Raw genomic sequence first — 46642 nt, forward strand, 5'->3', positions numbered from 1 at the left:
GGCTCGGGATCCCCGAGGACACCGAGCCGACCGCCGTCGTACGTCTGTGCGAGGACCTCGCGCTGCACGACTGGCTGCTCACCACGCTCGTACGGATGCTCGACGGCAGCCGTTTCGGCTCGGCGGACGGGCCCCTCGCCGTCCTGGCGCTGCGCCCCGCCGTCGACCATCTGCTGCATCTGTGGATGCCCCGGGCACGGGTGGACCGGACGCTGTCCGCGCTGTGGGAGGCGCTGGACGAACAGCCGGGATTCAGCCGCCAGTGGCACACGCTGGTACAGCGCATCCGGGACCAGATGGCCCTGCAGGCCATCCCCTTGCTCAGGGAGGCACTGACCGCACGCTGAACGCGACGCGCGAGCCGCTTTGGCGCGCGCTCCCGAAAGATCCGACGGGGGAGGAAAGGAATGACCGCTACGCAAGGAACGAGGAACACGCCGCGGACCGAGGGCCTGCGCGTACCACCGCTCCTGCTGAAGACGCTCGTCACCGTCGTGGTGTCGAGCATCGCCTACGTCTTCACCGACGCGCTCAACCAGAAGCAGGGCGAGGTGTGGAAGCTGACGGTCTCCATCGTGATCGGCGGGTCCGCGCTGATCATCCAGTACATGGTCGACTTCGAGCGGCGGCTGGAGGCGATGGAGCACGGGCAGCGCACCCGCATCCGGGAGATGAAGGACAGCCTGACGGAGCATCACCACGAGGTGCGGAGCCATCTCACCGACCACCGCCGGGAGATGACGGACCTGGTCGACGACCGCTTCGCCCGCATCAGCGAGGCCACCGAACTCTTCAGCCAGGTCGACCGCTCGGTGCTGCGCTCCGACGGGGTGACCAAGCTCGCCCGCAGCGCCACGAAGGCGGGACTGATGAACAACGAGCTGGTGAAGACCTTCGCCAGCGAGGAGATCGACCGGCTCGCCCAGCTCCTGGAGAACCTGAGCAACAACATCGCCGACTGCCTGGGGGAGAACCAGGACTGGCTCATCGACCTCACCCGGTGCATCAGGAGCACCCTCGACGCCACCAGCACCTCTGTCGACCGGGACTTCTGGAACAGCGAGCCCGCGAGCCGCTATCTGGAGGCGCAGAGCGACGCGATCCAGCGCGGGGTGAAGATCAGGCGGCTGTTCATCGTCGACACCGAGAACGCGATCGACGACAAGCTGAAGGAGCTGTGCGAGAGCCAGCGCGCGCTGGGCATCGACGCCCGTGTGGTGGCCCTGCCCCAACTGCCGCACCGGGTGCAGCTCGGCACCCACAGCGACTTCATCATCTTCGACAACGAACTCACCTATGAGATCGACCAGGACACGAAGAAGGTGAACGCCAAGACCACCCTCAACGCCCGGGCCGCCCTCGTCGAACACCGGATGAAGCGCTTCAACCGGCTGTGGGAGGCCACTCAGGACCTCTCCGGCTGACGGCCCGGCGTACTCCCGGCAGGCCGTCGCCCGACCTGTCCTCGCCTCACTGCCGGCCCTGATCCGCCGACCGTGGCCGGGATCGGGATCGGGATCGGGATCGGGATCGGGATCGGGATCGGGTTCAGGCCGGTACCGGTACCGGTACCGGTACCGCTGTGCCCCGTGACGCATCACCCGGACATCTCAGACAAGTTGCGCGGCCGGGTGCGCGGCGGGCAGCATGGCACAGTCAGCACGAAGCTGCTGCTCACGGCATGTGCGTACGTGCTCGCGGCTCCCTGAACGCGTTTTCGGGCAGACCCGTGGGCGGCACGAGCACCCGTGTGAACCGCGCTGCGGCACGAAGAGTCGCGTGGCCGTCAGGAGCGACCACTTCCGCCGGAACGGCGTGACCGAATTCCTTCAGCAGCCGCATGGAGAGCCGGCCGGGGACCGACCTGAGACAGCAGCAGGAGCGGCGCGACAAGCGTCCATCAGGAGGTGTTTGATGAGCACCATCGCCGAGTGGCTCGAAGAGAACGTCACGACCGACAAACGCGCGCTCGACTGGTACCGGGAGCCGGAATGCGAACCCCGTATCGTCCGTGCCTACCGCGAACTGCTGAGCGGCTATGAGATCGACACATCGACGATCCTCAAGACCACGGTCGAGGTCGAGGGCGAACACGCCGGTGTGGTCCGCGTACACGACATCAACTACTACTCCATCTGCGCGCACCACTTCCTGCCCTTCTACGGGAAGGTGGCGATCTCCTACGTGCCCGGCGGCCGAATCCTGGGCCTGGGCAAGTTCCCCCGGCTGGTGCAGGCGTTCAGCCGCAGGTTCCAGATCCAGGAGCACCTCGTGAAGGACATCGCCGAGGAGATCATGTCCTCGGGCGGTGCCCGTGCGGCGCGCGTGGTCTCCACCGGCCGGCACCTGTGCATGTGCAGCCGGGGCCCCTCCGACCACACGGCGATCACCGACACCTCCTACGTCACCGGCGACAAGGAACTCTTCGCGCGGTTCGGCCTGGACACCTGAGGTTCCGCCAGGTCCGGCGCACCCGGCCCGTGCGGCGGACACCTCGCTGTCCGCCGCGCGGACCGTGCGGTCCCGCGCGATCGGGACGTGGGGGACGGGAGCCGGGGATCCGGGGATCCGGAGTGAGGCATGAAACTGGACTTCCTTCCGCCGCACGCGCTGCGGGACGACGCCGTACGCCACTACTGCCTGCGCTGCCGCGGCGCGTCGGTTCAGTGGCGCACCACGGGCCCCCGCCGCCACTGTGTGTGCCGCGCGTGCGGCCACGTCGCCGACCGGGCGCTGGTGCTGGATCCCGCGCTGCGGTGGTGGACGGACGCCGAGAACGAGTACTGGCACGAGACGGCGGGCGTGTTCGTCCGGGACGTCCGCGGCCGCCTCCTCTTCTTCGACCGCACGGCGTTCCCCTTCGGCCTGACGATCCCCGCCGGGCACGTCGAGCGCCACGAGCACCCCGACGAGGCGGCGGTGCGCGAACTCCGGGAAGAGACGGGTATCGCCGGCGAACGGCTCGAACCCCTCGCCCGGACCCTGATACCCGGTGACGGCTGCCGCCGCGGTGCCGACGCCCATCTGTGGCACGTCTACCGGACAGCCGACGCGGTGGACGCGGACCTCGCGGTGGAACTCGGCCCGGAGGGCACCTCGGCTCTGTGGCTCACCCCCGACGAAGCGCTGCGTCACCCGGTGACCTATGCCGTACGCCGGTTGCTCGGGGAGTGCCGGAGCGCGTTGGATCCCTCCCGCCCCGCTGGATGATCCCGATGGTTCCGGGCGCTGACGTACCGATACGGGCCGGACGAAGGGAATGGACGGGGCTCGCGGTCCTCGCGCTGCCGACCATGCTCATCGGTCTGGACATGAGCGTGCTGCATCTCGCCGCGCCCGCGCTCGGCGAACAACTGCACCCGAGCGCAACGGAACTGCTCTGGATCGTCGACATCTACGGATTCATGGTGGCCGGTTTCCTCGCCACGATGGGGACCCTCGGCGACCGGATCGGCCGCCGCAGACTCCTGTTGACAGGGGCCGCGGCCTTCGCCGCGGCCTCGTTGCTCGCCTCCTGCGCGACCAGCGTCGGGACGCTCATCGCGTCGCGCGCGTTGCTCGGTGTCGCGGGGGCGACGCTGATGCCGTCGACCCTCTCCCTGATCAGCACGATGTTCCGTGACCCGGGGCAGCGGCGGCGGGCGGTCGCGGTGTGGATGACCAACTTCAGCATCGGCGCCATGGCCGGCCCGCTGATCGGCGGGGTGCTCCTGGAGCACTTCTGGTACGGCTCGGTGTTCCTGCTCGGCGTGCCGGTGGGCACCGTCCTGCTGATCGCCGGTCCGGCGCTGCTGCCCGAACACCGCGATCCGGGGGCCGGCCGGCTGGATCCGGTCAGCGTCGCGCTGTCCGTCGCGACGGTGTTGCCGGTGGTCTACGGGTTCAAGGAGATCGCCCAGCACGGCGTCCGTACGCTGCCGCTGCTGAGCCTCGCCGCCGGGCTCTGCCTCGGCGCCGTCTTCGTCCGCAGACAGGTGCGGCTCCCCGACCCCATGCTCGACCTCCGGCTTTTCGCCCGCCCCGCGTTCGGGGTGTCGCTGGGCGGGCTGACCCTGGGGCTCTTCGCGGTGACAGGGACACAGTTCCTGCTCCTGCAGTACTTCCAGCTCGTACTGGGGCTGTCCCCGCCGGTGGCCGGGCTGTGGGCGCTGCCCGCGGTGGCGGCGGGCGTGGCGGGCGCGCTGCTGGCTCCCGCCGTGGCCGGCCGCACCGGTCAGCTCCGGGTCATGGCGGGCGGCTACCTGCTGTCCGTACCGGGGCTGGTGCTGCTCACCCGGGTGGGTGCCGGGTCCGGGCCGTACCTCGCCGTCGTCGGCTTCGCCGTCATGTCCTTCGGCATCCAGGCGGCCCTCGCCCTCACCAACGACGTGATCATCAGCAGTGCCCCACCCGAACGCGCCGGCAACGCCTCGGGCATCGGGGAGACCGGCGCGAATCTGGGCGAAGCGCTCGGCGTGGCCGTCGCCGGATCCGTCGCCGCCGCCGTGTACCGCGCGAAGTTGCACGGCAACTCCCTACCGGACGGCATCGGGCCCGATCGCGCCGAGGCCGCCCGTGCGACGCTCGGCGGGGCCACCGAGGTCGCCGGCCGGCTGCCCGATCGGCTCTGCGGTGACCTCCTCGCACTCGCCCGGACGGCGTTCACGGACGGACTTCACGTGGCGGCGCTGCTCGACATCGGCGTCCTGATGACGCTCGCCGCGGCGCACCTGACGCTCCTGCGCCACGACACGGGAGGCCGGGATTGCATGGGGCGGGATGCGCGACTCCAGGAGATGGAGATGGAGACGGAGATGGGGCCGGAAGCGGAGATGGAGACGGAGATGGGGCCGGAAGCGGTTCCGGGACGCACGGCCGGGCCGCGCTAGGCGAACGGGCTTTAAGCGTGGCCGTGGTGGCCGTGGTGGCCGTGGTGGCCGTGGTGGTGACGTTGGTCGCTTTCGCGCCCGCGTAGGCGGTGGACGAGGTCGATGGCGGCTTCCGGCCAGAGCGGGTGGTCGAAGGTGAAGCCCGCTGTCAGCAGACGGCCTGGAACGACCCGGCGGCTCTTGAGCAGCAGTTCGGTGTCCGAGCGCAGCACGAACGCACCGAGTTCGGCCATCCACTTCGTCGCGGGCAGGCCCACCGGGACACCCCACGCAGCGCGCAGCGCGCGCATGAGCATGCGCTGCGGCACCGGCTCGGGCGCGGCGAGATTCACCGGTCCGGCGATGTCGTCCCGGTCGACCAGGAACTCCACCGCGCGGACGAAGTCATGGTCATGGATCCACGACACGTACTGGGCATCGCCCGCCACCGGTCCGCCGAGCCCGAGCCGCGCCAGCCGCAACAGGACGTCGAAGACGCCCCCTCGATCGGGGCTCATCACCATCGCGGAGCGCAGGGCGACCTTGCGGGTGGCCGGAGTGCCGGCCTTCTCCTGTTCCCGCTCCCAGGCTTTGGCGATGTCGACGCTGAAGGCCCAGTAGCCCGGGACGGCGGCTTCGGTCCCTCCGAGGACACCGGTCTCCTCGTCGTTGGGTGCGTCGAAGCGGTGGGCGTAGATCGTGGCCGTGCTCATCTGCAGCCAGACGCGGGGAGGCCGGGCGGCCGCCGCGATCGCCTCGCCCACGACCCGGGCGGAGTCCACGCGCGAGCCCATCATGGCCTGCAAGTTGTCGGCGGTGTAGCGGCAGCTGACGCTGCGACCGGCCAGGTTCACCACGACGTCGCTGCCGTCGAGCGCCTCGGCCCACGGGCCCAGGGTCTTTCCGTCCCACCGGACTTCACCCTGGTGCGCCGGCCGCCTGCTCAGCACCACGACCTCGTGCCCGGCGGCGGTCAGCGCGCGGTTCAGGATCGTACCCACCTGCCCGGTTCCCCCGGGTATCACGATCTTCATCCGACCTCTCCCCCTCAGTGGTGGAGTCGAGCCTAGCTCAGATTTGAACATGTTCAAAAGAGGGGGCTGGCGTAGGTGGGGCGGGGGTTGGCTGGGGTGGGGGCTTGGCGGTGATGTGGCGGTGAGGGCCGCCCGCTTCTTTGCCAGTGTCGTGCTTGCGCGGGCCGAGTAAAGGGCGCTGCGTTGCGCTGCGCTCCACTTCGCGTCGGCTGCGCCGATCGGCCTGCGGCCGACCCTTGACTCGGCCCTCACCGTACGGATGAACTCCGTCCGCGCCGCCGAGCCGGAGAACTCCCGCGCCGCCCGGCGTGAACCGTTGGCTCCGGCCCGACGAATCCCTGGTGCCCCGCACTTGTAGCGCACAGACACCTGTCAAGTGTAGATGCAGAGCGTCACCATGGGGATGCGAAGGGTAAAAGTCGAAGGGAGCGGGGAGCACGGTGGCTGCAGTACACGTATCACTCGGGGGACGACACTCGGCGCGCAGCGTCGAAGAGCGGAGGACACGGTGAAGGAAGTACCGGCGGCCCTACGCGCACAGCGGGCTCCGGAGGTGGGATGAAGCCGCCGATCGGTTCGTACGCCGTCGACGTCCGCAGTGGAAGGGTGGGCGTCGTGATGGGGCACGAGGGGCCGTACGTCCAGCTGAGACCGTACGGCGGAGGCAAGGAGTGGGACGTGGAGCCGGAGGCCGTGCGCCCCGCGACCCCGGCGGAGCGCCTGCGCGCCGCGACCGCGTACGCCAACGCCCGCAGCCGTGGCGAGGTGCCGTGACCGACGGGTGCCCGTGTCCGGAAGTGGCCCGGCGGGCCTGGAGAGCGCCCGCCGTAGGCGAGAATGGGGGCCATGAGTCTGTTCCGCGACGACGGCATCGTGCTGCGCACCCAGAAACTGGGTGAGGCGGACCGGATCATCACGTTGCTCACGCGGGGGCACGGACGGGTACGGGCGGTGGCCCGTGGGGTGCGCCGCACCAAGTCGAAGTTCGGGGCCCGGCTGGAACCCTTCTCGCATGTGGACGTGCAGTTCTTCGCGCGCGGCGGTGAACTGGTGGGGCGCGGACTGCCGCTGTGCACGCAGAGCGAGACCATCGCTCCGTACGGGAGCGGGATCGTCGCGGACTACGCGCGCTACACCGCCGGGACCGCCATGCTGGAGACCGCCGAGCGGTTCACCGATCACGAGGGGGAGCCGGCGGTCCAGCAGTATCTGCTGCTCGTCGGCGGCCTGCGCACCCTGGCCCGGGGTGAGCACGCGCCGCATCTGGTCCTGGACGCCTTCCTGCTGCGCTCCCTCGCCGTCAACGGCTACGCGCCCAGCTTCAGCGACTGCGCGAAGTGCGGCATGCCCGGACCGAACCGGTTCTTCTCGGTGGCCTCGGGCGGCGTCGTGTGCGGTGACTGCCGGGTGCCCGGCAGCGTCGTACCCTCGCCGCGCGCCCTGGAACTGCTCGGCGCGCTGCTGACGGGAGACTGGGAGACCGCGGACGCGTGCGAGCCGCGGTACGCCCGGGAGGGCAGCGGACTGGTGTCGGCGTATCTGCACTGGCACCTGGAGCGCGGACTGCGCTCGCTTCGGTACGTGGAACAGTAGACAGTCACAGCGACAACAGGTCAGACAGTCACAGCGACAGCAGATCGAGGAGCGAGAAGCACATGGCCGTACGCGGGTTCCTGGGCCGTCAGCGCCGCGAGTACAGGACGCCGGAGCCGCACCCGTCCGGGGCTCGTCCGCCGAAGCTTCCGGGCGAGCTGGTCCCGACCCATGTGGCGATCGTGATGGACGGGAACGGCCGGTGGGCCAAGGAGCGCGGGCAGCCGCGCACCGAGGGGCACAAGGTCGGCGCCGAGCGCGTGCTGGACGTGCTGCAGGGCGCGATCGAGATGGGCGTCGGGAACATCTCGCTGTACGCGTTCTCCACCGAGAACTGGAAGCGCTCACCGGACGAGGTGCGCTTCCTCATGAACTTCAACCGTGACTTCATCCGCAAGACCCGCGACCAGCTCGACGAGCTCGGCATCCGGGTGCGCTGGGTGGGCCGGATGCCCAAGCTGTGGAAGTCGGTGGCCAAGGAACTCCAGGTCGCCCAGGAGCAGACCAGGGACAACGACCGGCTCACGCTGTACTTCTGCATGAACTACGGCGGCCGCGCCGAGATCGCGGACGCGGCGCAGGCCATGGCCGAGGACGTGAAGGCCGGCCGGCTCGACCCCGCGAAGATCACGGAGAAGACCCTCACGAAGTACCTCTACTACCCGGACATGCCGGATGTGGACCTGTTCCTGCGGCCGAGCGGCGAGCAGCGCACCTCCAACTACCTGATCTGGCAGAGCGCGTACGCCGAGATGGTCTTCCAGAACGTGCTGTGGCCGGACTTCGACCGCCGCGACCTGTGGCGGGCGTGCGTGGAGTTCGCCTCCCGCGACCGCCGCTTCGGCGGGGCGATCCCGAACGAGGAACTGCTGGCCATGGAACGGGACATGCGGGGCCGGCCGGCCACCTCGTAGCCACCGCGCCGCCGAGACGGCGGTGCCGCTTCGGGCGGCAACAGGGCGTGCGCGTGTGCGATTAAGATCATGGGCGACTGCTCGCTTCTACGGGAGTTCGGCTTGTTCGCTTTCGTGATTCCTGCGCACAACGAAGAGGCCACGGTGGCCACGATCGTCAGCCAGGCCCTCGCGGCCGCGCGGCCCGGCGACCGTGTGCTGGTCGTGGACAGCGGGTCGACCGACGACACGGCGCGGCGGGCACGCCGGGCCGGTGCGGAGGTGCTCAGCGGTCCGCTCGGCAAGGGCGCGGCCATGCAGCTGGCGGTGTCGGCGGTGGACAGCGAGTGGACGTGCTTCCTCGACGCCGACCTTGTCACGTCGGAACGGAATGTGGCCGCGCTGCTCCGCGAGACCGCGGCCGGCGGCACGGCGGACCATGTGGTCGGCGACTACGAGTACGACTATCCGGGCACCATCCTGGCGTCCACGTTCACCATCTACGAGCCGCTCACCGCCCGGTTCTTCCCGGAGGTCGGCTTCCACGGGGCCAACGCCCTCACGGGGTACCGTGCCGTCCGCACCCGTCTGCTGCGCGCTGCCCCGCTCCCGCCGGACTTCGGTGTCGAGACCTTTCTCAACATCTCCCTCGCCCTGTCCGGCGGGCAGGTGAACGTGTGTCATCTCGGTGTCATCGGCAGCCGTTTCCGCTTCCACGGGGGCTCGATGGCGACGGAGATAGGCACCAGGATCCTGGACATGGCCGAGGCCTACGGGCGCCTGGACTCGGCGGACCGGCCGGACTGGGACCAGTGGCTCCAGGCGGGGGTGGCCGCTCTCGCGCCGAACACGGCGGACGAGGGCCGCTCGGCCCTCCTGGCCCGGCTGTTCAGCACGGTCCGCAGGCCGATGCCGTCGGGCGGCCCGCCGGCGCCGGCACACTTCACCAGCCGCCTGGGGGTCTGAGCGCGAAGCGGCCGGGAGCCGGGGTCCCGCAGCGGCGGCCCGGCACCGGCACCTCGGCTCAGGTCCCGGCCGCCGCGCAGTCCGCGCAGGTGCCGAAGATCTCCACCGTGTGGGCGACGTTGACGTAGCCGTGCTCCGCGGCGATCGCCTCCGCCCACTTCTCCACCGCCGGGCCCTCGACCTCGACGGCCTTGCCGCAGACGCGGCACACGAGGTGGTGGTGGTGCTCGCCCGTCGAGCAGCGGCGGTAGACCGACTCGCCCTCGGAGGTGCGCAGGACGTCGACCTCGCCGGCCTCGGCGAGGGACTGCAGGGTGCGGTAGACGGTGGTGAGCCCGACCGAGTCACCCTTGTGCTTGAGCATGTCGTGGAGTTCCTGCGCGCTGCGGAACTCGTCGACCTCGTCGAGTGCCGCAGCCACGGCGGCACGCTGGCGCGTGGATCGTCCCCGTACGGGCTGGCCGGCGGTCGTCACCGTTGCCTCCTTCTAGATGGCCTCGCTCGCCTGCGGGACGCTTCGAGCCGGTACCGGCGCGCCCCTTCGGTTCTCACGGCTCACGTCTGCGCCTTGCCGGGCCCATTGTGCCAGTTCGGGCCGGGCGCGGTCAGACTCCGACCTCGTCGGTCGCCTTCCGGTTGGCCGGAATCGAGCACTCCAGCGGGTCCGGGGCGGACCGCGCGGCGGCCCGTGCCCGCGCGCGTCGCCGGGCCAGCGGAGTCGCCAGCGCGGTGAGCGCGATGAACGCGGCGATCGTCAGCAGCACGATCGTCGCGCCGGGCGGCACGTCCTGGTAGTACGAGGTGATCGTGCCGCCGAGGGCCACGGTCACCCCGATGGCGACCGCGATCGCGAAGGTCGCCGCGAAGCTGCGGCCGAGTTGCTGTGCCGCCGCCACCGGGACCACCATCAGGGCGGACACCAGCAGCAGACCGACCACGCGCATCGCGACCGTCACTGTCACCGCCGCCGTGACCGCCGTCAGCAGGTTCAGCGCCCGCACCGGCAGGCCCGTCACCCGGGCGAACTCCTCGTCCTGGCTGACCGCGAAGAGCTGGCGGCGCAGACCGAGGGTGACCAGGACGACGAAGGCGGCGAGCAGGCAGATCGCGACGACGTCCGACGACGAGACCGTGGACAGCGATCCGAACAGGTACGACGTCAGGTTGGCGTTGGAGCCGCCCGGAGCGAGGTTGATGAACATCACGCCGCCGGCCATGCCGCCGTAGAACAGCATCGCGAGGGCGATGTCGCCGCGCGTCCTGCCGTACCAGCGGATCAGCTCCATCAGGACGGAGCCGACGACCGAGACGGCCGTCGCCATCCACACGGGGGAGGTGGACAGCAGGAAGCCGAGGCCGACGCCCGTCATGGCCACGTGGCCGATGCCGTCGCCCATCAGGGCCTGGCGGCGCTGCACGAGGTAGATCCCGACGGCCGGCGCGGTGATGCCGACCAGGACGGCCGCGAGCAGGGCCCGCTGCATGAAGGCGAAGTTCAGGAAGTCCATCAGCTCAGCAGTCCCGTACGGATCGATTCGGCGCCCACGTCGTGCGGGTGCACATGGTCGTGGCCTGGCAGGGCGTGCTGGCCCACGGCCCTCGGGGGCGGCCCGTCGTGCAGGACGCAGCCGTCGCGCAGGACCACCGCCCGGTCGATCAGCGGTTCCAGGGGCCCGAGTTCGTGCAGCACCAGCAGCACGGTCGTGCCGGAGGCGACCTGTCCCTCCAGCGTCCGCGCGAGCACCTCCTGGCTCGCCAGGTCGACGCCCGCCATCGGCTCGTCCATGATCAGCAGTTCGGGCTCGGAGGCGAGGGCGCGGGCGATCAGCACACGCTGGTGCTGGCCGCCGGAGAGCGCGTCGACGGAGTCCTTGGCCCGGTCCGCCATGCCGACCAGCTCCAGGGCGCGTCGCACGGCCTCGTGGTCGGCCCTGCGCAGGATGCCGAAGCGGGTCCGGGAGAGCCGGCCGGAGGAGACCACCTCGGTCACCGTGGCGGGCACACCGCCCGCGGCCGTGGTGCGCTGCGGCACGTACCCGATGCGCCGCCAGTCGCGGAAGCCGCGGCGCGGGGTGCCGAACAGCTCGATCTCGCCGGCGTTCGTCGGCACCTGGCCGATGATGGTGCGTACGGCCGTCGACTTGCCCGATCCGTTGGCACCGAGCAGCGCGACGACCTCACCGCGGTGCACGGTCAGGTCGATGCCGCGCAGGACGGGGCGCGAGCCCAGGTCGGCGCGTACGCCGCGCAGGCGTATGACGGGCTCGCTCATGGCAGCACCCTCCGGTGTCACTTGGCCCCCAGAGCTGTCTGCAGGGCCTTGAGGTTGGACTCCATGACCTGGAAGTAGTCGCTGCCGCGGGACTTGGCGGTGATGCCCTCGATCGGGTCGAGGACGTCCGTCCGCAGGTGCGCGTCCTGGGCGACGGTCTTCGCGGTCTTGTCGCTGACGAGTGTCTCGTAGAAGACCGTGGAGACGCCGTCGGCCTTCGCCAAGGTCTCGAGTTCCCGTACCCGCGCCGCGCTGGGCTCGGACTCCGGGTCCAGGCCGTTGATCGCCTCCTCGGTGAGGCCGTAGCGCTCGGCGAGGTAGCCGAAGGCGGCGTGGGTGGTGATGAAGACCTTGCTCTTGGTGCTGCGCAGCCCGCTCGCGTACTGCGCGTCGAGGTCGTGGAGCTTCTTGACCAGGGCCGCGGTGTTCTTCGCGTAGTCGGCCGCGTGCTTCGGGTCCGCCTTCTCGAAGGCCTTGCCGACGCCCTGGGCGACCTGGGCGTAGCGCACCGGGTCGAGCCAGATGTGGGGGTCCTTGCCGCCGGACTCCTCGCCCTGGTGGGTGTCGTGCTGGGCCGCGTGGCCGCCGACCTCGTTGCCGTGCTCCTCCAGCGTGGTCAGGGAGGCCGCGTCGATCTTCGTCTTGATCTCGGACTGGGCGACCGCGTCGTCGACGGAGGGCTGGAGGTTCTTCAGATAGAGCACCGCGTCGGACTCCTGGAGCTGCGCGGTCTGCCGGGCGCTGATCTCCAGGTCGTGCGGCTCCTGGCCGGGCTGGGTGAGACTGGTGACATGGACGTGGCTCCCGCCGATCTGCTCGGCGAGGAAGGCCATCGGATAGAACGACGCGACGACGTCGAACTTCCCGGTGTTGCCGGCGGCGGCACCGGTGGCGGAGCAGGCGGAGAGGGCTCCGAGGCCCAGCGCGGTGACTGCGGCGAGCGCGGTGCCGGGTATGAGGCGTCGTCGTACGTTCATGACAGTCATTTTCAACAAACATGGAAACCGTTGTCAACAATCCCCCGGTAACGGCTCGACAGACCCGGGGACCCGCGTCAGGTGCCCCACCGATTTGATTGGAGGGGAGTCCCCGCCGGTAACCTGAAGCATTCGCTCTGAAGCAATGCTCTGAAGCAGTCGCTTCGTCGCCCGTCGTCGTAATGAAGAGAGCACCGTGGCCGCCGACAAGATCGACACCATCGTCAGCCTGAGCAAGCGCCGTGGCTTCGTATTCCCCTCCAGCGAGATCTACGGCGGTCAGCGCGCCGCCTGGGACTACGGACCGCTGGGTGTCGAGCTCAAGGAGAACATCAAGCGCCAGTGGTGGCGCTACATGGTCACGTCCCGCGAGGACGTCGTCGGTATCGACTCGTCGGTGATCCTGGCGACCGAGGTCTGGGTGGCCTCCGGTCACGTCGCCACCTTCACCGACCCGCTCACCGAGTGCACCTCCTGCCACAAGCGCTTCCGCGCCGACCACCTGGAGGAGGCCTACGAGGCCAAGCACGGCCGTCTGCCGGAGAACGGTCTCGCGGACATCAACTGCCCGAACTGCGGCAACAAGGGCATGTTCACCGAGCCCAAGCAGTTCTCGGGCCTGCTCTCCACCCACCTCGGCCCGACACAGGACAGCGGCTCCATCGCCTACCTGCGCCCGGAGACCGCGCAGGGCATCTTCACCAACTTCGCCCAGGTCCAGCAGACCTCGCGCCGCAAGCCGCCGTTCGGCATCGCGCAGATGGGCAAGTCGTTCCGCAACGAGATCACGCCGGGCAACTTCATCTTCCGCACCCGCGAGTTCGAGCAGATGGAGATGGAGTTCTTCGTCAAGCCGGGCGAGGACGAGAAGTGGCAGGAGTACTGGATGCAGGAGCGCTGGAACTGGTACACGGGTCTCGGTCTGCGCGAGGAGAACATGCGCTGGTACGAGCACCCGAAGGAGAAGCTCTCCCACTACTCCAAGCGCACCGCCGACATCGAGTACCGCTTCCAGTTCGGCGGCAACGAGTGGGGTGAGCTGGAGGGCGTCGCCAACCGCACGGACTACGACCTGAACGCGCACTCCAAGGCGTCGGGCCAGGACCTGTCGTACTTCGACCAGGAGGCCGGCGAGCGCTGGACCCCGTACGTCATCGAGCCCGCGGCGGGTGTCGGCCGCGCGATGCTGGCGTTCCTGCTGGACGCCTACGTCGAGGACGAGGCCCCGAACGCCAAGGGCAAGATGGAGAAGCGCACGGTGCTGCGCCTGGACCACCGCCTGGCGCCGGTGAAGGTCGCGGTCCTGCCGCTGTCCCGCAACCCGGAGCTGTCCCCGAAGGCCAAGGGGCTGGCCCAGGCGCTGCGCAAGAACTGGACCATCGAGTTCGACGACGCGGGTGCCATCGGCCGCCGCTACCGCCGCCAGGACGAGATCGGCACGCCGTACTGCGTGACGGTCGACTTCGACACGCTCGAGGACAACGCGGTGACGGTGCGTGAGCGCGACTCGATGAAGCAGGAGCGCGTGTCGCTGGACCAGATCGAGGGCTACCTCGCGGGCCGACTGATCGGCAGCTGAGCGCCGCGTACGCGCAGCCGGCCACCGATCCGCGCCGAGGCGCGGAAGCCGTCCGGGAAGCCCCCGGTTCCCCCCGCACGGGGGAACCGGGGGCTTCGTCGTCCCGTCTCTCGTCGACGCCTCACCGGCGTGGCGGCGGCTGCTCGCGCCGGTGGCGCGGCAGAGCGCTCACCGGCGGCCTCAGCGGCCCTGGAGCGCCCTGACGTTGTCGCCGAAGGTCCAGTTCTTCGAGCCGTCCCAGTTGACGGACCAGGTCATCAGGCCCTTCAGACTCGTGCCGTAGTGCCGCCACGCCTGGGAGACCAGGGACGGTGACATGTAGCCGCCGCCCGCTCCGGACTGGGCGGGCAGGCCCGGGACCTGCTTGTCGTAGGGCACCTTGACCGTCGTGCCCTGGACGGTCAGCCCCTGGTTCAGGCAGTCCGTCTGTGCCACGAAGCCCGCCACCGTGCCCGCCGCGTAGGAGTCGCCGGAGCAGCCGTACATGCTGCCGTTGTAGTACTGCATGTTGAGCCACCACAGCCGGCCGTTGTCCGCGTACTTCTTGATGACCGGCAGATACGCGCCCCAGATCGAGCCGTAGGTGACGCTGCCGCCGGTGACGTACGCCGTCTCCGGGGCCATCGTCAGGCCGAAGTTCGACGGCATCCGGGCCAGCACCCCGTCGATGATGCGGATCAGGTTGGCCTGGGACGTGGACAGTTGGCCGATGTTCCCGCTGCCGACCAGGCCCGTCTCGATGTCGATGTCGATGCCGTCGAAGTTGTACGTCTTCAGGATCGGGACGATCGTCGAGACGAACCTGTCCGCGACGGCCGTCGAGCTGAGGTCGATGCCCGCGGTGGCCCCGCCGATGGACAGCAGGATCGTCTGCCCCGCCGCCTTCGCCGCGCACATCTCCGCGGGGGTCGCCACCTTCACCCCCGCGTCCATGCCGTCCTCCCACAGCGCGGTGCCGTCGGAGCGGATGACCGGGAACGCCGCGTTGATCACGTTGTAGCCGTGCGCGGCGATACGGGAGTCGGTGATCGGGGTCCAGCCGAAGGGCGGGTGGACCCCGTTCGAGGAGCCGTCCCAGTTCTCCCAGTAGCCCTGGAGGACCTTGCCGGACGGGCGGGACTTCACGGCGCAGGTGTCGGCCGCGGACGCGGTGGGGGCGGTCGCGACCGAGAGCGGGGCGAGGACCGCCGCCGTCAGGGCGACGGCGAGCAGGCGGAGCCTGTGGCGGATCATACGGGCCTCCCGGTGGGGGTGCGGTGAGGTGTCGTAGGCATGGCAGTGCGCTGGTCCAGACCTCTCGTCAATAGGTCTGGACCAAATCGCCGATGCGGTGCGGGGGATGACGGCAGCGGGCGGTGGGTGACGGGTATCAAGTGACAGATATTGAAATCTGTCACTTGTCATGCCATGCTGGGCGCACGCTCAAAGCGAAACCAGGGAGTTTTCATGCGCACCCTTCAGCTCGGGACCACCGGCCCCCAGGTCTCCGCCCTCGGCCTCGGCTGCATGGGCATGTCCGCCCTCTACGGCGACGCCGACCGGACCGAGTCCATCGCCACCATCCACGCCGCCCTGGAAGCGGGCGTGACCCTGCTCGACACCGGCGACTTCTACGCCATGGGTCACAACGAGATGCTGGTCGGCGAGGCCCTGCGCGCCGCTCCCGCCGCCCGCCGCGAACAGGCGCTGGTCAGCGTCAAGTTCGGCGCCCTCCGCGACCCCGACGGAGGCTGGAGCGGATACGACGGCCGCCCCGCCGCCGTCAAGAACTTCGCCGCGTACTCGCTCCAGCGCCTCGGTGTCGACCACATCGACGTCTACCGCATCGCCCGCCTCGACCCCGACGTCCCGATCGAGGACACGGTCGGCGCGATCGCCGAACTCGTCGAGAAGGGGCACGTCCGCCATATCGGCCTCAGCGAGGTCGGCGCCGACACCATCCGCCGGGCCGCGGCCACCGCCCCCATCGCGGACCTCCAGATCGAGTACTCGCTGATCTCGCGTGGCATCGAGGACCGCATCCTGCCCACCGTCAGCGAGCTGGGCATCGCCGTCACCGCGTACGGAGTGCTCTCCCGCGGTCTGATCTCCGGCCACTTCAGCCGCGACCGGCAGCTCGGCGCGAACGACTTCCGCGCCTTCTCGCCCCGCTTCCAGGGCGCCAACCTCGACCACAACCTCGCCCTGGTCGATGCGCTGCGCACGATCGCCGAGCAGAAGGGCGTGAGCGTCGCACAACTCGCGATCGCCTGGGTGCTCTCGCGGGGCCCTCGGTACCGCGCGGACATCGTGCCGCTGATCGGCGCCCGCACCCGGGACCGGCTGTCCGAGGCGCTCGGCGCCCTCGACGTGACCCTGGACGAGGCGGACCTGGCAGCCATCGAGGCGGCCGTACCGGCGGACGCGGCGGCCGGCGCCCGCTACCCCGAGACGCAGATGTCCCACCTCGACAGCGAGCACTGACCGTGCCGCCGGGTACGGTCTGAGACATGTCACCGACCACCGAGCGCCTGACCGCCGAGCGCATCCTCGAGGCGACCGAGGAGGCGCTGCGCCGCCACGGCCCGGCCAAGGCCACCGTGGTGGACGTGGCCCGCGCGCTCGGCGTCAGCCACGGCAGCGTGTACCGCCACTTCCGTACCAAGGCGGCGCTGCGCGAGGCGGTCACCCAGCGGTGGCTGGACCGCGCGTCCGGCACCCTCGCCGGGATCGTCGCGCAGGACGGCGATCCGGAGACGCGGCTGCGCGAGTGGCTGTCGGCCCTGTTCGAGGCCAAGCGGCACAAGGCGGGCGACGACCCGGAGCTGTTCGCCACGTTCACCGTGCTGACCGGGGAGAACAGCCGGGTGGTGGACCAGCACATCGCTGACCTCACCGCCCAGCTCACGGAGATCCTCCGCGACGGTGCCGCACGCGGCGCGTTCACGACGGCCGCCGACCCGGCGGTCACGGCCCGGGCGGTCTTCCACGCGACGGGACGGTTCCACGACCCCGCCTACGCGGCGGAGTGGGGGCGCCCCGGGATCGAGGCGGAGTTCGACGCGGTGGTGGACCTCCTGCTACGCGGCCTGCGAACGACCACCCCCTCCAAGACCCTCTAGGCCCCGTTGACCGCGCGATTGGCGGATGTGGGCCACGCCGGTACGCGCGACCGGGGCTTGTTCGGGTCGCCTGTGGCCCACATCCTCCACACACTCCGCTCGGCCGTCAGCGCCGACGGCGCGACAAGAGCGACGGTCCGGAGTTGGTGAAGGCCCGGGGCGGCCACGCGCCCCTTACGGGGCGCTCACTTTGGCGGCTTCGCGTACGTCGGCCTCCTGGAGGCGTTCCGTCGCGCGTTCCGCCGTCCGGCGGCCCCAGCGGCCCGTCGTCAGGGCGCCCAGGGACAGCACCGCGACACCGCACACGGTCAGGACCCACCAGCCGGGACGGGAGGCGGAGACGAAGGTGTCCTTGTACGACCCGGAGCCCACGCCCGCGGCCAGCAGCGCGCCGACCACCGCGACACCGAGGGTCTGGCCGAGCTGGCGGCTGGTGGAGGCGACGGCGGCGGCGACCCCGGCCTGGGCGCGGGGCATGCCGGAGACGGCGGTGTTGGTGATGGGGGCGTTGACGAAGCCGAAGCCGATGCCGAACAGGACGTAGCCGACGACGAGCGTGACGTTCGACGTCTCCGCCTCGAACGCCGCGAACAGCACGGCGCTCGCGGTGATCGCACAGCCCGCGATCAGCAGCGGCAGCCGCGGGCCGCGGCTGCCGACCAGGCGCCCGGACAGGGGCGCGCACAGGAAGGTCGGGGCCGCCATCGGGAGCATCCACAGGCCCGCGTGCAGGGCGTCCAGGCCGCGTACGTTCTGCAGGTACAGGGTGGACAGGAAGAGGAAGCCGCCCAGGCCCGCGAACGCGCTGATCGCGATCACCGTGGCCCCGCTGAACGGCGCCGAGCGGAAGAAGCGCAGGTCGATGAGGGGTTCGGCGCGTCGGGGCTCGTACCAGAGCAGGGCGAGCAGGGCCACGAGCGCGAGGGCCGCGAAGGGTGCGACACGGGTGGCGCTGGAGTCCGGGGCCTCGATGATCGCGTAGGTCAGCGAGCCGAACAGGGCGATGACGAGCACCTGGCCGAGTGGGTCGGGGCGGCGCGCCTTGGGCGCCCGGGACTCGGGGACGAAGCGCAGGGTGAGCAGGAGCGCGGCGAGGCCGACCGGCAGGTTGACCCAGAAGATCGAGCGCCAGCCGACCGAGTCCACCAGCAGTCCGCCGACCAGCGGGCCCGCGGCCATCGAGATACCGACCACGGCACCCCACACCCCGATCGCGCGGGCCCGCTCCCGGGCTTCGGTGAAGGTGTTGGTGATGATCGACATGGCGACCGGGTTGAGCATCGAGCCGCCGATCGCCTGCACCATGCGGAATGCGACCAGCAGTTCCAGGTTCGGGGCGAGGGAGCACAGCAGCGAGCCAGCGCTGAAGATGACGAGGCCCGCCATGAAGACGCGCTTGCGGCCGATCCGGTCGGCCGTGGAGCCCGCGAGCATCAGCAGCGAGGCCAGGACCAGCGTGTAGGCGTCGATGGTCCACTGCAGCCCTGAGGTGGTCGCGTGCAGTTCGCGCTGCATCGAGGGCAGGGCGACGTTCAGGACGGTGTTGTCGAGGCTCACGATCAGCAGGCTCATACAGCAGATCGCGAGCACCAGAAGACGCCGGCGGCGGCTCAGCTCGGGCATGTGATCCATCGTACGCCGATTTCGATAGTGCGGTTAACTAATGACTGCCTCATGGTCACCGGATCGCGTAGGGCGTCGTCATCGCGGTGGCCATGGCACGGTCATCGGAAACACCGTGCCGCGGACCCGTCGGCGTGCGTGACAATGGGGAAATGCCCACGCCCACGATGACCCCGACGAACACGGCGGACCCGGCGGACCCGAAGGACTCGGCGGACCCGAAAGACTCGGCGAAGCCGGCGGACTCCGCGCTGCGGATCGGTCCGCACGCCGTGCTGCCGCCCGTCGTGCTCGCGCCCATGGCCGGGATCACGAACGCGCCGTTCCGCACGCTGTGCCGGGAGTTCAGCGGCGGCAAGGGCCTGTTCGTGAGCGAGATGATCACGACCCGGGCGCTGGTCGAGCGCAACGACAAGACCATGCAGCTCATCAAGTTCGACGCGAGTGAGCAGCCGCGCTCGATCCAGTTGTACGGCGTCGACCCGGCGACCGTGGGCAAGGCCGTCCGCATGATCGCGGAGGAGGACCTGGCCGACCACATCGACCTGAACTTCGGCTGCCCGGTACCCAAGGTGACCCGCAAGGGCGGCGGGTCCGCGCTGCCGTACAAGCGGAACCTGCTGCGGGCGATCCTGCGCGAGGCCGTCAGCGGAGCCGGTGACCTCCCGGTCACCATGAAGATGCGCAAGGGCATCGACGACGACCACCTCACCTACCTGGACGCCGGCCGCATCGCCGTCGAGGAGGGCGTGACGGCCATCGCGCTGCACGGCCGCACCACCGCGCAGCACTACGGCGGCACGGCCGACTGGGACGCGATCGCACGGCTGAAGGAGCATGTGCCGGAGATCCCCGTGCTCGGCAACGGCGACATCTGGTCGGCCGAGGACGCGCTGCGCATGGTGCGCGAGACGGGCTGCGACGGGGTCGTCGTCGGCCGGGGCTGCCTGGGGCGGCCGTGGCTGTTCGCGGACCTGGTGGCGGCCTTCGAGGGGCGGACGGGAGACCGGGCGCGGCCCGCCCTGCGCGAAGTGGCCGACATCATGGTCCGGCACGCCACCCTGCTCGGCGAGTGGATCGGCGACGAGTCGCGTGGAGTCATCGACTTCCGCAAGCACGTGGCCTGGTACCTGAAGGGCTTCTCGGTCGGCTCGGAGATGCGCAAGCGGCTCGCGGTCACCTCCTCGCTCCAGGAACTGCGGGCCGGCCTCGACGAACTGGACCTCGGCCAGCCCTGGCCGGCCGGTGCCGACGGGCCGCGCGGCCGGACGTCCGGCAACAACCGGGTGGTGCTGCCGGACGGCTGGCTCAAGGACCCGTACGACTGCGCGGGCATCGGCGAGGACGCGGAACTGGACACGTCCGGGGGCTGAATCCGGGGCGGAATCCGAGGGCTGCGTCCAGGGCGTGACCCGCGGGCCGGGCACGGTCCCCGGGTGGGGCGGGGCTCGGCCCCCTGGCGGGTCAGCCCTTCGACGGGTGCGGGGTCGAGCCGTACGCCGTCAGGAAGCGGTCGCGGAAGGCGCTCATCTTCCACACCGGCGCGTTGTGCGCGGGCCGCAGGCCGTCCGACCAGCCCCAGCCGGCGATCTTGTCGAACACCTTCGGGTCCTTGGCGACGATCGCGCACGGCACGTCACGGCTGGCGTGGTTGCCGCTGACCCGGGCCATCGGCTGGTGGTCGCCGAGGAAGACGAGGACCGTGTTGTCGTTGCCGTAGCGCTCCAGCCACTGGGTCAGGGCGGTCACCGAGTACTGGATGGTCTTGCCGTACTCCTCCTTCGAGCGGGTGGAGTCGGCGATGATGTCCGCCGGATTGTTGCCCGCCTTCTGGATGGCGTCGAACACCGAGCCGTTGCCGAGCCGGTCCCAGCCGACCATCTTCGGGATGGGCGCCCAGGGCTGGTGGCTGGAGGTCAGGATGACGAACGACATCAGCGGCTTGTCCCGCTTCCTGCCGTGCTCCCGCTTCTGGAACTGCTCCAGCGCGTACTGGTCCGGCATCGTCGACCAGCTGAACTTCGGGCCCTTGTAGCCCATCTGGAAGGCGTTGTAGACCTTGTCGAGGCCGTACCACTTCGCCTCCGGCCAGCCCTTCTGCACACCCGGCATGATGCCGACCGTGTCCCAGGCGCCGGTCTTCTTGAACGCCTCGGTGAGGGTGAGATGGTCGCTCGCGCTGACGGTGCGGTAGCGGTTCTGGTTGTTGATCCACAGGCCCGACATGAACGTGGAGTGCCCGAGCCAGCTGCTGCCGCCGTAGGTCGCCGAGGTCAGCCAGCCGCTCTTGGCGTGGAAACCCGCCTTCGCCAGGGCCTGGGTGTCGGTGTCGAGGGTCCTGTCGACACCGGGTGCCATGATCGGATCCTCGACGGCGCTGCGGCCGTAGCTCTCGATGAACGTGAAGATCATGTCCTTGCCGCGCAGATCGGGCACGAGCTGGGAGCCCGGGGTGCCGCCGAACGCGTCGACCTTCGCGGTCCTCGCGAAGTCCCGCTCGTCGCGGACGGTCTCCCGGATCCGGTCGGAGCGGTACTGGAGCATCGTGACGGTGTGCTCGGCGGCCAGCGGCACGCCGCCGACCTGGAGGCTGAGGGCCTGGCAGGTCATCCACACCATGCTCAGGACGAGGACGCCACGGGTGGTGGTGGCGCGATGCCGGGCCATCAGGTTGCCCAGCCGGACGACGGCGAGTGCCGAGACGCCGAGCACGACGACGGTGATGGCGAGGGCCACGAGCAGCACGCCCAGCGCGCCCGCCCCGCCCAGCGTGTCCTGGAGGTAGGCGTAGGCGTCGGTGAGGAGCGACCAGTCGAGGATGATGTTGAAGCCGCGGCCGAGATACTGGTAGAAGCCGATGTCCAGCAGGTTGAGCACGGTCAGCACGCCGAGCACGACGCCGCCGAGCCAGGCCGCGATCAGCCGGGGCCGGCGGGGCAGCACGGTCAGCACGACGGCGCCGATGAGCGCCTCCACCGGGAGCCGCGTGAACTCGGCGATCCGGAAGTTCTCCGGCCGGTTGGGCAGCAGGAACGAGACGACGACGAGCAGACCGGCGAGCACGGTGACGCTGATCCCGATGACCCGGGCGGCCACCGGGTGACCGTCCTGCCAGGCGCGAAGCCGCCGTCCCCGCCCGGAGCGGGGGGACGGGGCACCGGCTGCCGCCTCTCCTCCCCCTTCTGCCGCTTCTTCTCCGGCATCGGGTATGGCCTTGCCGGCGTGCGTGTCCGCTTTCTTGCCTGTGACTTCGCCTTCGGCGGGGGCGGTCTCCCTCGTCGCGGCAGCGGCGTCGGGCCCGTCCGGCCCGTCCGGCCCTGGCCCGTCCGGCCCTGGCCCGTCCGGCCCGTCCGGCCCGTCCGGCTCGTCTGCGGCCGGTATCCCCTCCGCCTCCGGCCGTTCCTCCTCCGCCGGCAGGACCCCGTCGGTGACCGCCCCGGCCTTGTCCGGCGTCTGTCGTTGGCGCGTGTTGAGAGGCAACCCGAGGGTCCTTCCGTGCGAAGCCCGTGATGGAGGGGCGGGCCCCGCTGGGGAGGCCGAGCCCGTCGTCATCCCGTACGGGCAGCCCCGGGCCTCCGTTCAACACGGCCGCCTCAGCGCCCGGCAAACACCCGGCAAACCCGAGGTCAACCGGCCCGGATTCACGTGCACCCGCGTCAGGCGCCCCCGACCGCGGTGAGCAGCGCGAGCGGTGTCGCCGCCGAACGCGACTCCCGGGTGCAGGCGTGCGGGTACGGCACCGGCTCCGGATGCGTGTCGCGGCCGTAGCCCGCGTACGCCTCCGGCAGCCGGTGGCCCGTCGCCGTCGCCGCCTCCACCAGCGCGTGCGCCACCGTACGGGCCTCGTCGTGCAGCCCGTAGCGCGCCAGGCCCAGGGTGATCAGCGCGTTGTCGTGCGGCCAGACCGAGCCGCGGTGGTACGACAACGGGTGGTACGCCGCCTGGTCCGCGGCCAGTGTGCGCACCCCCCAGCCGGAGAAGAAGTCCCCTTCCAGCAGGCGCCGGCCGACCAGTTCGCCGTACTCCTTGTCCAGCAGGCCCGACCACAGCAGATGCCCCGCGTCCGAGGCGAGCGCGTTCACCTGGCGGCCCTCGCCGTCCAGGGCGAGCGCGGGGAAGGCGTGCTCGTCCATCCAGAAGTCGCGCTGGAACCGGTCGCGCAGATCGCCCGCCGCCTGTTCCAGCAGTGCCGCGTACACCTCGTCGTCCCACACCGTGCGCGCCAGGTGCGCGGTGCGGCGCAGCGCGTCGTACGCGTACCCCTGCGCCCCCGCCGCCATCACCGGCCCGTGCGGACGGCTGCCGTCGGCGGAGCAGATCGCGCCGGGGGAGTCCTTCCAGTTCTGGTTGGCGAGACCGCCCTGGTCGGCGCGGTAGACGAGATAGCCGCGGGAGGTGAGCCCGCCGTGGTCCAGCATCCAGCCGATCGCCGCCCGGGCATGGGGCTCCAGGCGGCGGGCCTGCGCCAGGTCGCCGGTCTGCTCGACGTACGCCCCCAGCAGCACCAGGAAGAGGGGGGTCGCGTCGACCGAGCCGTAGTACCGCCCGTACGGCACCTGCCCGAAGTGCGCCAGCTCCCCGTGCCGCACCTCGTGCACGATCTTCCCCGGCTGGGCCACCGAACGCGAGCCGGCCTCGGTCGCCTGCGTCGCGGCGAGCGCGGGCAGGGTGGCCGCGGCCAGCCCGGGGCGGTAGGGCAGCGCGAAGAGGGAGGTGAGGAGCGCGTCGCGGCCGAGCAGGGCGAGGAACCAGGGGGCGCCCGCGGCGGGGACGAGGAGTTCCTCGCCCTCGGGTCCGGTCGCCGGGACCTGGAGCGCGGCCAGGTCGGACAGGCCCCGCGCGCACGCCGTGGCCAGCTGGGGCCAGCCGGTGGGGAACGCCACGCCCTCCATGAACGCGCCTTCCAGGTCGAGCAGTCGCTCGGTGGCGGCGGCGGGGGACGCCGGGACCGCCGGGTCCCGCGGGGCCCCGTGCGGCCGGGCGGCGACCCGCAGCAGCAGCTCCGTCGAGCCGTGCGGCGGGAGTTCCAGCGCCCAGACCAGGCGGCGGGCGCCCGTGCCCGTCTCCTCCACACCGTCCGGCGGGGGCTCGGCCGTGACGGTCGTACTGGAGTGCCACTCGCCGCGCCGGTAGCCGAACTCCACGCCGTCGTCGAGGACCTGACGGGAGCGCACGGCGCCTGCCTTGGCGTACGTACGGTGGTCGGAGCGCAGCTCGAACTGGTCCGCGAAGTCGGCGTCCGCGGTCACCGCCACGCGCACCGTGGTCGGCACGGGGCGGTTGTTGGTGACCCGCAGGGACTCCACGAACGCGCCGTCCACGACGGCCTGTTCACGGAAGAGGGTGTACGCGGGCGGCTCCTGCCGGCCACCGCGCGGTACGAGCACACAGCGGGTAGCGTCCCCGTCGGCGACCGGCGTGATCGTCTCGGGTACGGCGCCGTCGACGGTGAGCTGCCACCGGCTCAAGTGCCGTGCGTCCCGTACGAACAACCCGGCCGGGGAGTTGCCGCCCCGCACTCCGCTGATGTCGCCGCCGTCGCCCACGGCGGCGAACGTGCCGCCGTGCACGAGCAGATGATGCCGGTCCGTCATCCCCGGTCCTCTCCCTTGTCACTCCTGTCGAACGTGCAGGTGCCCAAGGGGGATACTCCGTGTCCGGTAAAGGAGTCCCCCTGGTTCGGTTTCAGCTGTGGGTGTGGGGGGTGTGCAGCAGATCGAGGGTGAGCGCGGCGGTCCAGCCGAAGCCCCGGGCGCCGCGCGCCTCGCCGGTGTACGGGTCGACGTACTCGGCGAAGTCCGAGGTGTCCGCCGTCTCCAGCAGGGCCTCGCGCAGCGCGTCGGCCGCCGCGTGCTCCCTGTGCGTCCTCAGGCCGCGCTCCAGCAGCCAGCCGGTGTTGAACCAGGCCGGGCCGCGCCAGTACCGGTGCGGGTCGAACGCCTCGCCGAGCAGGTCGTAGCTCGGCACGAGCCGGGTGACGCCGCCCAGCCCGAAGTGGGGCCCCGTCAGCGTGCGCACGAGCGCGGCCACGATGTCGCGGGGGAGCGCGGGCAGGAGCAGCGGGATGAGCCCGGAGACGCTGCGCTCGGCGAGGAGGACGCCGACGGGTGGGCACGGGTCGGAGGACGGAGCGCCGCTTCGGGAGCGGTGCTCTGTCTTGTGAGCGCTGTTTTGGGGGTGTTGCTCCGGGCTGGGGGTGCTGTCGTGAGAGCGGTGCTCTGTCTTGTGAGCGCTGTTTTGGGGGTGTTGCTCCGGGCTGGGGGTGCTGTCGTGAGAGCGGTGCTCTGTCTTGTGAGCGCTGCTCTGGGTGCGCTGCTCCGGGCTGGGGGTGCTGTCTTGGGTGCGGTGCTCTTTCTCGTGAGCGCTGCTCCGGGAGCGTTGCTCTGATCCGAGAGCGCCGCTCTGAGCGTGCGGCTCGGTGCCCGACCGTGCGCCGCTCCGAGAGCACTGCTCGTCGTCGTGAGCGGTGCTCTCGGAGCGGTGCTCTCCGCTGTGCGCGCCGCTCCGAGAGCGCCGCTCTGTCTCGACAGCGCTGACCCGAGAGCGTCGCTCCGCATCGTGAGCGCCGCTCCGAGGGTGCCGCTCCCCATCGCGCGCACCATCCTCGCTGCGCGGCGACCCAACACACGCACCACCCCGAGAGCGCCGCTTCACTTCAAGAGCGTCGCTCTCTCCCGCCTCTCCCCGTAGATCCCGGCAGAAGAACATCCCCTCGGCCGGATCCCAGAGGCGGTCGATCAGGGCCGTCGTCAGGCGCTGGGCGCGGGCATGGCGGGCCGTGCCTGTCGCGCCCAACTCCCGCGCTATCCGGGCCAACGCGTACTCCGACACGATCAGCAGCGCATTGAACGCCGGGTCCTCCACCGCGAACTCTCCCGCCCGTCTTCCGTCACCGCCCTCAACCGAGGCCCTGCGGGCCGCCCCCTCATCCGTCTCGTCGGCATATCCGCTGTCCCGGTAGTCCGTCGCCAGTCGCACGTACCGCCCGTAGTCCAGGTCCGTAGGGCGGCCCTCGGGTGCGCCGTGGTCCAGGTCGGCGCGGCGGAACGAGCGGGCCGGGGCCGGGGTGATCCTGGACAGCGGCGCGTCCCAGACGGGGCTGTTGTCCATGCCCTGCTCCCAGGGGTGCACCACCGAGACGAGCCCGCCGCCGCCCAGGTCCCGGCGGTGCAGCAGATAGCGGTGCCAGGCGGCGAGCCGCGGGTACACCCGGGGCAGGAAGCCGCGCTCCCGGGACAGTCCCGGGTCGGCCCGGTGCACGAGCCAGGCCGCCAGCGCGTGCACCGGTGGCTGCACGATGCCCGAGGTCTCCACGGTGCGCGGGGCGCCCGCCGCGCGCCCCGCGGTCGAGGACCGCCAGAAGTCGGGGCTCGGGAAGTACGCGTCGAGCGGCACGGAGGCGTTGAAGACGATGTGCGGGATGCGCCCGTCCGCCCACTGGGCGTCGAGGAGCGTCTCCAGTTCCGTCTGCGCCCGCAGCGGCCACAGATGGCGCAGGCCGATCGCGATGAACGCGGAGTCCCAGGACCACTGGTGGGGGTACAGGCCGCGCGACGGCACCGTGGAGGTGCCCGTCCAGTTCCCCTCGAGCACCTGTGCGGCTCTGGCGTGCAGTGATCCCGAGTACGCGGACGGATCGTATACAGCGGGTCCGGGCCGGGAATTCTCGTGCGGAGCGGGTGTCGGTGGCGTTCCGGGGGTGTGCACGGGACCGGCGGGTTCCGTACGGCGGGCGATGAGTCGGGTAGGGCGGTCCACTCAGGTCTCCCCGAAAGACGTTCTGCCGAGCGGGTTCGGCGGCAACCACCGTAGGGTTACGCCTGTTTAACATGCGGAACTCACTATGTAATGCAGGGTTGTTGAACGCAAGGGGGTACGCATGAGCGGAAGGGCGGGGAAGCCGGGCCACCAGGCCGGCGCGGGAGATCTGCTCGCACTGGTCCGCAGTGGCCGGGCCACGACCCGGGGTGCCCTTCAGCAGGCCACAGGCCTGTCCCGGGCCACGGTCGGCCAGCGCCTGGACCGTCTCTTCCGGGCCGGCTGGCTGCGCGAGGGCGCGGGCGGACCGGTCGATTCCCCGCTCGGCGGGCGCCCTGCGATCACCCTGGAGTTCGACGACGCCCATGCGGTGGTCCTCGCCGCCGACCTCGACACCCGGCACGCCCGCGCCGCCGTCCTCTCCCTCACCGGGGAGATCCTGGCCGAGCACACCGGGATCCTGGTCATCGAGGAGGGCCCGGAGGCCGTGCTCGGCGAACTGGGCCACTGGTTCGGCCGACTGCTGGAGGAGTCGGGCCACCGGGCGCACGAGGTCTGCGGGATCGGGCTCGCCGTCCCCGGGCCCGTGGACAGCGGCACCGGACGGGTGGTGCAGCCGCCGATCATGCCCGGCTGGGACGGGTACGACATCCGAGGGCGCCTCCGTCGCGCCTTCGCCGAGCACGCGCACGGCGGCACGGACGTGCCGGTGCTCGTGGACAACGACGCGAACCTGATGGCGTACGGCGAACGGCGGACCGCGCACCCGGACTGCTCGGCGTTCGTACTGGTCAAGGTGTCCACCGGCATCGGCGCGGGAGTGGTCGTCGACGGCCGGATCTACCGCGGCGTCGACGGCGGCGCCGGGGACATCGGCCATATCCGGGTCCCCGAGGGCGCGGGCGCGCTGTGCCGGTGCGGCTCCTACGGCTGTCTCGCCGCCGTGGCGAGCGGAGGCGCGGTCGCGCGCCGGCTCGCCGAGGCGGGGGTGCCGGCCGCCTCCGGTTCGGACGTACGGGACCTGCTGGCCGCCGGGCACCCGGAGGCCGCCGCGCTCGCCCGGGAGGCCGGACGACAGGTCGGGGACGTCCTCGCGACGGTCGTGACCCTGCTGAACCCGGGGGTGCTGATGATCGCCGGAGATCTGGCCGGAACACCCTTCCTGACCGGGGTGCGGGAGCTGCTGTACCAGCGGGCTTTGCCGCGTTCCACCGCGCACCTGGACGTGGTGACCTCCCGGCTCGGGGAACGGGCCGGCCTGGTCGGGGCGGGAGCCCTGGTCGTCGAGCACCTCTACGCACCGGAACGGGTGGAGGAACGGTTGCTCGCGCTCGGGGTGTGACGCGGGGCGAGGCGCGGTACAAGGCGTCACGCGAGGTGAGACGGGGCGCGAGGCGTTCCGGAGATGCGGTGCGGAGATGCGGTGCGGAGATGCGGTGCACAGCGTGCGGCGGAGTGGTGCCTACGGTCGGTGTCGCGGGTATGACCTTCGCATTTCCGTCCGTACACGCGTCCGCATGGTGAAAACGGGCCGCCTCGCATAGCGTGATTCTCGCCACCCTTGATAGGGGTTGCGCTCAGATGAGCGAATCATGGGCGGCTGCATTTCTCAAAGGATGGCACTCAGTGCCACCCTTTGATCGTTCATCGATCGAAATCAGACGTGGCGAGAGTCGCTCATCTGAGCAGTGAAATGGGTCTACGGGCGTTGACTCGTTCAAGAAATGAAAACATCCCCCGGTCGGCGCTTGCGAAGCTTTGACTTTCGATCCAGTGGCGGACGAGTGGTTACAGGCGCATGACGCGCAAGTGGACGTACCCAGGCGCCTTCGATCTGGGTATGTTCCTCGCCGTCAGGGCAGCCACCGCGTCCTCGAGGAGTCGAGACCGTGTCGGAAAACAAAGATCCCCACGTAACGGAAAACGGCGTGGAGGGCGTGAAGTTCGTTTACGACTTCACCGAGGGCAACAAGGACCTCAAGGACCTCCTCGGTGGCAAGGGTGCGAACCTCGCCGAAATGACCAACCTCGGTCTGCCCGTTCCCCCGGGCTTCACCATCACCACCGAGGCCTGCAAGGTCTACCTGGGCAGCGGCGAGGAGCCCGCGGCGCTGCGTGACGAGGTGAGTGCGCACCTCGCCGCCCTCGAGGGGCGGATGGGCAAGAAGCTCGGCCAGGCCGACGACCCGCTGCTGGTGTCGGTCCGTTCCGGGGCGAAGTTCTCGATGCCCGGCATGATGGACACCGTCCTGAACATCGGTCTCTCCGACACGTCGGTGCAGGGCCTGGCGAAGCAGGCCGGTGACGAGCGCTTTGCGTGGGACTCCTACCGCCGCCTCATCCAGATGTTCGGCAAGACGGTCCTCGGCGTCGACGGCGACCTCTTCGAGGACGCGCTGGAGAAGGCCAAGGAGGCCAAGAAGGTCACCGACGACACCCAGCTCGACGCGGCCGACCTGAAGAAGCTGGTCACCAAGTACAAGAAGATCGTCAAGACCGAGGCCGGGCGCGACTTCCCGCAGGACCCGCGCGAGCAGATGGACCTCGCCATCAAGGCGGTCTTCGACTCCTGGAACGGCGACCGCGCCAAGCTCTACCGCCGCCAGGAGCGCATCCCGCACGACCTGGGCACGGCGGTCAACGTCTGCTCGATGGTCTTCGGCAACCTGGGCCCCGACTCCGGCACGGGCGTCGCCTTCACCCGCGACCCCGCCTCCGGGCACCAGGGCGTGTACGGCGACTACCTGCAGAACGCCCAGGGCGAGGACGTGGTGGCGGGCATCCGCAACACGGTCCCGCTCGCCGAGCTGGAGCGCATCGACAAGAAGTCGTACGACCAGCTGATGCAGATCATGGAGACCCTGGAGAACCACTACAAGGATCTCTGCGACATCGAGTTCACCATCGAGCGCGGCCGGCTGTGGATGCTCCAGACCCGCGTCGGCAAGCGCACCGCGGGCGCCGCCTTCCGCATCGCCACACAGCTCGTGGACCAGGGCCTGATCGACGAGGCCGAGGCGCTGCAGCGCGTCACCGGCGCGCAGCTCGCGCAGCTGATGTTCCCGCGGTTCGACGAGAGCGCGAAGGTCGAGCAGGTCGGCCGGGGCATCGCGGCCTCGCCGGGCGCGGCGGTCGGCAAGGCGGTCTTCGATTCGTACACGGCGGTCAAGTGGTCGCGCTCCGGTGAGAAGGTCATCCTGGTCCGCCGTGAGACCAACCCCGACGACCTGGACGGCATGATCGCGGCCGAGGGCATCCTCACCTCCCGCGGCGGCAAGACCTCGCACGCGGCCGTGGTCGCGCGCGGCATGGGCAAGACCTGTGTCTGCGGCGCGGAGGAGCTGGAGGTCGACACCAAGCGGCGCCGGATGACGGTGCCGGGCGGGCATGTCGTCGAGGAGGGCGACCTGATCTCCATCGACGGCTCGTCGGGCAAGGTGTACCTCGGTGAGGTCCCGGTCGTTCCGTCCCCGGTCGTCGAGTACTTCGAGGGCCGGATGCACGCGGGCGCGGACGACGCCGACGAACTGGTGGAGGCCGTGCACCGGATCATGGCCTTCGCGGACCGCAAGCGCCGGCTGCGGGTGCGGGCGAACGCGGACAACGCGGAGGACGCGCTGCGCGCACGGCGCTTCGGCGCCCAGGGCGTCGGCCTGTGCCGTACCGAGCACATGTTCCTCGGCGACCGTCGTGAGCTGGTGGAACGTCTGATCCTGGCGGACACCGAGGTCGAGCGCGAGGACTCCCTGAAGGAACTCCTGCCCCTCCAGAAGCAGGACTTCGTGGAGTTGTTCGAGGCGATGGACGGTCTGCCGGTCACCGTCCGCCTCCTCGACCCGCCGCTGCACGAGTTCCTGCCCGACATCACCGAGCTGTCGGTGCGTGTGGCGCTGGCGGAGTCCCGTCAGGAGCCGCACGAGAACGAGCTGCGCCTGCTCCAGGCCGTGCACCGCCTGCACGAGCAGAACCCGATGCTGGGCCTGCGGGGCGTCCGCCTCGGCCTGGTGATCCCGGGCCTGTTCACCATGCAGGTACGGGCGATCGCCGAGGCGGCGGCCGAGCGCAAGGGCGCGAAGGGCGACCCGCGCGCGGAGATCATGATCCCGCTCGTCGGCACGGTCCAGGAGCTGGAGATCGTGCGCGAGGAGGCGGACCGGGTCATCGCCGAGGTCGAGGAGGCCACGGGGACCCGGCTGAAGCTGGCGATCGGCACGATGATCGAGCTGCCGCGCGCCGCGCTGACGGCCGGACAGATCGCCGAGGCCGCCGAGTTCTTCTCCTTCGGCACCAACGACCTCACCCAGACGGTGTGGGGCTTCAGCCGGGACGACGTGGAGGCGAGCTTCTTCACGGCCTACCTGGAGAAGGGCATCTTCGGCGTCTCCCCGTTCGAGACGATCGACAAGGACGGCGTGGGCAAGCTGGTCCGCGACGCGGCCAAGGCGGGCCGTCGGACCCGGCCCGACCTGAAGCTCGGAGTGTGCGGCGAGCACGGCGGCGACCCCGAGTCGGTGCACTTCTTCCACGAGGTGGGGCTGGACTACGTGTCCTGCTCGCCGTTCCGTATCCCGGTGGCCCGTCTGGAGGCGGGCCGGGCGGCCTCGCAGGCGGAGGGCAGCGACCACCGCTGACACCCCCGGAGACCACCGGGCCGTCCTCGGTCACCTCAACCCTCACCGACCCGGGGACGGCCCGGATCACCGAGAAAGGGCGGCACCCCTGTGCGGGGGGTGCCGCCCTTTCGCCGTGTCCGCGCGCCGTGCCCGCGCCCGTGCCCCCGGGGGCCGTCCCCCGCGCGCAAGTCCTCAGCGGCTGTCGGTCAGATGTGCGAAGACGACCACGTTGCCCTGGTAGCCCGTCGTCCTCGAGTAGCCGCCGCCGCAGGTGATCACCCGCAGCTCGGGGCGGGGTGCCGCCCCGTAGACCTTCTGGTCGGGGAAGTCCTTCGCCTGGTACACCTCGACCGCGTCGACCGTGAAGACGGCCGTCGACCCGTCGCGCCGGTCGACCTCGATCGTGCTGCCCCGGCTCAGTGCGCCGAGGTCGTAGAAGACCGCCGGGCCCTCGGCGTTGTCGACGTGCCCGGCGACGATCGCGGTGCCCGTCTCGCCGGGCATGGTGCCCGCCTCGTACCAGCCGGCGAGGTTCTTGTCGCGGGCGGGCGGGACGTCGAGGCTGCCGGCGGGCGTCAGTCCGAGTCCCGTCAGCGGGGCGTCCACGTGTATGGAGGGGATGCGTATCCGGTAGGGAGGCGAGGGCGGCAGCGGAGCGGGCGGCAGCGCGGCCACGGCGGACCACTCGTGGCCGGGGTCCGCGGCCGTCCGCGCGCCCGAGGGCTGCGGCGGTGCGTGGGTCTCTGCGGCGCGCAGCAGCCACACGCCCGAGCACAGGGCGACCACCGTGACGGACGCTATGACGACGTCGCCGACCGTGCCGGACCTGCCGACCTTGCGCACGTGGTCCTCCTTCTGGGACCGGGGTCCCCGAGGGCCGGAGGCCTCGGGGACCCCCTCCGGGCCGCGAGGGGCAGTCGGACCCGGAGGGGGATGGGGGACGGCGGTACCGGCGGGCGGACAGCGCGGGGGCGTCCGTCAGACCCCGTCGCCTCTGACCCGGCGATGCAGGAGCCAGGTACCGCCCGCGGCCGCGACGGCGAGAGCCGCCACACCGGCCGTGGTCTTCACGGGGTCGGGGCCCAGTGCGCCCCCGACCCCCGTCTTCACGCTTCCCCGCGGCTGGGTCTGGTCCTTGGCCGCGGTGAGGGTGACCGTCAGATCGCCGGTCACGGTGGTGTGCCGGCCGCCGGAGCACTGGGCGACGATCTCGTACGTGCCCGGCTGCGCGCCGGGCGGGACCCGGAACCGCCCGATCACGTCCTGCTGGTGCGTGCCGGGCCCGAGGACGAACTGGCCGGCCCCGACCGCGCTGGCGTCGCCCGCCGCCGCGCCGGCCGCGCCGCACGCCGCCGTGCTGACGGTGACCTGCGCGCCGGGGACGACGGCGGAGGGGGAGACCTCCAGGATCCCGGTGTCACCGCCGTACGCGGGCGCGGCGAGACCCGCGGCGCCGAGGGCGAGCGCGGTACCGGTCAGCAGGCGGGCCGTACGTCGCATCGTGTGTGCTCCTCCGAGAGGGCACGGCCCGCGACATCCCCAGCGTGCCGCTGTGTCGGTCGTACCCCTGCTCTTTCGAGGAGAAGGGCACCCGGCCGCGACCGCCTGTTGACGGAGCGTCGCCCTTGCGGCCGAACGGGTGCCCAGACGGTGATCCGTTGGACGGCCGCAGCAATGTTCCCGCAGGTCAGAAGGTATCCGGCGATCCGTCACGGGAAAGATCACAAAAGGTCGTCAGCGGGCGATGAACGGGTGACGGGGGTGCGCCGGACGGCCCGTGGGGCGAAGCGGGAGCGCATCACGACCTTGCGTAGCTCCACGGTTTGTGGCGATCAGTGCGCCGGTGGGGCGCCCATACTGCCCGTCCGGTTCTCCTGGGCCGGGTATGCAGGGTGGGCCGGGGCAGTGGGTGCTGGTGTCCGAGCCGGAGGTCTCTGACTCGGAATGAGCTCGGTCAGCGCGCCCAGCGTCCGATGCGAGGGGCAGATGTCGGTGCTGCGCGGAAGGGCCATCAGGTCGAGCAGGGCCACCATGCACAGGTGGAGTCGGCTGAGCCCGCCCAACTTGTTGCGCAGGTTCGTGACGTGGAACTTCACCGTTCGCTCCGATATCCCGAGAGAACGCGCCAGTTCGCCGTACTCCGGAGAAGTGACGAGCTGCTCGAGAATCTGGTGTTCCCGGCTGGTCAGGGTGGGCAGCAGGGAGAGGGCCAGGCCCAGGGTGTCACGCAAGTGTTCCGGCAGACGGCACAGCCTGCAGGTGGTTGCCATGTCTCCCTCCCACGGTCCCGACGTCAGCCATGTCTCCCGCGGACACCGGCGATCCGCAATCCGACGGGAACCGTATCAGCCCGGTCGGAACCACTTACCGGGTCAGGGAGGCGGCCAGCACCAGGCGGGCCTGCAGTTGCTTCCTGGCCAGGGCCAGCGTCTGTGCGTTCTTGTCGATCAGCTGCCGTTGGTAAGCGTTGGCGACCGCGTAGTGGACGCCCACGAGATTGACCTTCTGCTTGCAGCCCACGTCCGCCTTGGCGGCGGTGATGGCCTTGGGGCCGGCCAAGTCGCTCTCGGTGATGCCGAGTTCTCTGGTCGGGTTCACCGGATCGGTGACGGTGTACCCGGCCTTCGCCATACATTCCGTCCAACGCTTGTCGACTTGCCGCACCCGGGAGTCCTCGCGGGCCTTCGAGTCGGCCTCACTCCTGAGGTTGAACACGAAGAGCATGTCGACCGCGTCTGCCTTGGGCGCGTACAGCTTGAGAAAGGACTCCCGGTTGCATCCGCCGACCGGCACGTGCTTCTCGTTGAACGTCACCTTGCTCCCGCCGGTCCGTTCCGCCTCCTCCTGAGAGAAGGGCATATCGGCGGGGCGCACATTGTCCTCGCCACCCAAGGCCAATTCCTCCGCCTTTGTCAGGGAGTTCGTTCCCTGCTTCACGGGAGGGTTGGCTGCTCTGGGGTTCTGATAGCCGTACCGGGAGGCTGCGGCCATGTCCGTCAGACCGAAGACCCGGGCGTTCGACTCGCCCGTGGATGCGGTGGGCTGCTCGGGCGGCTGGTAGCTGAATCCGAAGCGAGCCATGCAACGTCGGGTCAGAACGCCTTGCGCCTTCAGCAGTACGTCGTGTTGTTCCGGCGTGGCCTCGTAGGCGTCCAGGGGAAAGCTCGCTCCCGCGGTCCTGAGCATCACCGGCGTGGCGGTCACGCGGGGTTCGCCACCCGCCCTGGAACCCTCGGTGCCGGTGGCGGCGCACGCAGGCAGCAACAGCAGGGCACCGGTGACCGTCGCGAACATGACGGCGGTCTGCCAACGCGGCGGGAACATGGGGGCCTTTCGAGTGGAGGAACATACGGCGCCGATCGTTGTCCCGCCCAGGTGTGCCGGGCGGGACAACGCCCCGAGGACGTCAGGTGAAGTCGTAATAGGAGTCGCACGAGATCTTGTTCTTGAAGGTGTCGGACGCGTTGCCGACATACCCGGGGTCGAGCCAGCCCTTGACGCCCCCGCCGTAGGCATCGGTCCAGACGTACCAGGTGTACGTGTCCCGGTTCCGGTACGACGCGGTGTTGTCGTTCGTGGTCTGCCCCTTGCCGCTGCACGTGCCGCCGGACGTTCCCGCCTTGAAGTGGTCGTCGGAGAAGTCCCTGTCTCCGGAGATCAGATCGAAGACACAGCCGCTTTGACCGGAGTTGTAGTAGAGGCCGAACTCTCCCGATTCGAGGTTGCCGTCGTTGTTGTAGGCGGCCGCCGCGGTGCCTGCCGTGGTCAGCGTGAGCCCGCCGATCGCTGCCGCGGCGACCGCGAGTCCCGCGGCTCGTCTCGCTGCGCTGTACCTGTTCACTTGTCCGCCCCCTGCGAGTTCCCATAGTGATCAAGACTTGGCAAAGTGAAGCAAGGTCATTTCAAGCCGTCTACTGTCCGCGGGGACAGTAGACGCACAGGTTGGCCCGGCTTAGGCTCGGGCATCCCCCAGCCGGCCGGCGTCGACAGACAGGTGTGCGCGCCCTCCCGGTGGGTCGACCAAGCGGGTCCGTACGCCACGTTCGTACTCATTCCCGCTCGCTGCTCATGGGAGTCCGTATGCTCGTTCGCCCGGCCGCACCCAGGTATGCGGCGGCGTTGCTGTTCGCTTCGTTGCTCGTCACCGGCTGCTCCGGCAGCGGTGCGCCCGAGGCGGGGGACACGAAGTCCCCTGCGCCGAGCTCCCAGGAGCGGGCCTACTACGGGTGCCTGGAGAAGCACGGGGTCGTCCTGGAGAAGCGTGATGACGGTCAACTGCGCGTGGACAAGGACAAGAACGAGGACACGTCCCTGACGGGCGCCGAAGCGAAGTGCGCGGATCTCCTCCCCGATCACGTCTCCGCGTCGCCGGCCCCGTCCGAGGCCGTGGCAGCGGCACGGAATTTCAGCGCCTGCGTCCGGAAGAACGGCTTCCCCGACTACCCGGACCCCGATCCGAAGTCCGGGCAGGTCGATCTGCCGGCCGACCAGGCCAAGACGTACAAGACGCCCAAGTTCCTCGCCATCTCCGAGAAATGCTCCCCGGGCTCCGGCGGCGGCATCGCAGGCGGCTGAACCGAGTTTCCTCCGGACCGCACGCCGGGCCTCATCCCCCAACGGCACGTCGTCTCATCGGGCCGCGTGCCCCGCAGACATCACAAAGGAAGGCGATGACGGAGGTCACGCGCGTCGAAGCCGCTCCGGACCAGCCGGACGAGCAGGATCCGGAGCAGGGTGGCCTCGCCGGACGGCGCCGCTGGGTCGCTGCCGTGGCGGCTGCAGCCGTACTCGCCACTCTCGGAGGCCTCGGGGCTGCGCTGGTGGTGAAGTCACCGGCGCAGGTGGCCGCGGAGGCCGCGGCGCCACGGCCCGACGTACTGTCGGCCCCAGTGGAGTACCGGGTGCTCACATCGTCGATCATCACGCGCGGGGAAGTGGTGGCGGGGCAGTCGCTCCAGGTGGCACCCCAGGGGGCGGCCGGCGAAGGCGCGGCGCGGTCGGTGGTGACCAAGATCTCGGTGAAGACCGGGGACCCGTTGAAAGCCGGGCAGGTCCTGATGGAGGTGTCGGCACGACCGGTGTTCACGCTGCAGGGCAGCCTTCCCGTCTACCGCGACCTCCGTCCCGGCGCCACGGGTGACGACGTGTCGCAGCTCCAGCGCGCCCTGCGCGACCTCGGCCACGACACGGCCCCGGATCCCGTCGGCCGCTTCGGTTCCGGTACGAAGGCGGCACTCAACTCCCTGTATTCCACACTGGGTTACGATCCGGTCTCCGCGGAGCGGGGCGACGGGGACACGGTCGAAGGCGCCCAGGCCCAGGTCACGGATGCGGAACGTGCTCTTGAGGATGCCAAGGACGCTCTGACGGAAGCGACTTCACCGCACCAGGACTCCGGCAGTGAACAGGGTGACGCTGCCGGCGGTGGAGCCGCGAGGGGCGGTGCGGACACCGGCAGCCTCAGCAAGGCGGTCCGCAGAGCGCAAGAGGATCTGGCCGACGCACGGAAGAAGCTCGCCGACGCCAAGGCGGCCGCCGGTCCCATGCTCCCCGCCGCCGAGGTCGTGTTCCTGGAGGACTTCCCGGCCCGGGTGGACGCGGTGTCCGCCAAGGTCGGCGAGGACGTGTCCGGAACCGCCATGACGGTGTCCGCGGGCAAGCTCGTCGTCCAGGCGCACGTCCCCCAGTACCAGAAAGACCTCATACGGCCAGGACGCAAAGCCGAGATCTACTCGGAAGTGAGCGGTACGTCCGCCACGGGTGAGGTCACCTCCGTCTCCGACGCCCCGGCCACGTCGCAGGAGCAAGGACAGGGCGGAGCGAGCGGCGCTGCTCAAGGCCAGGACGCCTCGGGCCGGCTCGTGGAGATCACGCCCGACAAGCCGTTGAACGCCCGCCTCACCGGGCAGGACGTGCGCGTCACCGTCATCGCGGCGTCCACCGGCAGGAAGGCACTCCTCGTGCCCATCACCGCGATCAGTGCCGGTTCCGACGGCCGTACCACCGTGACGGTGCTCGAGACAGCGGGCAAGAGGCGCCGGGTCGAGGTCCGCACGGGTACCGCGGGTGACGGGTTCGTGGCTGTCGTCCCGGTGACCGTGAAGGCCCTCGCCGAGGGCGACCAGGTGGTGACGGGAGTGCCCCGCAAGGAGAACCCGTGACGGGAGCCGTGCCGGTCATCGAGTTCCGCCGAGTCGGACTGACGTACCCGGGGCCGCCGTCGGTGGCGGCGCTCAAACCCTGCAACCTGACGGTCGGTCCGGGTGAGTTCGTCGCCGTTGTGGGGCCGTCGGGATCCGGGAAGTCCACGTTCCTCAACATCGCCGGCCTGCTGGACGGACCGACCAGCGGCACCTATGTCCTGGACGGCATCGACACCGGGGCGCTCCGGGACTCCGACCGTACTGCCCTGAGAGGGCGCCGTATCGGGTTCGTCTTCCAGTCCTTCCATCTCCTTCCCCAGCGCAGTGCGTTGGAGAACGTCACGCTCGCCATGGTGTACAACGGCGTACCCCACCGTGAGCGAGCAGGACGCGCACGTCAGGCACTGGAACGCGTGGGCCTCGGCCACCGGGTCGACGCGCTGCCCACCCGGCTGTCGGGTGGTGAGCGACAGCGGGTGGCGATAGCCCGGGCGCTGGTGGCTCGTCCCTCCCTGCTGCTGTGCGACGAGCCGACCGGGAATCTGGACACGGCCAACGCGGACTCCGTGCTTGCCCTGCTCGAGGAGTTGCACGCGGACGGCATGACCATCCTCGTGATCACGCATGATCCCTTTGTCGCTGCCCGCGCCGGCCGGACGGTGACGATCCGCGACGGAGTGCTCAGCGTGCCGGAGACGACGCCCGAGACAGGGACGCCATGAGCCCGATCCGAGTGCCCTGCCGTCCTGCCCGACTGCGTCGTCGTGCCGCCCGCCCAGGCACAGGCTCTCAGGTCCAGGCGTCGGTGTTCGGCTGGCGTGATGCCCTTGCCGAGTCACTGGCCGGAATGCTCCAGCGCCCTGCGCGCTCCGCACTGACCGCCCTCGGCACGGTCCTGGGCGTCGGCACGTTCGTGGCGATACTCGGACTGACGGCGACCGCCTCGTCACAGATCGACACGCGGTTCAACGCCCTGAGCGCGACTGAGGTGACCGTAGAGGACATCGCCCACGAGCAGGACGAATTCGCGGGACTCGCTTTCCCGCCGGACGCCGACGAACGGATCGGACGACTGCACGGCGTCCGAAGCGTCGGAATCTACTGGCCGGTGCGGCTCGATCCGGACACGACTGTCAAGTCCTCGCCCGTGGGCGACAGTGGCCTTCAGGGCAGTATCGACGTCGTAGCCGCTTCCCCGGGAGTGTTCGACGCGGCAGGCGTCCGGCTCGCCGAGGGAAGGGGCTACGACACGTACGCGTCGGACCATGCGGCGCCCGTCGCCGTCATCGGCACCTCGGTCGCCGAGCGGCTTGGCATCACCACGTTGGAAACTCGTCCGGCGATCTTCATCGGAAGCCAGCCCTTCACCGTCACCGGCATCATCGACGGCGCCGAACGCAAGGCCGATCTGCTGCTGTCGGTCGTGGTACCGCATACGACCGCGGAACGGATCTGGGGCGCACCGCAGGACGGTGGCGCGAAGATGCTGGTCTCCACCAGGCTCGGAGCCGCCCGGCAGACCGCCCATGAGGCCGCGACGGCGCTGCGCCCGGACCACCCCGAGTACTTCAAGGTGATCCCGCCTCCCGACCCCAGGGCACTGCGGGGCGCAGTCGGAAACGACCTCGGCCAGCTGTTCCTGCTGCTGGCGGCCATCTGCCTGGTCATCGGTGCCGTGGGCATAGCCAACACCACCCTGGTCGCCGTTCTGGAACGGACCGCGGAGATCGGTCTGCGCCGAGCCCTGGGAGCGCGAGGGCGCCACATCACGGTGCAGTTCCTCGCGGAGTCGGGCGCGCTCGGCACGCTGGGCGGTCTGGTCGGCACGTCACTGGGCGTCCTGACCGTGGTCGCGGTCGCGGTGGTCCGGGACTGGACGCCGGTCGTCCATCCGGAGACCGTCGTCGCGGCCCCCGCGATCGGTCTGGTCACGGGTGTCGTCGCGGGGCTGTACCCGGCGTGGCGGGCGGCACGAATCCAGCCGGCCGAGGCGTTGCGCCGCTAGACCCTGAGCCGTGCCGCGACGGCGGGCGCGGCGATGTAGCCTGACCCCCGCCCCGGCCATGCACCCCCTTGACACAGCTTTCCGCCCGCGTCGCTCGTGCGGGGGATGGCACCGTGCGTCCCCGCCCGCCGCCGCCCCGCCCGCCCTAGGGTCCCGCCCATGACCGATAGCGACATCGCCCGGCGGCGGGCGCTCGCGCTGGGCGGCGCCGCCGCGGGGGCCGTCCTCGGAGTCGGGCTCTTCTCCGTCTTGTCCTCGGACGACGGCACCCGGGTACCGGGGCGGGAGGGAGCCGGATCCGGTCGCGACGGAGTGCCGGACACCGCACCGGACGCCGAGCTGTGCGTGCTCAACCGGAGTGTGGCGGCGGGCCCTTACCACCTGGACGGCGCGCCCCGGCGCTCGGACGTCACCGAGGGCAGGCAGGGCGTTGTGCTGAGGCTGCGGCTGACCGTGCGCGACCATCCGCACGCCTGCGCCGTCCTCGCGGGCGCCGACGTCGAGATCTGGCACTGCGACGCCCTCGGCCACTACTCCGGCTACCCCGACGCGCGTCCGGACGGCCGGGGACCCACCGCGGGCGGGTCCGCCGGCTCCGGGACGTTCCTGCGCGGCTGGCAGCCGACCGACGCCGGGGGCCTCGCCGAGTTCACCACGGTCTTCCCCGGCTGGAGCGCGACGCGGGCCCCGCACATCAACGTCAGGGTCCGCACCGGCGGCAGCAGGACCGACCGGGGCTACCAGGGCGGCAGGGTGAACTGGAGCGGGCAGCTCTTCTTCCCCGACCGGTACACCGACGCGGTGTACGCGAGGTCCCCGTACACCCGGCACACCGGCACGCGCACCCGGCTCGCGCAGGACCCGGTGTACCGCGAGGGCGGCGGGAAGGACGGACTCATGAGCGTCACCGGGGGCGTGGCCACGGGACTCGTCGGGGCGCTGACCATCGGCATCGACCCGGCGCGGGAGCCCGCGCAGGCCGCGACGGGCGCACCGCGCGCCGGGAGGACACCGGCACCGGACAGCGCGGCGAGCGCCTCCCGCCCGGCGAACCCCCCGACCCCTTGAACCCCCGGCGCCTTCCGCCCGCCCCACGACTCCCCGCGACCGAAGCCCCGGCCTCGTCACCTCCGCGCCGCCGCCAGGGCCTTCGCGACCCCGGGCTCCCGCGGCCCGAGGAACCGCGGGTCCGGCTGGAGCAGCACGTCCAGGGCCGCCTTGCCCGCCGCGAAGACCTCCCGGGTGCCGCCGTAGTACCAGGTCCTGTCATGCCTGTCGTCGACGCCGACGCCGTACGACGTGATGCCCGCCGCCTGGCACAGGGCGACCGCGCGCCGGATGTGGAAGCCCTGGCTGATCAGGACCGCCCGGTCCACGCCGAAGATCTTCCGGGCGCGCACGCAGGAGTCCCAGGTGTCGAAGCCCGCGTAGTCGCTGACGATCCGTTCGTTCGGCACGCCGTGCCGCGTCAGATAGGTGCGCATCGCGTCCGGCTCGTCGTAGTCCGCACGGCTGTTGTCGCCGGTGACGAGCACGACCTCGACGCGGCCCGCCCGGTACAGCCGCGCCGCCGCGTCCAGACGGTGGGCGAGGTACGGCGACGGCTCGCCGTCCCACAGGCCCGCGCCGAAGACGACGGCGACCTGCGTCCGCGGCACGTCCGCGGTCGTGCGCAGCCGGTCGCCCGTGGTGAGGTACAGCCACGTCGCCGGCAGCAGCGCGAGGACGCACAGCAGCATCAGGCCCTGGACGGTGCGCCGCTGCCCGGCGCGGGTGCGCGGCAGCCTCGGTCTGCGGATCCTCAGGCGCGGCAGGCCCATCACAACGCGTCCCCTTGGGGTCGGTGGCGTCGCCGGTCGTCGTCAGGTCGTCGCCGGTCGTTGTCAGTGGGGACGCGGCGTACGGCGATCCGGTTCGCCCGTGGCGGCTCGGAGTACGGTGATCCGGTTTGTTCCCGGCGGCGCGGCGTCCGGTGGTCCGGTGCGCCGCGGCGGCCCCGTGGATCGCGGCCGGCCCCGCTCGGCGCGCACCCGGCCGTGGCCCGCCCGGTCCCGCACCGCTACGACCAGGCCGTCGCGGCCCCCGAGCCGACCGCCGCACCCGCCCTGGCACCGGCCTGACCGAAGCGGCCCCGCGCGGGAAACGGCCGAGTCGAAGCGGACGCCGACATCCCGATTGTCACCGCCTGCGTCTACTGTCGGGGCATGGACGGGACTGCACCGAAGGGCCACGACACGTCCGCGCGGTACGAGGACGGTCCGGCGACCGCCAGGGCGTACGACGGCACGGACACCGAGCGCTGGGCGGCCGAACCCGACAAACGCCCGGGCCGCACCGCCTTCCAGCGCGACCGCGCCCGCGTGCTGCACTCGGCCGCGTTGCGCCGTCTGGCGGGCAAGACCCAGGTCGTCACCCCGGGCACGAGGAGTGACGCCTGGGACGCCAGCCCCCGTACCCGGCTCACCCACTCCCTGGAGTGCGCCCAGGTCGGCCGGGAGCTGGGCGCGGCCCTCGGCTGCGACCCCGACCTCGTCGAGGCCGCCTGCCTCTCCCACGACCTCGGCCACCCGCCCTTCGGGCACAACGGCGAACAGGCGCTGAACGAGTTCGCCTCGGACTGCGGCGGCTTCGAGGGCAACGCCCAGTCCCTGCGCCTGCTCGCCCTTATCGAGCCCAAGCGGTTCGTGCGCGTCCCGGCCACCGGCGAACTCGTCAGCGTGGGGCTGAACCTCACCCGCGCCGCCCTCGACGCCGCCACCAAGTACCCCTGGCCGCGCGGCGCCCACCCCACCGACCCCGCGTCCCCGAAGTTCGGGGTCTACGAGGACGACCGGCCCGTCTTCGACTGGTTCCGCAAGGGCGCCCCCGACCACCGCACCTGCTTCGAGGCCCAGGTCATGGACTGGTCCGACGACGTGGCCTACTCGGTGCACGACTTCGAGGACGGCCTGCACGCCGGTCATCTCGACCCGGGCTGCCTGTACGCCGAACCCGAGCGGCAGGCGGTCTTCGCCGTGGCCCTCGGCCGGTACGTGCCCGCGGCCACCGACCCCGAGGAACTCGCCGAGGCCCTCGACCGGCTGCTGGCCCAGGAGTGGTGGCCGCGCGGCTACGACGGCTCCGCGGTCGCCCAGGCCCGCCTGAAGGACGCCACCAGCCAGCTCATCGGCCGTTTCTGCCTGGCCGCGGAGGGCGCGACCCGGGCGGCCTTCGGCAGCGGCCGGCTCACCCGGTACGCCGCCGAACTCGTCGTCCCGAGAAGCACCCGCATGGAGTGCGCGGTCCTCAAGGCGGTCGCCGACCGGTATGTCATGCAGCGCGCCGAGCAGGAGCGGATCCGCGCCGACCAGCGGATCGTCATGGCCGAACTGGCCGAGGCGCTCACCGCCCGCGCGCCCGAGGGGCTCGACCCGCAGTTCCGGGCGCTGTTCCAGGAGGCGGCCGACGACCGGGCCCGCAAGCGGGTGATCGTCGACCAGATCGCCTCGCTCACCGACGCCTCGGCGGGGTCCCTGCACGCGCGGCTGACGGGACGCGCGTGACCCGGACCCGCTGAGACAGCCGGGACGTACGCGTCCCGGAGTAACCCTGTGTGGGCTGATCGGGCCACCCCTCTTCCCGCAGCACACCACGTGCGGGACGCTCCCTGGTGGCGACATCCTTACGAGGAGGCATCAAGTGGTCGACGCGGATCAGACATTCGTCATCGTCGGAGGAGGTCTCGCGGGCGCGAAGGCGGCCGAGACGCTCCGCGCGGAGGGCTTCACCGGCCGCGTGATACTGATCTGTGACGAACGCGACCACCCCTATGAGCGGCCGCCCCTGTCCAAGGGCTATCTGCTCGGCAAGGAGGACCGCGACAGCGTCTTCGTCCACGAACCCGCCTGGTATGCGCGGAGCGACGTCGAACTGCACCTCGGCCAGACCGTCGACGCCGTCGACCGCGAGGCGCGGACGGTCCGCTTCGGCGACGACGGCACCCTGGTCCGCTACGACAAGCTGCTGCTGGCCACCGGCGCCGAGCCCCGCCGCCTCGACGTCCCCGGCACGGACCTCGCCGGCGTCCACCATCTGCGCCGCCTCGCGCACGCCGAGCGCCTCAAGGGCGTCCTCACCTCGCTCGGCCGGGAGAACGGCCACCTGGTGATCGCGGGCGCGGGCTGGATCGGCCTGGAGGTCGCCGCCGCGGCCCGCGAGTACGGCGCGGAGGTCACCGTCGTCGATCCCGAGCCGACCCCGCTGCACGCGGCTCTCGGCCCCGAGCTGGGCAGCCTCTTCGCCGAACTGCACAGCGAGCACGGCGTCCGCTTCCGCTTCGGGGTACGGCTCACCGAGATCGTCGGCCGGGACGGTGTGGTGCTGGCCGCCCGCACCGACGACGGCGAGGAGCACCCCGCGCACGATGTGCTCGCCGCGATCGGCGCGGCGCCGCGCACCGCGCTCGCCGAGGCCGCGGGCCTGGAGATGGCCGACCGCGCGCACGGCGGGGGTGTGCTGGTCGACGAGCGGCTGCGCACCTCCGACCCCGACATCTACGCGGCGGGCGACATCGCCTCCTACCACCTGCCCCTCTTCGGTACCCGGCTGCGCGTGGAGCACTGGGCGAACGCGCTGAACGGGGGTCCGGCCGCCGCCCGCGCGATGCTCGGCCGCGAGGTGACGTACGACCGGGTGCCGTACTTCTTCTCGGACCAGTACGACGTGGGGATGGAGTACTCGGGGTGGGCGCCGCCCGGGTCGTACGACGAGGTGGTGCTGCGCGGCGACGTGGGCAAGCGGCACTTCATCGCGTTCTGGCTGAAGGAGGGAAGGGTGCTGGCCGGGATGAACATGAACGTGTGGGACGTCACAGAGCGGATCCAGACCCTGATCCGGGCCGGGACGGTGGTGGACCGGGAGGCGCTGGCGGACCCCGGGGTGCCGCTGGAGCGCCTGGTCCCCTGACGCGACGGCCGCCGTCCGCGGTCGCAGTGCCCCGTGCCGTGATTCCCGGGGCCAACCCCCGGGCCCCGGCCGGGGCCTGTCGGCGCGCCCCGGGACTGTCGGCTGCGCCCCGTAGAATTCACGCGTGGCAGGACGGATCAACGACGAGGACGTGAAGGCGGTCAGGGACGCGGTCCCGATCGACTCCGTCGTGTCCGAGTACCTCCAGCTGCGCAACGCCGGCGGCGGCAATCTGAAGGGCCTGTGCCCGTTCCACGACGAGAAGTCGCCGTCCTTCCAGGTCAGCCCGAGCAAGGGCCTGTTCCACTGCTTCGGCTGCCAGGAAGGCGGCGACACCCTCACGTTCGTGATGAAGGTCGACCACCTCTCCTTCTCCGAGGCCGTCGAGCGCCTGGCCGCCCGCGCGGGCATCACGCTGCGCTACGAGGAGGGCGGGTACAACCCCACCCACCAGCGCGGCGAGCGCATCCGCCTGGTCGAGGCCCACCGGCTCGCCGCCGAGTGGTACGCGGAGCAGCTCGACACCAGCCCCGAGGCCGACACGGGACGCGCGTTCCTTGCCGAGCGGGGCTTCGACCAGGCCGCCGCGGTCCACTTCGGCGTCGGCTACAGCCCTCAGGGCTGGGACCACCTCGCCCGCTATCTGCGGGGCAAGGGCTTCACCGACAAGGAGCTGATCCTCTCCGGCCTGTCCCAGGAGGGCCGCCGGGGCCCCATCGACCGCTTCCGCGGCCGGCTGATGTGGCCGATCCGCGACATCGGGGGGGAGGTCGTCGGCTTCGGCGCGAGAAAGCTGTACGAGGCGGACAACGGACCCAAGTACCTGAACACGCCCGAGACGGCGCTCTACAAGAAGTCCCAGGTGCTGTACGGCATCGACCTGGCGAAGAAGGAGATCGCGAAGGCGAGCCGGGCGGTGGTGGTCGAGGGGTACACCGACGTCATGGCGTGCCACCTCGCCGGCGTCACCACGGCCATCGCGACCTGCGGCACGGCCTTCGGCGGCGAACACATCAAGATCCTGCGCCGGCTGCTGATGGACAACGGCTCGGCGCGAGTGATCTTCACCTTCGACGGTGACGCGGCCGGCCAGAAGGCGGCCCTGCGGGCCTTCGAGGACGACCAGAAGTTCGCCGCCGAGACGTACATCGCGATCGCGCCGGACGGCATGGACCCCTGCGATCTGCGCCTCGCCAAGGGCGACGAGGCGGTCGCCGAACTGGCCGAACCCCGCACCCCGCTCTTCGAGTTCGCGCTCCGTCAGATCGTCGGCCGCTACGACCTGGACACCCCGGCCGGCCGGGCCGGCGCGCTGGACGAGGCGGCGCCGGTCGTCGCCCGGATCAAGAACAGCGGCGCCCAGCACGAGGTCGCGGTCCAGCTCGCCGGCATGCTCGGCATCCTCGACACCCAGTTCGTGGTCAAGCGGGTGGCGCAACTGGCCCGTTGGGCCCGCGACCGGGGCGGCCGGGGACCGGCGCCGGCCGGGCAGCGTGCCCCGGGGTCCTACCGGGCGGCCCCCCGCCCGGCGGCCTCCGGCCCGGCGCTCAACCTCCGCAACCCGGTCTACGCGACCGAGCGGGAGCTGCTCAAAATCGCCCTCCAGCGGCCGGAGATGGTCTCCCCGGCGTTCGACGCGTACGGGGTGGACGAGTTCACGGCGGCGCCGTACGCCGCCGTCCGCCAGGCGATCATGGAGGCGGGAGGCGCCGAGTACGGCACCCACGATCCGCAGGAGTATCTGGTCCGCGTCCGCGAGGCGGCACCCGACGACACGGTCCGCGCCATGGTCACGGAGCTGGCGGTCGAGGCGATCATGCTCCGCAAGGAGGTGGACGAGGCCTACGCGGGTGCTCAGCTGGTCACGGTCCGCCGCCGTGCGGTCGAACGCCGCGTCCGTGACGTCCAGAGCACCCTGACCCGCCTCGGCGCCTACGGAGACCCGGCCCAACTCGCCACCGTGCAGAACGAGCTGTGGGTCCTGCAACAGTACGACCAGGCGCTGCGGGAGCGGGGCACGGCGGCGCTCTGAGCACCGCCGGGGGACTACGCCTCGGAGGGCTCCTGCCCGATCGGCTGTGGGCAGTGCGATGGTCGAACGAGCTGAGTAACCGCACGGTCACGCACGGGACTCAAAAAGTGGTCGCACGCCCCTCGTGGCAGCGATGTGTCGTACTCCACACTGGGGTGCGGTGCCTGAGAGCTCCGGACAAAATGGGCGCCCGGCTCGCGACGCCTGGCACGCACGCTCGCCGCGTTGCCGAAAGGCCCAAGTAGCTCCGCTACGAGGACCT

39 protein-coding genes (1 of these 39 running past the window's edge) are annotated in these 46642 nt (G+C 71.0%); 23 read left to right on the forward strand and 16 right to left on the reverse strand.

Features of this window, described 5'->3' with window-relative positions:
* The 5 genes from ACWD5Q_RS17535 to ACWD5Q_RS17555 all read left to right on the forward strand — a co-directional run.
* Positions 1-347: the final stretch of an SCO2521 family protein gene (locus ACWD5Q_RS17535; protein ID WP_451427890.1), read on the forward strand. The gene continues 619 nt to the left of window position 1, outside the view; the window shows 347 of its 966 coding nt (coding positions 620-966); its start codon lies off the left edge, out of view; its stop codon occupies positions 345-347.
* Positions 348-407: 60 nt separating this feature from the next.
* A complete protein-coding gene (locus tag ACWD5Q_RS17540; RefSeq protein ID WP_451427891.1) occupies positions 408-1424 on the forward strand; it encodes a DUF6879 family protein in 1017 nt (338 codons plus the stop codon).
* 490 nt (positions 1425-1914) lie between these two features.
* The gene (gene folE / locus ACWD5Q_RS17545; protein WP_451427892.1) at positions 1915-2451 is read left to right on the forward strand and encodes a GTP cyclohydrolase I; all 537 of its coding nucleotides are present in this window, start codon (positions 1915-1917) and stop codon (positions 2449-2451) included.
* A gap of 129 nt (positions 2452-2580) precedes the next feature.
* Positions 2581-3210, forward strand: coding sequence for an NUDIX hydrolase (locus tag ACWD5Q_RS17550; protein WP_451427893.1), 630 nt, complete (start codon positions 2581-2583; stop codon positions 3208-3210).
* A 5-nt stretch (positions 3211-3215) separates the two neighbouring features.
* Positions 3216-4868: an MFS transporter gene (locus ACWD5Q_RS17555; RefSeq protein ID WP_451427894.1), complete on the forward strand. Its 1653-nt coding sequence runs from the start codon at positions 3216-3218 to the stop codon at positions 4866-4868.
* An 11-nt stretch (positions 4869-4879) separates the two neighbouring features.
* Here ACWD5Q_RS17555 and ACWD5Q_RS17560 read toward each other — a convergent pair whose 3' ends face one another.
* Positions 4880-5881, reverse strand: coding sequence for a TIGR01777 family oxidoreductase (locus ACWD5Q_RS17560; RefSeq protein WP_451427895.1), 1002 nt, complete (start codon positions 5879-5881; stop codon positions 4880-4882).
* A gap of 558 nt (positions 5882-6439) precedes the next feature.
* Here ACWD5Q_RS17560 and ACWD5Q_RS17565 point away from each other — a divergent pair.
* The 4 genes from ACWD5Q_RS17565 (at position 6440) to ACWD5Q_RS17580 (ending at position 9333) form a co-directional block, all read left to right on the forward strand.
* Positions 6440-6655, forward strand: coding sequence for a hypothetical protein (locus ACWD5Q_RS17565; RefSeq protein ID WP_311697374.1), 216 nt, complete (start codon positions 6440-6442; stop codon positions 6653-6655).
* Positions 6656-6727: 72 nt separating this feature from the next.
* Positions 6728-7474 carry a DNA repair protein RecO gene (gene recO / locus ACWD5Q_RS17570; RefSeq protein WP_451427896.1) on the forward strand — a complete coding sequence of 249 codons (747 nt, stop codon included), beginning with the start codon at positions 6728-6730 and terminating at the stop codon, positions 7472-7474.
* A gap of 62 nt (positions 7475-7536) precedes the next feature.
* A complete protein-coding gene (locus ACWD5Q_RS17575; RefSeq protein WP_451427897.1) occupies positions 7537-8388 on the forward strand; it encodes an isoprenyl transferase in 852 nt (283 codons plus the stop codon).
* A gap of 102 nt (positions 8389-8490) precedes the next feature.
* Entirely contained in the window at positions 8491-9333 is an 843-nt protein-coding gene (locus tag ACWD5Q_RS17580) for a glycosyltransferase family 2 protein (RefSeq protein WP_451427898.1), read from the forward strand.
* Positions 9334-9391: 58 nt separating this feature from the next.
* On the opposite strand, the gene ACWD5Q_RS17585 is transcribed toward ACWD5Q_RS17580, so the two are convergent.
* From ACWD5Q_RS17585 to ACWD5Q_RS17600, 4 genes are all read right to left on the reverse strand, one after another.
* On the reverse strand, positions 9392-9808 hold the full coding sequence (locus ACWD5Q_RS17585) for a Fur family transcriptional regulator (RefSeq protein ID WP_451427899.1): 417 nt from the start codon (positions 9806-9808) through the stop codon (positions 9392-9394).
* A gap of 130 nt (positions 9809-9938) precedes the next feature.
* Entirely contained in the window at positions 9939-10841 is a 903-nt protein-coding gene (locus ACWD5Q_RS17590; protein ID WP_451427900.1) for a metal ABC transporter permease, read from the reverse strand.
* Positions 10841-11605, reverse strand: coding sequence for a metal ABC transporter ATP-binding protein (locus ACWD5Q_RS17595; protein WP_451427901.1), 765 nt, complete (start codon positions 11603-11605; stop codon positions 10841-10843). Before ACWD5Q_RS17595 ends, ACWD5Q_RS17590 begins: the two co-directional genes overlap by 1 nt.
* Before the next feature lie 17 nt (positions 11606-11622).
* Positions 11623-12582 carry a metal ABC transporter substrate-binding protein gene (locus ACWD5Q_RS17600; RefSeq protein WP_451427902.1) on the reverse strand — a complete coding sequence of 320 codons (960 nt, stop codon included), beginning with the start codon at positions 12580-12582 and terminating at the stop codon, positions 11623-11625.
* 196 nt (positions 12583-12778) lie between these two features.
* Between ACWD5Q_RS17600 and ACWD5Q_RS17605 the strand changes: the two genes are divergently transcribed.
* Positions 12779-14161, forward strand: coding sequence for a glycine--tRNA ligase (locus ACWD5Q_RS17605; RefSeq protein WP_451427903.1), 1383 nt, complete (start codon positions 12779-12781; stop codon positions 14159-14161).
* Between the two features lie 180 nt (positions 14162-14341).
* Here the strand turns inward: ACWD5Q_RS17605 and ACWD5Q_RS17610 are convergent, their stop codons facing one another.
* Complete coding sequence (locus ACWD5Q_RS17610; protein WP_451427904.1) at positions 14342-15394, reverse strand: chitinase; 1053 nt, start codon at positions 15392-15394, stop codon at positions 14342-14344.
* A 213-nt stretch (positions 15395-15607) separates the two neighbouring features.
* On the opposite strand from ACWD5Q_RS17610, the gene ACWD5Q_RS17615 reads away from it, so the two are divergent.
* Positions 15608-16624, forward strand: coding sequence for an aldo/keto reductase (locus ACWD5Q_RS17615; protein ID WP_451427905.1), 1017 nt, complete (start codon positions 15608-15610; stop codon positions 16622-16624).
* A gap of 26 nt (positions 16625-16650) precedes the next feature.
* Complete coding sequence (locus ACWD5Q_RS17620) at positions 16651-17262, forward strand: TetR family transcriptional regulator (protein WP_451427906.1); 612 nt, start codon at positions 16651-16653, stop codon at positions 17260-17262.
* A gap of 174 nt (positions 17263-17436) precedes the next feature.
* On the opposite strand, the gene ACWD5Q_RS17625 is transcribed toward ACWD5Q_RS17620, so the two are convergent.
* Positions 17437-18885 carry an MFS transporter gene (locus ACWD5Q_RS17625; RefSeq protein WP_451427907.1) on the reverse strand — a complete coding sequence of 483 codons (1449 nt, stop codon included), beginning with the start codon at positions 18883-18885 and terminating at the stop codon, positions 17437-17439.
* Between the two features lie 152 nt (positions 18886-19037).
* On the opposite strand from ACWD5Q_RS17625, the gene dusB reads away from it, so the two are divergent.
* The gene (dusB, locus tag ACWD5Q_RS17630) at positions 19038-20258 is read left to right on the forward strand and encodes a tRNA dihydrouridine synthase DusB (RefSeq protein ID WP_451427908.1); all 1221 of its coding nucleotides are present in this window, start codon (positions 19038-19040) and stop codon (positions 20256-20258) included.
* A 91-nt stretch (positions 20259-20349) separates the two neighbouring features.
* On the opposite strand, the gene ACWD5Q_RS17635 is transcribed toward dusB, so the two are convergent.
* From ACWD5Q_RS17635 to ACWD5Q_RS17645, 3 genes are all read right to left on the reverse strand, one after another.
* Entirely contained in the window at positions 20350-22365 is a 2016-nt protein-coding gene (locus ACWD5Q_RS17635) for a sulfatase-like hydrolase/transferase (protein ID WP_451427909.1), read from the reverse strand.
* A 176-nt stretch (positions 22366-22541) separates the two neighbouring features.
* Positions 22542-24479, reverse strand: coding sequence for an amylo-alpha-1,6-glucosidase (locus ACWD5Q_RS17640; protein WP_451427910.1), 1938 nt, complete (start codon positions 24477-24479; stop codon positions 22542-22544).
* 91 nt (positions 24480-24570) lie between these two features.
* Positions 24571-26478, reverse strand: a complete 1908-nt coding sequence (locus tag ACWD5Q_RS17645; protein ID WP_451427911.1) for an MGH1-like glycoside hydrolase domain-containing protein — start codon at positions 26476-26478, stop codon at positions 24571-24573.
* A gap of 286 nt (positions 26479-26764) precedes the next feature.
* Between ACWD5Q_RS17645 and ACWD5Q_RS17650 the strand changes: the two genes are divergently transcribed.
* Both ACWD5Q_RS17650 and ppdK read left to right on the forward strand, forming a co-directional pair.
* Positions 26765-27985 (forward strand): ROK family protein, encoded by a 1221-nt coding sequence (locus tag ACWD5Q_RS17650; RefSeq protein ID WP_451427912.1) that lies wholly within the window; start codon positions 26765-26767, stop codon positions 27983-27985.
* Between the two features lie 547 nt (positions 27986-28532).
* Entirely contained in the window at positions 28533-31274 is a 2742-nt protein-coding gene (gene ppdK / locus ACWD5Q_RS17655; RefSeq protein WP_451427913.1) for a pyruvate, phosphate dikinase, read from the forward strand.
* A gap of 174 nt (positions 31275-31448) precedes the next feature.
* On the opposite strand, the gene ACWD5Q_RS17660 is transcribed toward ppdK, so the two are convergent.
* From ACWD5Q_RS17660 to ACWD5Q_RS17680, 5 genes are all read right to left on the reverse strand, one after another.
* The gene (locus ACWD5Q_RS17660) at positions 31449-32099 is read right to left on the reverse strand and encodes a class F sortase (RefSeq protein ID WP_451427914.1); all 651 of its coding nucleotides are present in this window, start codon (positions 32097-32099) and stop codon (positions 31449-31451) included.
* 135 nt (positions 32100-32234) lie between these two features.
* Positions 32235-32756 carry a hypothetical protein gene (locus ACWD5Q_RS17665; protein WP_451427915.1) on the reverse strand — a complete coding sequence of 174 codons (522 nt, stop codon included), beginning with the start codon at positions 32754-32756 and terminating at the stop codon, positions 32235-32237.
* Positions 32757-33088: 332 nt separating this feature from the next.
* Positions 33089-33526: a helix-turn-helix domain-containing protein gene (locus tag ACWD5Q_RS17670; protein WP_451427916.1), complete on the reverse strand. Its 438-nt coding sequence runs from the start codon at positions 33524-33526 to the stop codon at positions 33089-33091.
* A 94-nt stretch (positions 33527-33620) separates the two neighbouring features.
* The gene (locus ACWD5Q_RS17675) at positions 33621-34580 is read right to left on the reverse strand and encodes a hypothetical protein (protein WP_451427917.1); all 960 of its coding nucleotides are present in this window, start codon (positions 34578-34580) and stop codon (positions 33621-33623) included.
* Positions 34581-34662: 82 nt separating this feature from the next.
* Complete coding sequence (locus ACWD5Q_RS17680) at positions 34663-35097, reverse strand: hypothetical protein (RefSeq protein ID WP_451427918.1); 435 nt, start codon at positions 35095-35097, stop codon at positions 34663-34665.
* A gap of 239 nt (positions 35098-35336) precedes the next feature.
* Here ACWD5Q_RS17680 and ACWD5Q_RS17685 point away from each other — a divergent pair, with 239 nt between their 5' ends.
* From ACWD5Q_RS17685 to ACWD5Q_RS17705, 5 genes are all read left to right on the forward strand, one after another.
* Entirely contained in the window at positions 35337-35831 is a 495-nt protein-coding gene (locus tag ACWD5Q_RS17685) for a hypothetical protein (protein WP_451427919.1), read from the forward strand.
* Between the two features lie 95 nt (positions 35832-35926).
* Entirely contained in the window at positions 35927-37417 is a 1491-nt protein-coding gene (locus ACWD5Q_RS17690; RefSeq protein WP_451427920.1) for a peptidoglycan-binding protein, read from the forward strand.
* Positions 37414-38121 carry an ABC transporter ATP-binding protein gene (locus ACWD5Q_RS17695; protein WP_451427921.1) on the forward strand — a complete coding sequence of 236 codons (708 nt, stop codon included), beginning with the start codon at positions 37414-37416 and terminating at the stop codon, positions 38119-38121. The genes ACWD5Q_RS17690 and ACWD5Q_RS17695 overlap by 4 nt, the downstream gene beginning before the upstream one ends.
* Positions 38118-39404 carry an ABC transporter permease gene (locus tag ACWD5Q_RS17700; RefSeq protein WP_451427922.1) on the forward strand — a complete coding sequence of 429 codons (1287 nt, stop codon included), beginning with the start codon at positions 38118-38120 and terminating at the stop codon, positions 39402-39404. Before ACWD5Q_RS17695 ends, ACWD5Q_RS17700 begins: the two co-directional genes overlap by 4 nt.
* A gap of 159 nt (positions 39405-39563) precedes the next feature.
* Positions 39564-40472, forward strand: coding sequence for an intradiol ring-cleavage dioxygenase (locus ACWD5Q_RS17705; RefSeq protein WP_451427923.1), 909 nt, complete (start codon positions 39564-39566; stop codon positions 40470-40472).
* A gap of 56 nt (positions 40473-40528) precedes the next feature.
* On the opposite strand, the gene ACWD5Q_RS17710 is transcribed toward ACWD5Q_RS17705, so the two are convergent.
* Positions 40529-41224, reverse strand: a complete 696-nt coding sequence (locus ACWD5Q_RS17710) for a SanA/YdcF family protein (protein WP_451427924.1) — start codon at positions 41222-41224, stop codon at positions 40529-40531.
* 384 nt (positions 41225-41608) lie between these two features.
* Between ACWD5Q_RS17710 and ACWD5Q_RS17715 the strand changes: the two genes are divergently transcribed.
* From ACWD5Q_RS17715 to dnaG, 3 genes are all read left to right on the forward strand, one after another.
* A complete protein-coding gene (locus ACWD5Q_RS17715; RefSeq protein ID WP_451427925.1) occupies positions 41609-42946 on the forward strand; it encodes a deoxyguanosinetriphosphate triphosphohydrolase in 1338 nt (445 codons plus the stop codon).
* A 136-nt stretch (positions 42947-43082) separates the two neighbouring features.
* The gene (locus ACWD5Q_RS17720) at positions 43083-44348 is read left to right on the forward strand and encodes an NAD(P)/FAD-dependent oxidoreductase (protein WP_451427926.1); all 1266 of its coding nucleotides are present in this window, start codon (positions 43083-43085) and stop codon (positions 44346-44348) included.
* Between the two features lie 124 nt (positions 44349-44472).
* Entirely contained in the window at positions 44473-46380 is a 1908-nt protein-coding gene (dnaG, locus tag ACWD5Q_RS17725; RefSeq protein ID WP_451427927.1) for a DNA primase, read from the forward strand.
* The last annotated feature ends 262 nt before the right edge of the window (positions 46381-46642 follow it).

The sequence above is a fragment of the Streptomyces sp. NPDC002513 genome (genome assembly GCF_053595355.1).

Coding starts and splice junctions, on each gene's coding strand:
- dusB (WP_451427908.1), top strand. CDS start 19,038: ATGCCCACGCCCACGATGACCCCGACGAACACGGCGGACCCGGCGGAC.
- ACWD5Q_RS17690 (WP_451427920.1), top strand. CDS start 35,927: ATGACGGAGGTCACGCGCGTCGAAGCCGCTCCGGACCAGCCGGACGAG.
- ACWD5Q_RS17665 (WP_451427915.1), bottom strand. CDS start 32,756: ATGCGACGTACGGCCCGCCTGCTGACCGGTACCGCGCTCGCCCTCGGC.
- ACWD5Q_RS17625 (WP_451427907.1), bottom strand. CDS start 18,885: ATGCCCGAGCTGAGCCGCCGCCGGCGTCTTCTGGTGCTCGCGATCTGC.
- ACWD5Q_RS17675 (WP_451427917.1), bottom strand. CDS start 34,580: ATGTTCCCGCCGCGTTGGCAGACCGCCGTCATGTTCGCGACGGTCACC.
- ACWD5Q_RS17595 (WP_451427901.1), bottom strand. CDS start 11,605: ATGAGCGAGCCCGTCATACGCCTGCGCGGCGTACGCGCCGACCTGGGC.
- ACWD5Q_RS17550 (WP_451427893.1), top strand. CDS start 2,581: ATGAAACTGGACTTCCTTCCGCCGCACGCGCTGCGGGACGACGCCGTA.
- ACWD5Q_RS17670 (WP_451427916.1), bottom strand. CDS start 33,526: ATGGCAACCACCTGCAGGCTGTGCCGTCTGCCGGAACACTTGCGTGAC.
- ACWD5Q_RS17615 (WP_451427905.1), top strand. CDS start 15,608: ATGCGCACCCTTCAGCTCGGGACCACCGGCCCCCAGGTCTCCGCCCTC.
- ACWD5Q_RS17560 (WP_451427895.1), bottom strand. CDS start 5,881: ATGAAGATCGTGATACCCGGGGGAACCGGGCAGGTGGGTACGATCCTG.
- ACWD5Q_RS17715 (WP_451427925.1), top strand. CDS start 41,609: ATGGACGGGACTGCACCGAAGGGCCACGACACGTCCGCGCGGTACGAG.
- ACWD5Q_RS17540 (WP_451427891.1), top strand. CDS start 408: ATGACCGCTACGCAAGGAACGAGGAACACGCCGCGGACCGAGGGCCTG.
- recO (WP_451427896.1), top strand. CDS start 6,728: ATGAGTCTGTTCCGCGACGACGGCATCGTGCTGCGCACCCAGAAACTG.
- ACWD5Q_RS17620 (WP_451427906.1), top strand. CDS start 16,651: ATGTCACCGACCACCGAGCGCCTGACCGCCGAGCGCATCCTCGAGGCG.
- ACWD5Q_RS17600 (WP_451427902.1), bottom strand. CDS start 12,582: ATGAACGTACGACGACGCCTCATACCCGGCACCGCGCTCGCCGCAGTC.
- ACWD5Q_RS17685 (WP_451427919.1), top strand. CDS start 35,337: ATGCTCGTTCGCCCGGCCGCACCCAGGTATGCGGCGGCGTTGCTGTTC.
- ACWD5Q_RS17705 (WP_451427923.1), top strand. CDS start 39,564: ATGACCGATAGCGACATCGCCCGGCGGCGGGCGCTCGCGCTGGGCGGC.
- ACWD5Q_RS17650 (WP_451427912.1), top strand. CDS start 26,765: ATGAGCGGAAGGGCGGGGAAGCCGGGCCACCAGGCCGGCGCGGGAGAT.
- ACWD5Q_RS17640 (WP_451427910.1), bottom strand. CDS start 24,479: ATGACGGACCGGCATCATCTGCTCGTGCACGGCGGCACGTTCGCCGCC.
- ACWD5Q_RS17555 (WP_451427894.1), top strand. CDS start 3,216: ATGGTTCCGGGCGCTGACGTACCGATACGGGCCGGACGAAGGGAATGG.
- folE (WP_451427892.1), top strand. CDS start 1,915: ATGAGCACCATCGCCGAGTGGCTCGAAGAGAACGTCACGACCGACAAA.
- ACWD5Q_RS17590 (WP_451427900.1), bottom strand. CDS start 10,841: ATGGACTTCCTGAACTTCGCCTTCATGCAGCGGGCCCTGCTCGCGGCC.
- ACWD5Q_RS17700 (WP_451427922.1), top strand. CDS start 38,118: ATGAGCCCGATCCGAGTGCCCTGCCGTCCTGCCCGACTGCGTCGTCGT.
- ACWD5Q_RS17575 (WP_451427897.1), top strand. CDS start 7,537: ATGGCCGTACGCGGGTTCCTGGGCCGTCAGCGCCGCGAGTACAGGACG.
- ACWD5Q_RS17710 (WP_451427924.1), bottom strand. CDS start 41,224: ATGGGCCTGCCGCGCCTGAGGATCCGCAGACCGAGGCTGCCGCGCACC.
- ACWD5Q_RS17565 (WP_311697374.1), top strand. CDS start 6,440: ATGAAGCCGCCGATCGGTTCGTACGCCGTCGACGTCCGCAGTGGAAGG.
- ACWD5Q_RS17610 (WP_451427904.1), bottom strand. CDS start 15,394: ATGATCCGCCACAGGCTCCGCCTGCTCGCCGTCGCCCTGACGGCGGCG.